Raw genomic sequence first — 57671 nt, forward strand, 5'->3', positions numbered from 1 at the left:
TTATAAAATCCGCTTACAGAAAAAATTGACGTTTCATCTAAGAATTGAAGAAAATATGTGATGTTCTTCTATCTTGGGTAGGCGTTTGAAAAAGACCAGGTTTTGAAGCCAGATTTCAGGCGCGCCCATCATCTTACCTGCCTGCCGCACCCCGGCAGATCTTCCCCGCTTATTCCGGTTCCGCCGGTTCAACTTTTGGTATTCCCCCCTTCATACATTTTAGATGTCATACGCATTTTGGTATGCATTGCTATCGGTTTTGAACTGACGACAAATGAGATAGTTATTAGCTAAGATATGACCCCCGCTTATTGAATTGATTATAGCACAAAAGCGAATCATTAATTAACTAATTCTAATCTTTAAACTTTTACAAATGAAAAAAGTGATTTTTTGCGCTGCGGCGCTGATTTTTGGGACTACGATGTATGCCCAGAGTAACGAGAGTTACGTAGAACAAGTTAGTGGGGGCGGCAGTGCCGGAAACACCGCTAATATCACACAAACCGGAGTAGATAACTATTCGAATTCTTTCCAGAACGGGTGGAATAATACTACAACTGTAAACCAGCAAGGAAAGGATCATAGTTCTGATATTGAAGTTGGAGGAACCAACGGATTCACCGGGAACATGGTTAAGGTGACCCAGAAAGGGAAGGATAATATGTCTTCTGTTGATATTTCAGGTAATGGGAACGATGTAAATGTTTCCCAGTCTGGAACCGCCAACAATAACAACAATAGGGGAGAAATTTCTGCCGTGAGCGGACCTGGGTTTAACAATGGAGAAGATGTTGTTGACATTATTGGAGATGACAATGAAGTGGATCTGGATCAGCATAACGCTTTTGCCGATGCACGATTTAAGGTGCAAGGTGATAAAAACTATGCCAAAACAGATCAGACCAATAGTTTTGCTGGTATAGCTAACGTGTATCAGAATGGTGATAACAACGAAAGTTATATCACCCAAAATGGAGCGAATAACGCCGCCTACACAGATCAGGTTGGTAACTGGAACGATAGTAGAGTACTTCAGATTGGTGGAAGTCCTTCTGTTAACAATACTGCTGTAACTTCTCAAACAGGTGATTACAATGATAGTCGTGTAAGGCAAGAAGGAATCAATAATAAAGCCTTTGCCACTCAAACCGGGGTGAATAATTACAGCAATGTAAAACAAACCGGAGATGCTCCTTCTGGTGCGGTAACAAATAATGTGGCTGAGACATACCAACATGGTTATGGAGCTGGAAACAGCAGTAAGATTACTCAGACAGGTATTTTAAACTTCGCTAAGACTACACAGTCTGGTTCAAATATGAGTACCGTAATACAAACAGGCGAAAGTCATTCTTCTACCGTAATGCAAAGCGGTGTTGGAAATGCTACCACTGTTATTCAGTCTGACATGTAATCCATGCAGGTTAAACTAAAAAAATGTAGCGGTGGTTTATTGCCGCTACATTTTTTATCTTTTAATTATATGAAAAACATAACATTAATAATTGTAATATTTTGTTGTTTGCCAGTATTCTTGGTTGGACAAACATATGCAGAGAAAAGTGAGGTGATTGAAGATGCCAGGAGCATTGATAGAAGTGTACAATTAAATTTGGTGAGTAATCAAAACAGCACCTCTCCAGCTAGGACTATTTCTAATAATAACATATTTATTAAACAAATTGGTATTAACAATACGGCTACCGTTGCAAATGTTTCAAACTCCTCTAAAATTGAGATTGAACAAAACGGAAATAAAAACGAAGCAGGCCTTTACCTTCAGGCTGAACGTATTCAGTATCGCCTGCAACAATTAGGAGATGATCATAAGTATTTACATTTTAATAATAGCAATCCTGAACTGATCAACGTGAATGCTATTCAGAACGGAAACGGTACCGATATTATCATTCATGGGAAGAACAGCCTTTCTGAAAAACTGAAGATCAATATGAACGGTAATGCGCGGTCTCTGATCATCAGGAACTTTAACTAAAAAACTACAAATTTGTCGCCCCTCAGAAACATATGGTTATTATGTCTTGTCGCCGGATTCCTGATTCCGGCATTGTCGTATGCACAAGTCATGAATACCGAGGTGGAAGCCGAGATCGATCTGCAGTCAAAAGACCGCTTTATTCGCATCAAGGGGTTTGCCACCAATAAAACCGACATCAATCGCAGCCTGCGATATGAACTCTCAGTCATAAAAACCGATTCTGCATCAGGCAACCGTTCTAAAAATCAGCAACAGGGCCGTTTTGTGATCGGTCCCCAGGAGAAACGCAGCCTTTCAGAAACCACTATCAATGCCGGTCAGAACGACCGCACGATCATTTTTTTACTGTTGTATGAAGGTGATCGGGTGATCGGGCAGGATCGCATCGTGCTCAATGGTTTTGAAGGCGAAGATGAACTGGAACCGCTGGTGATCGAAAGAGAAGAACTGACCAAACAGCCCTCAGAGCAGGCGGTTCCCAAAGAGAAGCAAAACGACGGGGTCACCCTTCGTGGGGTGGTGGTGGAAGATACCAAGACCAAACCCGGGAGTGATTTTTACCAGATGTTTTATTCTTCTTATCTGGCAAATAATGTCAATGGAGAACGCATTATACGCGTGGTCGAAAAACTGGCCATGGGGCGCAGTACCAAGATCCAGATATGGGCCGAACAAGACCTCATATTTGAGTTCTTTGTGAATCCCAGGGAAGAATACCTGAAACAAATGAGTGAACAGGCGATCTTCAGGGTACGACGGTATTTCCAGACCCTGAAGGCGCGACAAAACCAACAACAAAAATACTGATAGCTGTTATGAAACAAGTCCTAACGATCTTATTGTGTATGCTGGCAGGAAGCATCTACAGCCAGCAGCTCACCTATAAGCCTAAAAACCCGGCTTTTGGGGGAGATACTTTTAATTACCAATGGTTGCTAAATTCAGCCAACGCACAGAATTCCTTTACCGATCCTGCGAGAAGAGATGAAGAGCGCAGTGAGCTGGAAGATTTCCAGGAAAGCCTGAACCGACAGGTGCTGGGGCAGCTTACCCGTAACATTTTCACCTCCCAGCTGGGCGAAGGTTTGCAGGAAGGTACCTTTAATGTGGGTAGCCTCGTGCTTGAAGTTTTTGAAACAGGCGAAGGATTCGTCATTAACATTTTAGACACCAATACAGGAGAACAAACCCAAGTCATCGTACCTAACTAAACCTCTATGAAGACATTTCGAATAGCGACGATCACCGTGCTCTTAACGGTGATGCAGAGTTGCGGCACCTACTTCAATCAGCCATTTTCACAACAGGATGCCCGAACGGGGGAGCTTACCTCGGGTAGCCGAACCCTTTCCAGTCTGCCGGAACCCCAGGAGCCGGTGGTGGTCGGGGTCTATAACTTTAAAGACCAGACAGGGCAGTACAAGGCCGTGGAGAACGGAAGTACCTTTTCCACCGCGGTTTCCCAGGGAGGTACCACCATGCTGATCAAAGCCCTGGAAGATTCCCGCTGGTTCACGCCGATCGAACGGGAAAACCTTTCCAACCTGCTGAACGAACGAAACATCATTCGCTCTACCCGTGATGAGTACAGCGGCAGACCGAATCCGAATCAGCCCAATCTTCCCCCTCTGCTTTATGCAGGAGTACTACTCGAAGGGGGTGTGGTTTCCTATGATACCAATATCGTGACCGGCGGACTCGGGGCACGGTATTTCGGAGTGGGTGGTTCTTCACAATATCGTGAAGACCGGCTCACCATCTATTTACGAGCTGTCTCTACTTCCAACGGAAAGATCCTGAAGACCGTTTACGTGTCAAAGACCATTCTTTCCCAGGCCATTGATGCCAGCCTTTTTCGTTATGTGAACTTTCAGCGGTTGCTGGAAGTGGAAACCGGGATCACCAAGAACGAACCGGTACAACTGGCCATGAAAGACGCCATCGAAAAAGCAGTGGAGGGCCTTATCATTGAAGGGATCGGGGCCGGTCTCTGGAAGACCGCCAAGGGAGAAAAGATCGATCAGAAACTGGTCAATGACTACAACGAAGAAAAGCGACTGGAAGAGTCCAAGCTCTTGTATGACCGTCAGCAGTATCAGCGTGAATTTAAAAACGCCTTTAGCTTTGGCGGAACCGTGCCTCTGTTCAATGGCGACTACAGCAAGAAAACCATCGGTGCCGGAGGAACCTTCGGCTATAAACGATCGATTTCTCCCTATTTCAATTTCAACATCAACGTAGGTTATCTCTATCTCACCGGTGGGCCTGACTGGTATAAGGAATACATGGATTCAGGGATCAACCTGGAAGCAAATATTCTGCCCTTCGATAAGTTCACCCCTTTTCTTTATGGCGGACCGGGGATGATCTACGAAATACGCACCCTGGAAAACCCGGAGATCGAAAGTACGGCCTACGGGAAAATACAGTATGGAGCCGGGTTCCGTTTCAGGGTATCCCAGGCGGTAGACCTTTCGCTTTTTGCTGAGAACAACATCAGCTTTACCGATGCCCTGGAAGGGATCGTGAACGGAAAAAGGGACGATTACTATTATACCTTCGGATTAAAACTACACTACAACTTTGGAAGAAATTAAACAGCCTAAAAGAATCATACCGATGAAGACTTATACCTTTATTTGTTTACTGTGTATTGCCCTGTTAAGTCCGGGCTGTGAAGAAGAAACCATCGATGTCAGCGGAGAAGGAAACCTGACCGGAAGGGTGGTGAGCAGCGGTGAGAACACCCCGCTGGAGAACGTGAAAATATCAACCAATCCGGTAACCACCACGGTTTTCACCGATGCCGAAGGAAACTTTGCCATTGAAAACATTTCGATCGGGGAGTATTCGGTACAGGCCGAGCTGGAAGACTTTGTAACCGCCTTTGAAGCAGCGAATGTGATTGAGGGGGAGACGGTAAATGTAGTCTTTGAGCTGGACTCAGTCAGTGCGAAGAATCTCGTGCCATTAAAGCCCGTGCTGCTTTCTCCGGCAGATAAGGAGGAAGGACTGTCAACAGATATCACTTTTGTTTGGTCATCCTCTGCCAATGACGACGACGATATCGAATATACCCTGACTCTGAGAAACGGGTTGACCAATGAAGAGCAGGTCTTTGAGAAACTTACTGACACTACTACCACCGTTAGCAACCTGGGAATTGGAGTCAACTATTTCTGGCAGGTGAAGGCCGACGATGGGGTGAATGAAACCGTGAGCAGCGATATAGCCGGTTTTACGACGCTTGATATTTCTGCGAATCGGGTGCTGTTCACCCGTAATATAGACGGGAACAATGTGATCTACAGTGCGCCTGATGCCCAGGCAGCACAGGAAGGGGAGGAAAAGGTATATCGACTCACCTCTTCCGATCGCAACAGTTTCAGACCGCGAAAGAATAATACAGCAGGAAAAATCGCCTTCCTGAGAACCGTGGGAGCCGAAACTCACTTGTTCACCATGAATACCGACGGGAGTTCGGTACGGCAGCTCACCGGGAGTATTCCGGTGGCAGGATTCCGACAGGAAGAACTGGATTTCGCCTGGTATGACAACGGGGCAAAGATCTATTATCCGAATTTCGATAAGCTCTACAGCATCAATGCCGATGGCTCCGGAACCAGCCTTGTGTATCAAAGTCCGACGGGTGCCTTTATCACCGAGGTAGCTACTAATGAGGTGAACGACCAGATCGTGATCAGGACCAATAACAGTAATGGCTATAATGCACGTATCGTTGTGCTTGATCCGAATACCGGAACAGAATCAGCTGTGGTGGAAGAGAATGTCAGCGGAGCGCTGGGCGGACTCGACTTCTCCATCGCCGGAAGCAAGGTACTCTATACCCGTGATGTCTCCGGTATCGAAAACGACCAGTACCGGCAGCTGGATACCCGCATTTTTGAATACGATCTTACAGCCATGACTACAACAGAGCTCGTTACCGAAAAGGCCAGCGGAACTCTGGATCTGGATCCGAGCTATTCACCTGATGACGGAGCGATCATTTACACCAATACCTCCAACGATGGTATCTCATCAAGGTTTATATATAAACTGGTTTTCGATACGGAATTTAACCGTGAATTGCTTTTTGAAAACGCCTTTATGCCAGATTGGGAATAAGCAACAGATAACAATGAGAAAAGGCCTGATATGATTCATCAGGCCTTTATTATTTAACGCATTTTCTTTTCTTCTGATCACCGGGGTTCGTATTTTTATAGTACTTCGCATGCCGCGATAACATACCTGAAAAACACCCCATGATACCAGTAAATCATAACGAGATAAACGAGTTGATCGAAAAGATCGACCTGGTCATAGCCGATGTAAGGAAATCGGTTGATCTGGCTGCCAAAAGCCTGGAAAGCGTACACGAAAAGAACCGGGAGAGCGCCCGAAACCTCGTGCATTACCGATGCTTCCGGAAACATGATCTTACCGCTATCCAGACCGCATTGAGAAACCTGGGTATCACGGGATTTTCACATTCAGAAGGACATGTGATGGCTTCCCTGCTGCTAAACAGAAATCTCCTCATGGGACTGATCGGCCGGCAGGAGGAATTTCTGAAGATCCCTCATCTCGATATTCCCTTTTCCAAAATTCTGCTTGAAACCAATACCACCGAGCTTATGGGCCCTAGAAGAAAAGGCAGAAGAGTTGGAATCATGGTGACCCAACCTACGGAAACAGCCAATAAACCTGAATTGGTGGAAGGGATGCTGAAGAAGGGGATGGATTGCGCCCGAGTCAATTGTGCTCATGATTCGCCGGAAGTATGGAAAAAGATCATCGATAATCTCCGTACTACTGCCGCCGCAGAAAACAAAAAGATCTGTATTGCTATGGATCTTGCCGGCCCTAAGATTCGCACCGGAGCTGTGGCTCCCGGGAGACGTGTGAAAAAGATCAGGGTAAAGAAAGATGAAACCGGCAGGATGATCAAGAGCAAGGAGTTTGAACTCATTGCCAATGATGCCTTTTCACCTTCAACGGAGGGAATTCCCGTTGGCAGGGAGTGGTTGTCCGGTTTGAAAGCAGGTGACGAATTGCTGCTCAACGATACCCGGGGTAAGAAGCGGAGGTTAGTAGTGACGAAGAGACTTGAGGGAGATCGACTGAGTGTGATGACCGATAAAAACGTATATATCGAGTCAGGAGCCGAAATTCGGAAGCGTGGGGAGCGACCGGTTCGAGTGGGCATGATGCCTGCAGTTGAAAAAGCGGTCATTCTGAAAAAGGGGGAAGTACTGGAAGTTTTTAAGGATAAGATCGAGGGTCGCAGTTCCCTGTATGATCAGGAAGGAAAACTGCTGGCCCCGGCACGAATTTCCTGTTCCGCTCCCGGTGTTTTTAGCCGGGTACAACTCAATGATCCGGTGTTGTTTGATGATGGAAAGATCGAAGGAGTGGTCATTGAAAAGGAAGCCGGGAAGTTCACTGTCAGGATCACCCGTGCGGCCGGGTCAGGGGCATCGCTCAAAGCAGAAAAGGGTATCAATTTTCCGGCGACCCGATTGGGAATAGACGGACTGACCGAGACCGATAAGAGGGACCTTGAATTCGTAGCAAAGCATGCAGACATCGTTAACTTTTCATTTGTGAACTCGCCTGATGATGTTCGGGATCTTATAAAAGAACTGAAGCGTCTGGGAGTATTAAACAAGCTGGGGATCGTATTAAAGATAGAAACCCAGGAAGCATATGAGAACCTGAGTGAGATCCTGCTGGCTGCCATGGAGGTCAGGCCGGTCGGGGTGATGATCGCCCGTGGTGATCTGGCTGTGGAAACAGGTTGGGAACAGATCGGGATGATACAGGAGGAGATCCTTTCAATCTGCGGGGCTGCTCATGTTCCCGTGATCTGGGCCACCCAGGTACTGGAGAATCTGGCCAAGAAGGGGCTGCCATCCCGCTCTGAGATCACAGATGCCATGGCTTCATTGAAGGCGGAATGTGTGATGCTTAACAAGGGAAATTACATTGAAGATGCGATCGGATTATTGGACAGGATCCTTCGCAATATGGAACAGTTCCGCAGTAAAAAGGAACGTATGCTTCCACGTATGGAATAAAAAAAGGCCGGGTACAGCCCGGCCTTAGTGTTTTTTGAATTTTATATCACGGATAAAAATTAAGTCCGAGGCCTACCATGGGCTCCTCTGACTTCAGTAGGAATTGGTAAGAAAGAAACAGGTCAAGATTCTCAATGAGGTTGTATCCGGCATTCGCCCTGAACATAAAACTGCTCTCAAGATCATCTCCAAGGGCAAAGGCATATCCCGGTTGCAAATTCAGGAATAGCTGATTCACTGCATAGACCTTTGCAGACACCAAAACAGGAATATAGCTGTAATCTTCAATGACGATATCAGCTTGATCTGTAAATGATGCAATCGTTTCACCGAAAAGTTGTCCGTATCCCGTACTTCCTCCCAGCATGAGGTTTTCGTATACATATGTATGATAGGAGATCCCGGCTTCAATGCCATGGGTGTAAAGATTATTGGTTTCCCTGGGAAAAGGAAGACTGCCCTGAACGGAAATATTTAAATTTTTTTGAGCTGAAAGACTAAGCGTGGATATTGATAAGAAGGCTATAAATAGAAAAAGATTTTTCATGAATCGTGGATTATATATAAGAAATAAGATTAGAGATAGAAATTGAGTCCAAGACCCACCGTGGGGAGTCTGAGTTGTGAGATTTCCTGGTATGAAGCAACAACGTCCAGGCTTGGGCTGAGATTGTAGCCCGCCTTAGCCCGAAATATGAAACCATTGTCACGATAATCTTGAAAAGTAATGGCATACCCGGGTTGAACAGCCAGGAAAAAAAGATCTGCGGCATATACCTTGACAGATGCTAAAATAGGAACGTAGTTATAATCTTCGAAAAGTTCTCCCGGATATCGGTCCAGTGATTCAACAAATATATGTCCGTAACCAACACTCCCACCCAACATTAGATTTTCTAATACGAATGAATGGTAACTGATATCAGAGTCAATTCCAAGCTTGAACACCTCACTGGAAATTCCCACGGCGTGACTGGCACGAACCGAGATATTTAAATTCTTCTGAGAATGAAGGCTCATGCTGAGGGCCAATGTGAATGCCAAAAACAATAAAGATTTATTCATGATAAATGGGTTAAGATTTGGATAGCAATAATACAAAAACGAAAATTAAAAAATAAGAAACATCTTACTTATCGATTAACTTTTATAGGTATAGATTGGATTTTCTTTAACATAGCTAAAAGGGCTAAAATCGTATTTTTCTAAAGCTGTTATGAAAAAGAAAAAAACCGAGATAAGTCTCTTTTGGTTCAAGAGAGACCTCAGGCTGCAAGATAATGAGGCGCTTTACAAGGCGATGCATTCGGGAAGTCCCGTTCTGCTTCTGTATGCTTTTGAACCGATGCTGCTCCACGACGCACATTACTCAGCCCGGCACTTCAGGTTTATCGCCCAAGGTCTGGAGGAGCTGCAAGAGGAAGTGGCAGCTTTCGGCAGCCGGATACTGGTGGTTAAGGCTACTATGCTCTCAGCATTAAAAGCACTTGAGAAGGATTTCCATATAAGAGGTATTTATTCCATGCAGGAAACCGGCCTTGCCGTCACCTATGAGCGGGACAGGCAGGTTAAAAATTACTGTATGACTCAAAAGATTGCGTGGACAGAAACGATCAACAACGGAGTATTCCGGGGGTTGAAGAACAGGGAAGGATGGCGTGAGCGCTGGGAGACATATATGAAAGAGGAGTGTGTTAAGAATCCGCTTGATGCGGGATCATTACTTCCGATGGATCAGGTAAGATCTCTGGAAGGGCAATTTACAGAATCAGTGCCGGCATGGTCTGATCATGCCGATATTCAACCGGGCGGACGCAGTACAGGATTGAAATACCTGGAGAGTTTCTTTGATACACGATGCAAGGGGTATCGCAAAAACATTTCTTCCCCATCTCTCTCAAGAAAAGGATGCAGCCGGTTATCACCATACCTGGCCTGGGGCAACCTTTCGGTCAGGGAGGTATGGCAGCAGGCAAAAGCTGTTCGGAAGAAGAGTGAAAATAAACGAGATCTGGATGCCTTTACTTCCCGATTGCGCTGGCAGGCACATTTCATTCAGAAATTTGAAATGGAAGATCGTATGGAATTTGAAAGCCTGAACCGGGGATATTCACAATTATCCAAGCCGGTGGATGAACGTAAATTAAATGCCTGGAAAGAGGGGAATACCGGTTTTCCGCTGGTTGATGCGGCCATGAGATGCCTCAACACCACCGGTTATGTGAACTTCAGAATGAGAGCCATGCTGGTTTCCTTTGCAACCCACCATTTATGGCTTCCATGGCAACGAATATCTCACCACCTTGCCTCAGTTTTTCTCGATTTCGAACCCGGGATTCATTATCCGCAGTTGCAGATGCAGGCAGGGGAGACTGGAATTAACCAGATTCGAATCTATAACCCGGTTAAGAACAGCGTGGAACACGATCCTGAGGGCGACTTCATCAGGCAATGGGTGTCTGAGCTGGCAACACTTGAAGCACCTTTGATTCATGAACCCTGGAAATTTACAGCCCTGGAACAACAGTTACACGGCATAATACCGGGAGAAGATTATCCGCACCCCCTTGTTGATCTGGAGCTAAGCCGAAAAAAGGCAGGGGACCGTTTATGGGAGCTTCGAAAAGATCCACTCGTACAGAAAGAAAACTTCCGGATATTAAAAAAACATACTCTTGCCGACAGGAATAATTTTGATTAATGCTCCGGTATGTCCAGTTCCTGGTATTTGTTATGAATCCACAGCACAGCAACTCCGAATAAGACTGCCACGATGATAAGGGCATTGTTTAATATCCCGTCAGTACCGAATGAAATTCGGAGCAGGATAGTCGAGATTATGAATCCGGAATTTCTGATGACCTTATCAAAACGGTCTGTCTGAAAGAGTGAAAGCAGCAATAATAGTACGTCTGTCAGTATCAGGATCGTGAAGAACTCATTAAAGAAGATGTCGTTGAGGTTGATCATGCTTTCGATCTCTGCATTGTCAGCAAAAAAACTGTTGTAAACCCAGTTACCAAACCGGTACAGGGCCAGTGCCAGCAGTATGGGAACCAATGTCACGGCAAGTATCTTCTTACGCCTGATAAATGTTTCCAGTCTCCGCGCCCGGCCATTCTGTTTATCAAGTTGAATGTTCTTGCTTCGTCGGGTAATATAATAGAAAACAAAGATCAGGAAGAAGAGAATCAGGGTAGTGATGATGTCGTAGGTGAACTGCAGGTCACTGGGGTTTTCAAACCAGTCTTTGGTCAGCTGTAAATTCGACAGGTCTTTAAAGATCCTTCGGATGACCACCAGGGTGATGATCTCATACTGCTTGCTGAGGTAGGAAGTGATCGACTTGGGAATATAGTATACCAGCAGGTAAACCTCGTAGATAAGGATAAAGGAGAAGGGGGTGTAAATCGCCGCTATCGGATTGCTGAGTAATCCCTGGTCAGATCTCAGATCAAGAATGCCAAAATAATTCAGGGCGATGAGCAGCAGGTGCGCGATGAAACTGATGATACATAATACGATGATAAACCTTTCAGCACGACTTTTTGTGTCTTCAGATAGTAAAAGGTTGTAGACAGAAGTAAAATTCAAACGCTCCTTTTTGCTTGATTTCCATAAAAATAGCAAAAGGAGCGTTAAATGTTACCGATTCAGGTCAGTTTTCCGAATCTTAATATCGATGAATCCTATAGCGGTTTTCCCTTCAGGCGCTTTTCGGCATGCCTTTTTCTGGCAGTAAGTCGTTTCATCAGGTCCATTAATTTCTCGTCCTGGTTCTTTTTATAGATCTCATTAATGCGGAGAATATAATCTTTGGCTTTTCTTGAAAACCTGATACGTTCACTGGTAGATTTAGGCTTGGGTTCGCTTTCCTCGAATTTGATAGCGTTACTTATTACATCCATTTCTAACTTATTTAAAATCAATATTAAATAAACTAACGTGGATAGAAATGAAAAAATTATGGTTTAAGAAAATTTTATGATCGATAATTATTATGGTTAACATTTGATGTTCTCGAAAATCGTTTTTTCAACAAGGGAGACTGACTGCCAGCACCGTATGAATTTTCCAAAAACGCTATTCTTCCGCAGCTACCGTCATCACACGTTCATATAAGACTCTCCAGACAAAACCATCCGGAATAAGTTCACCCATTTTGGTTTGGTCCATCACTTTCTGCCATTCTTGAGTGGTTTCACCGGCCGGCTGATACCGCAGATAATTCATGGCATCGGCCAAGGAGTTGAATCCGTCCCAGGTCATTACTGAAAACCGAGCCTGGTGCCCCTGAGGATAGATTACTGACATCATGCCCCACGAAGACATTCCCATATTTCCTGACTCGATATTTGATTTATGTAAGGGTTGCCACAGGGTTTTGTTTTCTTCGATAAAGGCAGCGAGGTCGGTAGGCATGGCATAATTAACGAGAGCATACTGATACTCACCCGGTATCATGGCTTCCAGTTGCATAAAATAATCAAACGGCACAGGTGCAAAGGAGTTGGTTTCCACGTCTTCCATTTTCATGCCCATCTTACTGAGATTTTCTTCAGACCATACCTTGGCAGGGTCCATTTTTTCCAAACTTTCAAAAGTGTTGACGAAGACATAATTGGGAGCGTCCTGGTTTGTGACTCCCACCTTTCTCCATAGCGACCAACTGACCATGTTTCCCTGGTCAACGGCGGCTTTGGCTACTTTTGACCAGTGTTCGGTTTCTTTTTGTTCGAATTCCTGTTGTTTATCGGCAGGGACGACCCGGTACTGTAAATAGGATATTTGGCTAAAAAGCAGGGGGCAAAAGAGCAGGGCTGCGATAATTGACAATAAATGTTTCATGTGACTTTTGGTTTTGGTTACTTTCTTTAAAGTTACATAAAACTCTGATTAACAAGTAATTAATAAGAAATATTTGCACAAAGGAGTTATAAAATTTTTACTGTCAGGAATCTTCGCGGTTTTCATTTCCTTTAATATTCGTTACCCGGGTGAAATGGGCTCCGTAGAAAATGATCAGGCTGGAATAAGATACCCACAGCATGATAACCACGATCGATCCGGCAGCTCCGTAGGTGGATCCCGGTTCTGCTTTTCCGAAATAGAGTCCTAAGAGGAACTTACCGATCAGGAATAGGAAGGCTGTGCATATTCCACCCGCCCAAACCGATCTCCAGGGAATTCTCCGTGAGGGCAGAAACTTAAACATAGCAGCAAACAGCAAGGTGATCATGAAAAAGGAAAAAAGCAGATCGAAGTAATACATAAGCGAGTACCAGAAATCCCCCAGAAATCGCTGGATATATTCACTTAGAGTGGTGATCAGGGTAGTAAGGATAAAGCTGATAAGCAACAGAAACCCAATAATAAGGATAAAAGCGAAACTTTTGGCCCGGTGTATCAGCACCTCCCTAACCACATTTCCCGATTCTTCCACTTCCCATATTTTATCGAAAGAGATCTGCACATGATAGAATACCCCGGTGGCACCGTAAATAAGGGTGGCTATACCGAGAATGGTGAGCAGGGTGTTATCCTGGCTGTAGGATACCTGGTCGATCATGGTTTCAATCGATTTGGCTGTATCATCGCCCATGATGCCGGAGATCTCACTGATAACCTCTTCTTCGATATTTGAACGTTTCCAGAAAAATCCGACAGTGTTCAGGATCAGGATCATTAAAGCAGGAAGGGAAAGGATGGCATAGTAAGCTACGATGGCGCTCCACCTGAACGGACTGTCATCCATCCAGTTCAGAAAGGCTTCCTTAAAAGTTCTGCCTAAACGAATCACCTGTTTCCTGACTTTCTGGTAAAATGACATAGTACTCTTTAGCTCTTTTCTTATAAAGATACGATATGCAGAGGTTTTTAGGGAATAGGGAAGGGGGAATAGAGAATAGAGAATGGGGAATGGGGGGCAACCCCTTTCAGGTAGGGACTAGAGATTTCGTGAGTGGTGAGTCGTGAATCGAAAGAACGGCGTAGCTATTTGTTATACCATTTGACTACCTTACCAAATACGTCTTCACGAAGAAACACAAAGGAGTAACTGAAGCGATCTTTTGAATGGTTCTCATTAAGGTCATTGCATCCAAAAGCGGCATGCGTTATAAAACAATCATACAGCTAGTTTTATAATTAATCACCCCGCCTTGCAAGCAGGGTGCCTTTCTACTAAATAGTAAGGTGAATTTCGTCTCCCCCTCAGGCTTGCAGCCAGCTGCCCCGGGGAGGGGGAGCAGAAGGGATTTCAAATTTACAACCATCATCATCCCCTCCTGGTGAAGATGGCAGGCTCACCGCTTGACACAGACACCTTCCTGTCGAGATTCCAATAAAAAAACCTTCTCCTTCCCCTTTTGGGGAGGGCCGAGCGTTAAAAAATGGTTCAGTGAACCATTTTAGCGAAGGAGCCAGAAGGCGCTTGGATGGCCATGCCAAGGGCATGGACGGAAGGGGGTGTCATTATTTGCAGCCGGATGTCAGGCCGACTGACTACTTCACTATCTGACCACTTGACCGCCTGACCGTTTGACTGCTTGACTATCTCACCACCTCACCAAAAATGGGCAGATCGTTCGCTCCCGAAAATTTTCGGGAGCTCTGGATGACAGTAATGTTCACATTGTAAACTATTAGTTGCACTCCGTAAGTCCACTTCGAGGGCCTCAGTGTGACAAAAGCAGAATTGTATACCACATTTTCGTAAATACACGTTTTCCTTCCCCTTTTGGGGAGGGCCGATCGTTAAAAAATGGTTCAGTGAACCATTTTAGCGAAGGAGCCAGAAGGCGCTTGGGTGGCCATGCCAAAGGCATGGACGGAAGGGGGTGTTATTATCTGCAGCCGAATGTCAGACCGACTGATTACTTCACTATCTGACCACTTGACCATCTGACCGTTTGACTGCTTGACTATCTGACTACCTCACTCCCGGGCTTTAAAGATCTCCAGATATAACATGGTGGCCATCTTTCTTGCCCGGTTCTTTGCGATCCATGCACGTTCCCCTTCAAAATAGGTGTCAAGGGTATCGATCCACAGATTGATCCATCTGCCGAAATGATCCATGGTTATGCTGCCTCCTGTACTTTTGTCTGTGTGTACATGGGGTACCACGGGATTTCCCCTGTAGCTCCTTCTCAGAAATAGCTGCGATTCCCAGAAGTCGGTTAACAGTTCGAAATGTGCTTCCCAGTCTGTGATCTGCTTTTCAAAGATTGGCCCCAGGACTTCATCTTTTCTGATCCTGCCATAGAACTGCCTTACCAGGAAGGCTACGTCTTCACGATCAGAGATTTCTTTTAACTGGTTTTTCATGTAGTCGTTACTGGTTAAGTAGTGAGTCGTGAATCGTTAGTCGGGAGTGGTTAGTCGTGAATGGAAAAGATTGAAGGGGTATTTATATTTAGCTCATAATCTTTTGACCACTTCGAAGGCCCCGGTACTTCGGGGCAGTGTGATACGGTATTTTATCTGCCTGATTGCGTAACTTAATGATTTTTTGATCCTTGGGCAAAGCGATCTTAATTGCGCTCAAAGATCAGGCGATCGGTGGTACCATCTCCTCCACTGACATCGAACAGGTCAAGGGTGAGATTGGTTGAAGCATTGATATCCCAGTCATCGGTGAGTTCAGCCAGGAATTCCGGAGCGGAAAAGAAGATGTTAAAATCGATGTCCTCTTCATCTCCGTCACTGTTATCATCATCGCTGTCGTCATCGGCTGTGACCGACCAGGTGCCTTCGTAGCTTTCAGTACCATTGCTCGCGGTCAGCGTACCGTCATCGGCAAAAGTGAAGACAAAACCATTGTAGTCATCGGTTTCATCAACTCCCGAATCGTTGTATTCAGTAATGATCCAGGTATCTGAACTCATGGTTGCCTCTATATCGGCTATCGCAGCAGCCGTTCCGTCATTAATGGCGTTATCGTCATCGTCATTACAGGAGTACAAAAACAGCACCGCCAATATTGGTAAGAGATACATCAGACAGGTTTTTCGGGTTGCTTGATTCATAAGATGAAATTTAAGTTTTAACAGGTTGATTGTTAGAATATAACGGTTTTTACAGGAAAATCGTATTTGTCTGTTCTTTTCGGGAGTCGGGAGTGGTTAGTCGTGAGTCGTGAGTCGTGAATCGTTAGTCGTGAGTGGAAAAGATTGAAGGGGCATTTATACTTACCTCCTGATCTTTTGACTACTTCGACAGCCCCGATACTTCAGGGCAGTGTGACATGTTATTCGTATCTGCATAACCGCATACCTGCCTGCCGGCAGGCAGGACTGTATAACCACCTCACTTATCAGCAATGTGTAAGTCTCACTTCGACGGGCTCAGTGTGACACAGTATTCGTATCTGCATAACCATCTCACCATCTCACCATCTCACCATCTCACCACTTCACTACCTCACCTAAACATTATACAAACGCGCCCTCCAGCACCTCTTTAGCCAATGCCTCTCGGTGATCGGGATGAGCGATGTCGATCAGGGCCTTCGCCCGTTCCGTGAGGGTTTTGCCAAACAAGTTCGCGATTCCGTATTCAGTAACCACATAATGCACGTGGGCACGGGTGGTGGTTACTCCGGCTCCTGCTTTTAAGGCGCTTACGATCTTTGATTGACCGTTACGGGTGGTCGATGGCATGGCGATAATGGGCTTTCCTCCGGGGGAAAGGGAGGCTCCCCTTATAAAGTCCATTTGACCGCCCACCCCTGAATATTGTCTTCCACCTATGGTGTCGGCACAGATCTGACCGGTGAGGTCTATTTCTATGGCGCTGTTGATCGCGGTAACCTTGGGATTCTTGCGTATGATACCTGTGTCGTTGGTATATGCCGCTTCCTTAAAATGAACGAGCGGATTATCATCTATAAAGTCATAGAGTTCCTGGCTGCCGACGGCAAAACAGGTAACGATCTTTCCTGTTTTAACCTCCTTCCGGCATCCGTTAATCACTCCTTTTTTGACCAGGGGAAGAATGCCATCTGAGAACATTTCGGTATGGATGCCCAGGTCTTTATGATTTCCCAGATTGCTGAGTACTGCATTGGGTATATTCCCGATTCCCATTTGCAGGGTGGCGCCGTCTTCAATAAGTGATGCCACGTGTTTTCCTATGGCCATTTCGGTATCTGAAACGGGTTTCAGATGGGCAGCGTGTATGGGCTCATCGACTTCGATGGCACGGTCGATCTGATCGATATGTATAATACCATCTCCGTGTGTTCTGGGCACCTTCGGATTGATTTGCGCCACCACGATCTTGGCGTTCTGTAATGCGGGCAGGGTAATGTCTACAGAAACACCCAGGGAGCAATAACCGTGTTTATCGGGGGGCGAAACCTGGATAAAGGCTACATCGACAGGGAGTATTTTTTTTCTGAACAGCCAGTGGATCTCGCTGAGAAAAATAGGCACATAATCGGCATTGACAGCATCCCTGACATTGGCACCCATAAACAGGCTGCGTACCCGGAAAGCATTGTTGTAAGGTGGATGTACATATGGAGCTACGCCTTCAGTATGAATGTGAATGATCTCTACATCACTCAATTCCTGATGTCTTTCGCAAAGTGCGTTGATAAGGGTGTTCGGAGTCATGGCTGCCCCTTGTATGAAGAGCCGGTTGCCGGATTTGACCACAGAAACCGCTTCGGCGGTTGATACGATGTTCATTGTTTTATTGGTTTAGAATATAAAATTAGAACATGCATTACTGCCAGATACTGATATTTCTCAGGTTACAGGGTTTTGGAAAAATAATTTCATATTCCTGTAACAATTAATCATCGTATCCTACTTATCTTGAAGAAATTAACATCAACATTATTATTAACCATTATTAACGAAATCAAATGAAATCATTCAGTGTTTTTATTACAGCGGTATTTACCCTTTTCAGCCTTGGTCTCCAGGCTCAAACCGCTGATGAGATCCTCGACAACTATTTTGAAAATATCGGGGGGAAAGAAAAGCTTAAAAGCCTCGAAGGCATGAAAATGAAAGCCAAGGTCAACCAGCAGGGAATGGAGATTCCGCTCGAGATCATTCAGCTTTCAGACGGAAGACAAATGACCCTGATCAACTTCCAGGGAAAAGAAATCAAACAAGGGGTATTCGACGGTGAAACGCTCTGGAGTCATAACTTCATGACCATGCAACCTGAAAAGAGCGATGCCGAAACCACCGCAAATTTTAAACTCAATACCAATGATTTCCCCGATTCTTTTATCGATTATAAAGATAAGGGATACACTGTGGAGCTCGTAGGAGAAGAAACCATAGAAGGAACTTCAGCCTATAAGATCAAACTGGTTAAAGAACCGTTGACCATCGATGGGCAGAAGGAAGAAGACGTAAGTTTCTATTACTTCGATAAAGACAATTTTGTGCCGATAGCTGTAGAAAGCGAAGTGCGTCAGGGGCCTGCTAAAGGACAAACCTCATTGGTGACCATGAGCGATTACCAGGAAGTAGACGGGCTTTATTTTCCGTTTTCCATGACCCAGGGTGTAAAGGGACAACAGGGACAACCCCTGGTGATCGAATCGATTGTGCTGAACCCAGAAGTGTCTGAAGAAGCATTTGCTTTTCCTGAAACCAGTGAAGGCGGACAAGACTAAGCACACACAAAACAACTTGTACCGATGAGAAATATAGTATTGATTCTCGCCGGAATACTGTTATTACCTGTGGCATCTCATGCCCAGAGTGATGCAGTAACCCGGGGAAAAGAATTATTTGGCGACATGAGTGCCCGGCATATCGGCCCGGCTCTCATGAGCGGCCGTATCAATGACCTTGAAATGCACCCCACCAACAGTAAGGTGGTATACCTTGGCTCTGCCGGGGGTGGTGTCTGGAAATCAAATGACGGGGGAGCTACTTTTAACCCCATTTTCGAAGAGCACTGCCAGTCAATTGGTGCCGTGGCGGTTGATCCGTCTGATCCTGACAACACTATCTATGTGGGAACAGGGGAGACCTGGACCCGAAACAGCGTATCGGTGGGTTGCGGACTGTTTCGTTCAAAAGACGGGGGAGCCAACTGGAGTAAACTCGGTTTTGAAAACTCAGAACGTATCTCAAATGTGATCGTTAACCCAGAAAACCCTGATGAAATTTATGTCGGGGTACTTGGCGCCCTTTGGGGTGACAGCGATGAGCGTGGCGTTTATAAGTCTGCGGATGGAGGAGCGACCTGGGAGCAAATTCTGTATGTGAATCCGAAAACAGGATGTGCCGATCTTACCATCGATCCGAAAGATCCGTCGACCCTTTATGCCAGCATGTGGGAATTCAGACGTACCGGCTGGTCTTTTGAGTCTGGAGGAGCTAACAGTGCGCTGTATAAGTCAACAGACGGAGGTGCGAACTGGAAAAAGATTCATAACGGGTTTCCTGAAGGAAACCTGGGAAGACTGGCGATCGCAGTGGCCCCCTCAAACCCTGATGTACTCTACACAGTTATAGAAGCAGAGGAAGACAACCGTAAAGGATTATATCGCAGCGATGATGCCGGAGCCAGCTGGAAGCAGCTCAACAATGACTTCGGAATTACCGTTCGTCCGTTCTATTTCTCAAGGATCGTTGTTGACCCGAGAGATGAGAATGTGGTGGTGAAGGGCGGACTCACAGGATCTATTTCAAGAGACGGAGGAAAAACCTTTAAGAATTTGGGTAATATGCACAGCGATATTCATGATATCGCCTTTCATATCAAAGATTCAGATATCATGTTCGTGGGAACAGACGGAGGCGTCTATCGCTCCTGGAATGGTGGTACCACCATGGAGATCGTAGAAAACCTGCCTCTCTCGCAATTTTACCACATCAGCACCGATAACGAAGAGCCTTATAACGTCTATGGCGGGTTGCAGGATAACGGTTCCTGGTACGGGCCATCCCGTTCACCGGGAGGTATCTCGGCCAGAGACTGGAATTCGGTAGGCCAGGGCGATGGTTTCAGAGTGTACCGCCACCCTGAAAAGAATGTGATTTATTCAGAAATGCAGGGTGCTGAAAATATCTGGAGATATGATGTAGATCGTAGCCTGGTAAAGACCATTCAGCCGCTTCCGACAGATGAAGGCGTGAAATACCGCTTTAACTGGAATGCACCCATCGCCCTCAGTCCGCATGTGGCAGACCGCATTTATGTGGGTAGCCAGTTCCTGCATCGTTCTGACGATATGGGAGACAGCTGGGAGATTATTTCTCCTGACCTGACCACCAATGATCCTGCCAAACAGGACCAGGCAGCTTCAGGCGGACTCTCGGTAGATAATTCAGGGGCAGAGAACCACACCACGATCTTTACCATTGCAGAATCCCCGCTTGATGAGCAGGTGATCTGGGTGGGCACCGACGACGGAAACGTACAGGTGACCCGGGACGGAGGTAAAAGCTGGACCAATACCATTGAAAATATCAGCGGTCTGCCGGCCAATACATGGTGCTATCATATCGAGGCCAGTAGTTTCGATGCCGGTACCGCCTATGCTGTATTCGACGGTCATACTATGAACGATCAAAATGTGTATGTGTATAAGACCAGTGATTATGGTAAAAGCTGGAAAAGTATCGCTACGGAAGACATCGAAGGGTTTGCCAGAAATATCCAGGAGGATTATGAAAACCCGGATCTGCTTTTCCTCGGAACCGAATTCGGACTTTATATCACAACCGATGGCGGAACGACCTGGAATAAGTTTACCAATAATATGCCGGCGGTAGCGGTTCACTATATCGATCTGCAGAAGCAAACCAATGACCTGGTCATGGGAACCCACGGAAGGGGTGTGATCATCATCGATGATATTTCTGCCCTTAGGGAACTAACCCCGGAAGTGATGGAGAAGGAAGTACACTTCTTTGACATTCAGCCTACGGTAATTGATGAGAAAAACGGTTTTTCCGGAAATTTCGGTACCGAAACCCAGTTCGTCGGTAGAAATGATTCAAAAGATGTGCAGATTCGTTACTACCTGAAGAAGCGTCATGTGTTCGGAAAGATGGCCATGGAGATCCAGGATATGGAAGGCAACAAGATCGCAGATCTGGGAGCCGGCAAATCGAAAGGGGTCAATATAGTCACCTGGAACTATCGCCGTAAGCAACCCAAAGTGGCTAAAGGTAAAACCTTCAGCTTTGGAGGGTTCACCACCCCGAAAGTTCCGCCGGGAACCTATAAGGTGGTCATGACAAAAGGTAATGAAACCTATGAGGCACCTTTTGAGCTGCTGTTCGACGAAGATCTCCCCATGAGTCGGGAAGATTACCAGCAGAAAGATGCCATTACCATGGAACTGTACGACATGTCACAGGAACTGGCCTACCTGGTGTATGAACTTGACGAACTAATTGCACTCGCTGAAAAGCAGGGCAGGGATAAGGACGTTAAGCGACTGCAGGAGTTCAAGGAAACCCTGGTGATCACAACCGGTGATAACTATGTGGGTGCTGCTGAACCTCAGTTGCGGGAACGCATTGCTGATCTGTATAGCAAGGTAGCGAGCAGCTATGATAAGCCATCGGCTAACGATATGGCCAATCTGGAGGTGTTGAAATCACGACTGGAAGAGGCTGAAAGCACTATGGCCAGGCTGAAAAAGAAAAGCAAAGGCCTGGATGAAATAGAACTTCAGACCTTTAGTGAGTTTATAGGAAGTTAATTATTCAGAATTTAATGTAAGAGCCCCTCGAAAGAGGGGCTCTTTTGTTTTTTGGGGTTATGCAGTTAAATGGTATACGGTTATGCGGATAAGAAAAATAAGAATGCAGTCTCACACTGATTCAAAAGGTTGGCTGGCAAATGGATCTAATTACCGAAATTGCCCGAAGAAACCTGCCGGGGATCACAAGAACTTGGAGAAGAATCCCAGGAAGAAAAGCGTAAAAGCTATAAAAAACTGTATGAGTCTGGTTATCAATTGTATCATGATGCACTTTCTTCGTATTCAAAGATACGTTCAATGGACCGATTAAACAAGTACGACATCTTGAATGCCAACGGAAGACTGGGGTCGAACTTCCCTTTTTCGATGGCGTTGATGGTTTGCCGGGATACCCCCAGGGCATCTGCCAGCTGTTGTTGGGTCATATCATGCTCAGCTCGTAATACTTTCAACCGGTTCTTCATGAGTAACGTTTTGAGTTAATAACCACCGATACCAGGTAGGTCAATCCGATAAGAATAACCAAACCTGAGATCTCGGCATCGGCTGAAATAATGTTGGTGACATCGAGTAAAGAGTATGATAAGCCACCTACAACAGCCACGCCCAGGGCGATCGCCATTGCATCCATATGAATCTTTCGTTGCAATTCATCCAGACCTAAAAGGAACTTCCGGTTGGCAAGGATCATCCCAATACCCACAGCTATATTCAAGCCGATGGCAATCCCGCTGTAGACTTTGTCATAATCCCAGATAAATTCAGGTCCGAAGGACGCCACCGCCATGGTTGCTACCCATGCCATAGTCCAGTAAGAAAGGTTTTTGGTATTGCGCAGCGTCTGCGCCTTGAAATTTTTGTTTTCTTCTTTCATTTGTTAGGTGTTGTAGACATAATGTCAATTAAACTTGACACAAATATATGGTATTTTTTGAAATGTAAACAAGACTTTACATGATTTTTTTGCTTATGGGGTTATGGGGTTATGGGGTTATGGGGTTATGGGGTGATGAAGTAGTGAAGCGGTGAGATGGTGAGATAGTGAGATGGTCTGATATTCGCCTGAAGATACTGACACCCCCTTCCGTCAGCACTGCAGTGCTGCCACCTTCCCCTTTTGGGGGAAGGTGAAGGATGTAATTTTGAAATCCCTTCTGCTCCCCCTCCCGGGGGGAGCTGGCTGCAAGCCTGAGGGGGGATATAGAAGTTTATCTTGAAATCTGGCATTAAGATGTCCTGCTTGCAGGGCGGGGTGGATATGTTTTTATAAGTGAGATGGTGAGATGATCAGGCAGTCAAACATTCAGGTGGGAAAGCAGCGCAAAGGGAAAATCCTAAATTGTCATGAGAGATACAACTCTCTACCCGCAAATTGCTTGAATCAAAAAAGGCTGCCCCCAGAGGGCAGCCTTTTACAATGAGATTATCATTTAACCTTTAGCGTATGGCCCCGATACCGGCCTCGTATAGTGACTTGTTCAGTGCAGGAATCTTTTCTTCCAGAAGGGTCTTTCCTTCACTGCGGTACTGTTCCCACTGCTGGTTGAGTTCGGCCATTCTCGCCTTGGCGCCTTCAGTAACTAAAGGAATGCCGCTGTCGGTCTGGTTGATGGCGGTAAGATAATGCGCCGTAAAGCCGTTCCTGTAGTTCTCAACGTCATCGTAAGCCTTTGATAAGCGCTGCACCATGGTCGCATCGAATGCTTTCATTTCTTCCAGCAGACTGTTGATTTCTGAAATTAAATCCTTCTGATCATCCTTATCAAGAGCATCTTTGACCTGCGAGAGTTGTTGCTGTTGTTTATACAGGCTATTCGTCATCTCAGTCATTTCATTATACTTCTTCTCAGCCGCAGTCATGAACTGATGGTATTCAGCATATTCCTCCGGAGTAGTCGGGATCAATGGATTTCCGATGATCCCGGCAGGAATGGTTTGCTGTTCTTCGCCCGCTTTCAATTCCAGCATATATTCCCCAGGTATGGCTTTATGACCTCTGAAACTACCTTCGATGTACACCTCCGGAGCTCCTTTGAGCATGGTATGTCGCATATCCCATACAAAGCGGTTCAATCCGGGTTCTTTAGAAAGCAAAGACTTTGCTGAGGGGGCTCCTTCATAGGAAACGTATTTCGTATCAGCCTCTGAACTGAAGCTTCGAACAAGGCTTCCATCTTTCGCTCGTATCTCCAGCGTCAGGTTTTTTTCGGTTAATTCTTCCGGAAGGTGATAATAGATCACCATTCCGCTGGCGGGATTCACACCTTCACTGTTATTCGTGCCGGAAGGGTTAGAGGCATTCATACTGCTGTACCAGTTCGACATCATGGCCGGTTCCGGTTGATAGAGCTTTAATGCGTTGTTGTCTTCTTCATATTGTCTGAGCAGGGGCATATCGTCAAAGATCCAGAAAGACCGTCCCTGAGTAGCGACAACGAGGTCATTGCCCTTCACCGCCAGGTCAGTTATTGGTACCACCGGCAGGTTAAGCTGGAAGGGTTCCCAATTACGGCCACCGTTAAATGACACAAATATTCCGGTTTCTGTTCCTGCGATCAACAGGTCTTTTCTCCCTGTATCTTCGCGTACTACCCGGGTGTAAGATCCCACGGGAATGCCTTCAGAGATCTGAGTCCAGCTTTTACCATAGTTCGTACTCTTGTAGAGCGACGGGGTGTGGTCATTGAATTTATAACGCGTGGTTGCCAGGTATACCGTTGCCGGGTCATGCGGTGAAACTTCTATGGCATTGACAAGGGTTTCCGGCATATTTCGAGGCGTAATGTTTTGCCAGGTCTCCCCGTTGTCACGGGTAATATGAACGAGTCCGTCGTCACTTCCGGTGTACATCACTCCGGCTTCGTGCGGAGATTCGATGATGTAACTGATGGTTCCGTAGTTTTCGGCTCCCACGGCCTCATTTGTGTAAGGAGCACCACCTTTACCCTGCTTGCTGTCTGTATTGGTGGTCAGGTCGGGAGATATCACTTCCCAGCTTTCACCCTGGTCACTGGTTCTCAATACATACTGGGCACAATGATACCAGGTATCTTCTTCATGTTGTGATTTGATAATGGGGGCGTTCCAGTTATAGAGGTACTTCATTTCACGGGCCGGAAGACCGAGATACAGATTGGGTTCGATCATGATATTGGTAGACGCCATGGCCCGGGTGTCCAGAAGTTCAATAGTACCGAGGTAACTTCCTCCCATAACCTTGACCGGATTATCCGGATCAAAGGCCAGAAATGCACTTTCCCCTCCTGCAGAGGGGCTCCAGTTCTCCCTTCCGATACCTCCGCTACCAACGGCCATACTGGCGATCTTCACCGAGGTATTGTCCTGTTGTCCGCCATAGATGTTATACGGGAACAGATTGTCGGTGATGACCCGGTAGAACTGTGCGGTAGGCATACGGTCCTGGGCCGACCAGGTTTCACCGCCGTCAAAGGTGACCTCTGCACCGCCATCATCGGTAACCACCATGTTCTGGTTATTCTCAGGATTGATCCACAAGTCATGGTAATCGCCATGATGGGTATTGATCTCTTCCCAGGTCTTTCCGCCGTCTATCGATTTATAAAAGGAAGCACTCAGCACGTATACCGTATGTTCGTCGACCGGATCGGGAAACACCTCGATATAATACCAGGCTCTTTGTATCAGTCTGTGATCATCGCTTACCCGGCTCCAGCTTTCCCCACCATTGGTTGAAAGGAAGAGTCCGCCTTTTTCCTTTTCCGAATCGCTTTCTATCAGGGCGTAGACTCTTTTGGGATTGGCTCTGGAAACAGCTATGGCCATTTTTCCCTTTTCCTCAGGGATCCCGTTTTCAATGGTGAACCAGGTCTCACCACCATCGGTCGATTTATAGAGTCCGCTGCCTTCCCCGCCACTGACAACCTGCCATGGCTTTCGCAGGTGTTCCCACATCGAGGCGTACAGTACCTGCGGATTGCTGTAATCGATCGAAAGTTCACTGGCACCGGTCAGGTCATTAACGTACAGCACCTGCTTCCAGGTTTCTCCACCATCGGTCGATTTATAGATCCCACGCTCTTTATTGGGGCCGTGGAGGGCTCCCTGGGCTGCCACCCAAACAATGTCAGGATTATCGGGATGAATAATGATACGTGATATATGGCGTGTTTCTTCGAGTCCGAGATGCGTCCATGTCTTTCCCGCATCGGTAGATTTGTAGACACCATCTCCATAGGAGGTCATCACGCCCCGTGGCGCATGTTCTCCCATTCCGACGTAAACGATATTGGGATGACTTTCTGAAACCGAGACTGCTCCGACAGAGCCGGTTTTGAAATATCCGTCTGAAACGTTTTTCCAGTATTGGCCGCCATCGGTGGTCTTCCATACCCCTCCGCCGGTGGTGCCCATGTAATAGGTCAGGGGGTCTCCGATAACCCCTGAGGATCCATTGGCTCGTCCGCCTCTGAATGGTCCGATATTTCGGTAAACGGCCGGTTCAAAAAGGGAATCAAGGCTTTGTGCAGGAAGCTGGTACCAGGTGATCAGCGATACCAGGGAAATGATCATGTACTTTTTCATGTGGTTGATTTAGCTAGAGACTTCTAAAATACTACAAATTGAGATACCTGCTTTCTACTGATCATCACTTTGATTTTTAGAAAGGGTATAAACAGGAATTGTTGATTATTCTTTTACCTCCTCAAGAGTGGCCATAAAATCCTGATGCAATTGAATCAGGTGAAATTCGCGGGTTCCTCTTGGGTTTTCAGGACTCAGCACTGCCCAGTCACCATGTTCCACGGTGTAATATAAAAAACGGTCTACCCACTCATTTTTGAGAGAGAGCCGACCTTCGATGAAGTCCCGGAACTCGGTATCCAGATCACTTCTCAATGCTTCGGCCCTGTCAACGGCAATTCTTTTTTTCAGATTTTTTGTGCGACCGTTTATTTTGTTCAGTATGGGGTCTATCGCCAGGGCTCCTCCCAGTAATCCTAAAGCATGGTACCACTTGAAGTCTCCTGCGGTTTTTAGTTTTCGTTCATTTGGGGTCAGTTTTTCAGGTAGTTTCTGATAAATGCCCAGGTCAACGGCATTCATAGATCGATAGGTTTCCAGGGTGACTTCGGGTAATTCAATGGCATTCTCATCCATAAGGATCATCAAAGGTTTCCCGTCTGAGATGCGGTTATCGACAATCAAAAGTTCAGGTTGGTAGCCTACGTGGGTCAGCCGCAGGCTATCGCCGGTTTTGACCGGTAATTCGAAATACCCTTCTTCATTGCTGATGGTGTATTTCCCGTTCCGCAGATTCTCGATATGTACTGATGGGATAGAGTCTGCCCCGTTGGTGACCGTTCCGGAAAAGGGTAACTCCTGTGCCCTTAGTTGCTGCAGAAGCAGAAAGATGATGATGAAGTAAAACTTTTTCAAAAAAGTGCCAGTTTTTCAGGTGTAATTTAATTCCAAGCGGTGAAGCAGGAAAGCATAGACGGTGTTTTAACAGAAAATTCTGATCCCTGTTTCGATGTTACTCAGGGAATAAGCAAGTGCCGTGAAAGAGAAATTTTATAAATTAGAGAACGATCACGGCCATTTTTGCCGTGCTGATAAACTAAAACCTCTGTTTGATGACTCCTGTAATCGCTGAATTCCTCGGAACCTTTTTTCTGATACTTTTGGGTAATGGTGTGGTGGCAAATGTTATTTTGAAAGACACCAAGGGGAACAACGGCGGGTGGATCGTGATCACTACCGGATGGGCACTGGCAGTATTTACCGGAGTGGTTGTGGCAGCACCCTACAGCGGGGCCCATATAAACCCGGCGGTTACCGTGGGGCTTGCCCTTACCGGTCAGTTTCCCTGGTTAGAGGTGCCCGTCTTCATTCTGGCTCAGATGGCAGGCGCCATGGCCGGCAGTTTTTTTGTGTGGCTGGTCTATAGAGATCATTACCATCGTACCAACAACAACCTGGTAAAGCTGGCAACCTTCGCAACCATCCCTGCTATAAGGAAAACCGGATCCAACCTGATCAGTGAAGCTGTCGGTACCTTCACCCTCTTATTTGTGATCTTTTATTTTACAGAACCGGTTATGAATGGTGAAACCGTCACGCCTATCGGTCTGGGCTCACTTGGAGCACTGCCTGTAGCACTTCTTGTCTGGGTCATCGGACTCTCCCTTGGGGGAACCACCGGTTACGCTATTAACCCGGCCCGGGATCTGGGACCCAGGATCATGCACGCGATCCTTCCTTTAAGAGGAAAAGGTACCAGTGACTGGAAGTATGCATGGATTCCTGTGGCAGGGCCGCTGATCGGAGCGGCAGTGGCTGCCGGAATATTCCTGATTTTGTCTTGATCTGTTACTGCGGAAGTCCTCCGAAGAGACAGAGAATGAAAATGGTGAATGCCAGCAGGTATCTCAACTCCTTGCTTTTGAGTTTTTCCTGAAGGAAATCTTGCAAATAAGCATTTATCAGGGCACCCAGAACGATAAGCCCTAAAGGAAGCAACCACCAATTGCCGGTATACTGATCTCCAGAAACGAAAAGGGTGAATACAAGAAACAGAAAAAAATAAAGTCCGAGTGAACTGGCCAGGTTTGTTTTCATGGAAGCAAAGATAAGAAAGCAAACGGGCCCGGAACAGGGCGTATTAGGAAATAAAAAAAGAGGAATGGCTTAGCCATTCCTCTTTTTATTGGGGGTTATTATCTACCTGTTACGCATGTACTACTTGTTCTTCATGCTTACCTTCTCTAACCTCTTCAATTAGCTTATCTATGAAGGCCGGCAGGTCATTCGGATTTCTGCTGGTTACCAGTCCCTGGTCGACAACAACTTCTTCATCTACCCAGGCTGCTCCGGCATTGATCACATCATCTTTAATGCTTTTGTAAGAAGTCACTTTTCTGTTTTCAATGACTCCGGCGCTGATCAATAACCATGGTGCGTGGCAAATAGCTGCAACCGGTTTGCTTTCAGCAAAGAATTTGCGAATGAATCCTAGTGCGTTTTCATGAGTTCTCATCAGATCAGGATTTGCTACTCCACCCGGCAGAACCAATGCATTGTAGTCGGTAGAATCTACTTCGTCTACCAGCTTATCTACTTTAATGGTCTCTCCCCAGTTTTCACCTTCCCAGCTTTTGATATCTCCTTTTTTAACTGAGATGATATCAACCTGGGCTCCTTCTTTCTTCAGAGCGTTCATGGGTTTAAATAATTCTGATTTTTCGAATCCGTCTGTGGCTAAAATGGCCACTCTTTTATTTGTGAGTTTCATAATGTCTGATTTTATTGTTGTTAGTATGATTTAACACTCTATAACCTACAAAATGAAAGCCCTGATATCAAATGATTTAACGCTTTTATCATAACTTTAAGGTCTTTTAACAGTATAGGCCTGAATTATTGGGAACTCAGACGCTGCAAGGCTTTGCCGTCTGTCGAAACAATGCTTATTGCGAGTCTGATGCTCAGGCTGTATTAGTTATTTTTACTCGGAAATATATCATCAAATGCCCATAAACCCTAACAATCGATTTGACAGATCGTTTTCTGAAGATGTTTTTCAAACATACTTCCGGGAATTGATCGCCAAGGGGGAAGCCAAGACAGTCCCGGCAGGTGAGTGCATCGTTACCGAAGGTTCGGTTTGTTCCTATCTGTATTATGTGAAATCAGGGGCTTTTAAAGCCATCAGGTTTCCGGAAGACAAGGAGGTGATACTGGGGTTTACCTTTAAAGGCGATCTCGACACCTCGCCCTATGCTTTTCTGTACGGTCATCCCAGCCGTGAAACCATTCAGGCAATTACAGATTGTGAGGTCATTCGCATTTCAAAAAGAGACTTTGATGCGATCGCTCAGAAGAACCCTGATTTCAGGAGCTTTATGGTATATCTCCTGGCGAACTATGTGGAAACCCTGGTGAACAGGTTCGTGGAATTCAAGGCGGAAACGGCCGAATTCAGGTACCTTCAACTGCTGCGCGAACAGCCACAGGAAGCGAAAAGCATTCCTCTTCAGGACCTCGCATCTTATCTGGGGATTACCAAAGAGCGACTAAGCCGTATCAGAAAAAAACACCCCGATTTGATCTAGGTCAATTCAGTCCTTGGACTTATGTGATAAATTTGACTCCTGAAAAATCATAAGTAATGAAAACATTAGTCAGTTTAATCATATTAAGCGTTCTGTGCTTTCCGGTAACAGCGCAGATGGAAGAGGAGTCTGTACGGGCCGAACTGGACCGGGAACTTTCACAATTACTCACAGCTTCTCCAGATGCTCCGGTTGCCAACGTTCTGTGCTATCTGGAGGTAGCACCTGAAGATTTTGTATTTCATAAGGGATACGGAGCCCTTGCTTCCGAGACTGAGATACCTGTACAAAAAGATCACGGCTTTAAAACGGCAAGCATCTCCAAAATGTTCACGGCTACGATCGTATTGCAGCTCATGGAAGAGGGTAAGATTGACCTGGATAAAACAGTTGAATCCTATTTGTATGATTTCGATTTCATCGATTTTGACCGTTTACTCCTGGTCGGGGACGAATCTTTTGGAAAAGAGATCACTATCGGTCAATTGTTAAAACACCGTTCCGGCCTTGCCGATATCTTTACCGATACTGAGGCAGCATTCATTGCGGGTGTCATGGAGGATCCTTCTAAATCATGGAGCCCTGAGTTGCTTTTCGAAAAGTACTATGCTCTGGGAGTAAACGAATTGGGGAAGTTCAGGCCGGGGAAGGACTATGCCTATTCTGATGTAAACTATTTTCTGTTGGGACTGCTCATCGAAAATATCACCGGAGAATCTCTTGCTGAGAATTATCGCAACCGAATTCTCAACCCTCTTGGAATGCATCAGACTTTTTTCGAGTATTACGAGCCTGCCACTGAGCTGGTACAGTCACATGCCTATATGGGTGGCCTCGATGTCACCGCCAACATCAATACCTCTTTTGACTGGGCCGGGGGCGGACTGGTTTCAACTACCGGAGAACTGGCTGTCTTCATTCAGGGATTGTTCAACGGAAAGCTTTTTAAAGATCAAGCTACTCTTGAGATGATGACAGATGATCCCAATTACGGGTATGGTATCAGCAACTTCGATATAGAAGGAGAGGAATATTTCGGACATTCAGGACACTGGGGAAGTGCGGTTTTATATAACCCTGAAAAAAAGATTACCCTTTGTCTTTCTGTCAACCAGGTCGAAACCGGGTTCAGCTTTTCCGAAGTGATTAAAAATCTGATCGATTTGGCAGAGAAGGTACAGTGATGATCATCACAGCTGAAAATAAAAGGGAAGGTTTTTACACCTTCCCTTTTTTATAAAACTGCTATCCGGGTTCTTTTAGTCTTCAAGAATGACCGGTGCATTGGCTGCTTTAAGCTTTGCTTCAATAGCCGGTAACTGAACTTCATACAGTTCATTCACCTTAGGGGTGATCTGATCGATCATGGTACGGGCCTTATCCAGGCTTGCTTTATGCATTTCGGTAGGGCCATAGGTAGAAAGAATTCCGCGGTATGCCGTGCTCATATGAGTTTGGATAGTAGGCGGGGTTTTCTCTCCCACTTTATTTCTCGACGGGCTACCCTCTCCGATGATTTCCAGTTCGTTCAGGGTTTCTCTTGCCTGACGGAAATCAGATGCCAGGGCTTCCGGGGAAAGATTCGAACGGAAGGCGGCCTCTTCATAGGCCTTCAGCAATTTCTCAGACTGCTCAAACTTGTTTTCCAGTACTGCAGCGTCTGCCTGTACTGAAGCCAGTTTCTCGCTGAAGCTTGTGTACTCTTCGTGATCCATTCCTCCCAGCAGACCTTCCCTGATCGGTTCTACCTTGAAACTTACAGGGCCGTCAAGTAGTCTGACCTCGCCATCATTTTCAAGGTGCAGGGTTGCCGTATAGGTTCCGGGAACAGCCAGTGGTCCGCCACTGAACCATCCACCGCCTCCGCTACCCACACGCTCGGGATTGATCGCCCTGAAGCTGGGCATTCTCAGGTCCCACGCAATGCGGTGACTTCCCTTGCTCGCCGTTTCTTTCAAATGGCGAATGGTGTTGCCTTCCGCATCTTTTATGGTGATCCAGATCTGAGGCGCGATCTCGTTCTTTTCAGCATCAAGAGCCTCATATCCGGGGAATGGTACGTTTTCCTTGTTTTTATTCAATTCTTTCTCTCTTTCCATTCGTTCTTTCTTCGCAGAAGGGTAGTCATTGGAAAGATGATAAGTAAAGACTGCTCCGAATTCAGGGTTGGGTGCGAAATAGTAGTCGGCACCGGTATTCCCCACATTGCTGCGTGGCACATACCATTTAGCAGTACGAGGAGCAAACAGGGCGCCTTCCTTGCTGAGATTCTCCTCTGTCATATTTCGTAGCGGACTGTAATCATCCAATACGAAGAATCCTCTTCCGAAGGAGGCTGCGACCAGGTCGTTCTCTCTTTTCTGAATGGCAAGGTCTCTGAAGCCCATGTTGGGAGTGCCCGGTAGCTTATGCCAGTTCTGACCTCCGTTCAGGCTGGTATATACTCCGAATTCAGTAGCTGCAAATAACAGGTCTTTCTTTACGTGATCCTGTACCATACGCCATACCAGGGTACGTTCCGGCAGGTTCTCAGAGAGCGAGGTCCAGCTGCGCCCCTTGTCGGTACTTTTGTAGAGATACGGACTGAAGTCACCCTCTTTATGGTTGTCTAAGGCTACATAAACCGTGTTTTCGTCGTAGAGGTCGGCCTTTATGTCATTTACGAAACTGCGCTCAGGGAGTCCGAGTTCGGTCACCGGGATCTGTCTCCAGTTCTCGCCGCCGTCTTCAGTTACCTGTATAAAACCGTCATCTGTTCCGGCATAGATCAGTCCTTCCTTTAAAGGCGATTCGCTTAATGAGGTAATGGTGTTGTAGTTTGACATGGCTCTGACATCCCAGGGGTTTTCCCATGATTGCTGTCTGCCCATGATGGGAAGCTCCAGTCGTTCTTCGTTGCGGGTAAGGTCTCCAGAGATCGGGGTCCAGCTGTCACCGCGATCTTCTGATCTCCACACCCTGTAAGATGCAAAATACAGGCGTTCCGGTTTGTGCGGACTCACGAGGATGGGAGCATCCCAGTTAAATCGTTCATGAGGCTCATCCAGGCCTGCCTGTGGTTGTATCAAAATGGGTTCCCCGGTGGTCAGATCGACCCTATGGAGGCCACCCTGCTGGGTCTCTGCATAGATCAGGTCGTTAAAGACCGGGTCAGTAGCCGACTGATGCCCGTCTGCAAAAAGGGTCTTATACCAGTGTTTGTTGCTGATCCCTTCCCGCTCATCTGTGGCTGAAGGCCCTCCAGCAGAACCATTGTCCTGTGTTCCTCCGAAAATATGATAAAAGGGTTTGGCGTCATTCACAGCCACCTTATAGAATTGGGTAAGTGGCAGGTTCTTGATATATCGCCAGTTCTCGGCCAGGTCAAAGGTTTCATATATTCCGGCGTCGGTACCCAGCATGATATAATCAGGGTCATCTTCCTTGAAAACTATGGCATGGTTGTCTGAATGTTTTTCTTCTTCCTTTAACTGAACAAAGGTCTTACCTCCGTCTTCCGAAGTAAGAACCCTCACATTCATAAGGTAAAGACGGTCGAACTTATGCGGACTTGCATACAGTTCCTGGTAGTAATGCGGGCCTGTTCCGCCTGAAACGGTGTTAGACATCTTGGTCCATGATGCACCGCGATCTTCAGAACGGTAGACGGCTCCTTCGGTCAGGTCGAGCTCAATGGCCGCATAGATAACGTCAGGCTGCTGAGGTGAAATGGCGATACCGATCTTCCCCATATTCGAAGTTGGAAGACCGTTGGTGAGTTCTGTCCATGTTTCTCCGCCATCGGTTGATTTGTGAATGCCTGATCCGGGTCCTCCCCCCATCAGGGCAGCCACGGTTCTGTGGCGATCCCAGGTCGCAGCATAGAGCAGATCCGGATCTCTGGGGTCGATCATGATATCGGTTACCCCGGTCCATTCGTTGTCTCCCAGGGTCTGTTTCCAGGTTTTTCCACCGTCGGTAGTCTTGTAGAGGCCGCGTTCACCTCCCTTGCTCCAGAGCGGTCCCTGGGCAGCAACCCAGACGACATCTGAGTTTTCGGGATGAACAATGATCTCTGAGATGTGTTCAGAGTTTTTTAGTCCCAGGTTTTCCCAGGTCTTTCCGCCGTCTTTTGAGCGGTAAACCCCATCGCCATAAGCAACATGGCGTCCACCCACATTTTCACCGGTTCCTACCCAAACTACTTCCGGATTGGAAGGGTCAAGGGTAATGCATCCGGTTGAATACGAAGACTGGTCATCGAAAAGAGGAGTCCATGTAGTTCCTGCATTTTCAGTTTTCCAGACCCCTCCGGAGCCTACGGCCACATACCAGATGTTATCGTTTTCAGGATGGAATACGATATCGGCTATTCTTCCCGAAAGGAAAGCCGGGCCGATGTTTCGCATTTTAAAGGCGTCTAAAGGAAGGGAAGCTTCCTTCTGGGCATCGTTTTTCTTGCTTCTTCGCTGTGCTTGCAGGTCGGTAAATCCGAACATGAAAAGCAACAGAGAAAGCGCTGTTAAGGTAATTTGTCGCATAAGGGATTATTTTAGAGAAGCTTAAATGTATGAATTTTCCACTTAATAAAGTGAGGATTATTGATGGAGCAGGCAAAACATAAAAAAAATGCAGAACATTTTTGTTCTGCATTTTCAGTGTTGGTTGAGCTATATGTGGTGGAGGTCTAAACCTTCTTCAGAGCTTCTTCTATTGGGGTGTCACCTTTCAGTATTTCGAAGGTTTTATGATCAGCCTTGCTTTCATCAAGGGCTGTGACCAGGGTTTTGGCTACATCTGCTCTCGGGATATCTCCTTTGTGATCGATGCTTTTTCCGTACCGTATCTTTCCGGTGCCCTCATCATTGGAAAGCTGGCCCGGTCTGACGATAGTATACGAAATACTGCTATTGCGAAGGTGCTCATCAGCACTTTTCTTGGCTTTGAGATAATCGCTCAGTTCAGAATGACTCTCCGGGTCGTCGGCTCCGATAGAGCTTAACATGACGAATTTTTTAAGTCCGTGTTTTTCGGCCGCATCGACCAGTTTTTTAGCTCCTTCCTTATCGACTTCTTCCAGGTTCTTTCCTTTTGATCCGGCAGCAAAAATGACTTTCCCGGTGCCTTTAACGGCGTGTGAAACATCTTCGGTGAGATCTGCCAGCACGGTTTCGATCCCTTTCGCCTGGAATTGCGCGGTCTGTTCTTTTTTACGAACCATGGCAACAGGTTCGTAATTATCTGATTCCTTTAGAAGGTGAACAATTATATTTCCGGTGGTGCCGGTGGCACCTGCAACTAATACTTTTTCCATACATACAGAATAAGGTATTTAGGGGGCAAACACAAGGCAAAAGCCTCATTTAACCTGAGTTTGTGACTTTTGAGAGACATTGTCCTACAGTCTGCCGCCACGTCAAACAGAGAGTCTTCATTCTTTTAGCTGTTCAGATGAGCCCTTAGAGCTTGAGCTTGAATCCGCCATTGATCACGAAGCCGTCAACAGGAGCATAAATATCTTTGAATACCGGGTCATTGATGCTCCCGGTAAATATGGTGTCGAAGCGGGTCTGTCGGGTATCCAGGAAATTTTCAAAATTCAGGAATACCGAGAAATTCTCACCCAGCTTTTTTTCGGTCATGAGCCCGACGATCCAGTAGGGATCACCGGTTTCACCGTTGCTAAGCTGTTGGGGACTGAAATAATAGCCCTCCAGTCCGATCCAGAAATTCTCATGTTTCTCATACATCAGCACATTGTTCAGTCGATGCGTTGCCACCAGTGGAAATGGGGTAGCTTCACTATTATAGTTTTCGGTCACATCGGCGTAGGTGTATCCGATAAAGAGTTTAAGGTCTTTGTAGCTCCATTTCATATTAGCCTCTACTCCCTGAGACTCGATATACCCGTCAGGTTGAATATAGCTGAAGGCGCCTGTATCACTTTCGGTAAGCACCAATGGATCATTGATCCTGGTGTAAAAAAGCAGGGTGTTGGTTGAGAGACTCAGTTCATCACTGATGGGCCATTTGTAATTCAGATCGAAATTTGCTCCTGCCGATCTTTCAGGGGCGGTATTATCGACATCGATGGGTGCGATATTCTGAAACTGCAGCCTTTCGGCATCTTCGGTAAATATCGTTGGTGTTTTGTATCCCAATCCTCCTCCAAGCCTGAAGGTAAGTCTTTGGCTGGGCTCAAACATGGCTGAGAACCTGGGAAGCAGAAAGAAGCCGTAATCACTTTGGTAATCACCTCGTAAACCGGTTTCAAGACTCCATCTGTCAGACAATGTCCAGGTGTTTTGTACAAAGGCGCCAAACGTATGATTGGCATAACTGAGATCCTGTTGCGGGTCTCCGGCTTCCTGTTTGAAATCTTCCGTCCAGAGGTTAAGACCGGCTATCCATTCTGATCTGTCTCCTAATCGGGCATAGTTGAATTCGGAAAAAGATGAAATTTGGGTTCCTGAAAAGAGGTAATCGGGTATTAAAATGCTGCGATCGAAAAAACTGAAACTATTCTTAATCTCTATTCTCGTGTTTTCAGAGAGGCGATGATCGAACTTGAACTGGGTAGATAATCGGTCTGTCTTGTTTCTTTCAAAATAGCCTTCGGTAACAGATTCTTCGGTAATGAGGTCAATGTCACCACCCAGACGATCTTCGGTTACGTAATTGAACCCGATATTCATTTCGGTTTTATCTGAAAAATAAAGAAAGAGACGTGGGTTCAGGGTGAAACGATCAAATTCCGGAATGGCGGTAAGACCAATATCAGCGGGGTCATAAGCGGTGCCCTTATTGTAAGAGGCAAAAACAGTGGCTCCGATATTCTCATTGAATTTTTCAGAATAAAAACCGCTCAGGTCGAGACCCAGGGCAGAAGTTCCGTTAACCATGAAACTGAGCTCCTCTTCATCTTCCGGTTTTTTGGTGACCAGGTTGACCAGGCCCGCAATGGCTCCGCCACCATAGAGTGTTGACGAAGCTCCTTTGATCACCTCTACCTGCTTCAGGTCCAGAGGCGCGATCTGCATCAGGCTTAAACCGCCCGAATAGCCTGAATACAGGGGAAGACCATCGCGAAGAAGCTGGGTATATTTTCCGTCAAGTCCCTGTATCCTGATACTGGAGTTATAGCTGGTAGCCGAGGTTTGCTGCGTTTGTATCCCTGTGCTTTCATTGAGCAACATGCGTATATCACCCGGTTTCATATTTCCCTTTTCCGCCAGTTCTTCCCCGGCAATAAATTCGACACGGGTGGGAATGTCTTCGATGGTTCTGCTACTCCTGGTGGAAGTGATCACCACCTCCTCTATCTTTTCTTCTTCCTGTTCGAGATAGATGACAGGGATCTGCTTTTCTTCGGGAATAGGGAAACTCTTCTTCAGGGTTTGTTTTTTATAACCGATATAAGAGATCTCAATTGAGAATACCCCATCGGGAATTCCTTCTACCACGACTCGACCGTCCATATCTGTGGTACTTCCCTTATCGGCTTCAGGCAGATATACTGTGACCCCTACCAGGGGTTCCTTGCTTTCTTTGTCTTTGATGACGGTCTCAAAACTGTTTTGACCAATGGCAATGCTGCATGCAAACAGCATAACCAGGCATGAAATGATGGTTTTCAAAAAATTGAATTTTTAATGTTGTACTGTCCTATGATTTTTGAAATAAATACTGTTTGAACAGCACCTTACGAGGAGGTTTAAAAACCAGGCAGTGAACATCTGCAGGGATGAATCTGTTTACATGATCTGACTCTCTGTGAGATTCCTGAGGCTTTGGTGTCTCAGTATGGCTGTACAAAGAAACACTGAACCCCAAACAGCTTCCGCAGGTAAAAAAAGGAGAACAGGGAGATTCATGTTCCTCCTCAGAATCATGGGTGGAATCTGTGGTAACCTGGTTTTCCCGGGTGCAAACTTCTTCCACACAACAGGGAGTTGCCGAGAGCCCCAGGGTTAATAATGCTAATGCTAATGCCACCCATTTCATGGGCTTAAAAATACGATTTATACCCGGTATTCTCCAATCACCCGGCTAAACATGCCTTCAGAATGAATACTGCCATAACAATTTTCGCAATCATGTGATGTCAATCAGCAGACCTTTTAGAATATACGTTAAGAAAGCTTCGTTTTTCCCCATGACCCGTTCCTGAGAGTTTCTTTGAAACGTTCATTCGCATAAGAACAGCGAGTATCAGGGCGACTACAAAAAGTAGGGCAAAAATGCTGAGGGTGATATTCAGTGACCCGGTCTTGTTCATTATCATATCATAGATCGTGGGGCCTGCGATACCGGCCAGCGCCCATGATGAAAGAATACGGCCATTGATAACTCCCAGACTTTTGGTACCGAAAAGATCGCCAACCATGGCGGGTAAGAGAGCAAACCCGGCACCGTACATAGAGATAACGGTAAAAAGTAAGGCAAGAAACAGCCATTCGGCGCCTGTTTTGGGTAAAAAGTAGTATGCCAGTGCCTGAAAGAGGAAAAAGAAAATAAAGATATTGATCCGCCCCGCATAATCAGAAAGCCCCGACCATACCAGGCGCCCTAATCCATTAAAGACGCCGATCACACCTACCATGGCTGCGGCTTTCATGGGAGTAAACCGAAGGGCTTGCTGCATAATCGGACTTGCCGCCGAGATCAGGGCAATGCCGCAGGAGATATTGATGAACATCATAAACCACAGGTACCAGAATCTGCCCGAATGAAGCGCAGCTTTTGCACTCACGTCGGCCTGTACCGCGGCGGAACTTTCATCGGAGCCGGTTTCAGAAGATCCCGGAAAGAAATTATCAGGGGGTGGGGCCAGATAGAGGGAGCTGCCTGTTATCAGAACCATAAATAACAGACCTAAGTAAAAAAATGCCGTTGCGATGCCGACTGTATCGAAGAGCTGTTGCATTAGCGGACCGAAGATCAGGGCTGAGAAACCGAAACCCATGATCGCCATACCGGTGGCGAGCCCTTTCCTGTCAGGAAACCATTTGACCAGGGCGCTTACCGGAGCGATATAGCCCAAACCGAGACCGATGCCTCCCAGAACCCCGTAGCTCAGGTAGAACAGTGGTAACCAGGAGTAGTATACGGCCAGTGCTGCTCCAAGCATTCCTGATCCATAGAGAATACCCGCAGTGATTCCGGTTTTGCGCGGACCCACGCGTTCGGTCCAGCTTCCAAGAAAGGTAGTGGTAAGGCCCAGGAAAAATATCGCCAGTTTAAAAGCCCATTTCACATCGCTCCCTTCCACCTGGAAGATTTCTTTTACGGGATTGGTCATTACAGAATAAGCATAGACAGATCCGATAGAGAGATGTATGCCAATGGCCGAAGCGGCGATGAGCCATCTGTTTTTAAGGGTTTTGTTCTTCATGGCAGAGGGTCTTACTAGTTTACTCTTACTTCTTTAAAGTACCTGCGCAGTATTTCAGCTGCAGACTGAATTTCTTCTTCGGTGTTTTCCCTGGCATCTTCCAGGGTATACTTCCAGCCCAGGGCCTTCCATTTATGCACCCCTAACCGGTGATAGGGTTGTAATTCGATGCGTTCGAGATGCTTATAGTCTTTGAAATGGGTTCCCAGCCGGTGCAGGTATTCGGGTTGGTTGGTGATTCCCGGTATCAGGACATATCGCAACCAGAGCGGTTTGCCGAGAGATTCCCTTTCAGCGGCGTAACTAAGGGTCACATCTTTGTTCCGGGCGCCGGTAATATCTCTGAAACCCTCTTCGGTCAGGTGTTTGATGTCGAGCATCACCAGGTCGGCAAACTGGTGTAACTCCCTTGAAAAATGGTTGAGTACTCTCCCGTTGGTGTCAATGTTGGTATGAATTCCTTCTTCTTTTAAGCGCTTTAACAGCGGTAAGAGAGCTTTTGCCTGCAGGAGGGGTTCACCTCCGGAGATGGTTACTCCGCCCAGCTTGCCGAAATACGGTTTCATTTTAACCGCCTTTGAAACCAGTTCTTCAATTGGGTATAATGTGCCTCCTGAGGTGGTAATGGTATCAGGGTTGTGGCAATAGCGGCACTTCAGCTTGCATCCCTGAAGAAAAATAACAAAGCGTATGCCCGGGCCGTCATGTGTTCCGAAAGATTCGATCGAGTGAACGGCAAGAGTGTCTGGTGGGAGGTGGGTGCTCATAACTGCAAAAATATAAGATACCCGGAAAACCCAAAGGGGTCTCCCGGGTAAGTGGTCAAAGAATCACATGGTTTGGTGGAAGGAACGCGAGATCACTTCCAGCTGCTGTTCACGTGTCAGCCTGGTGAAATTCACGGCATAGCCCGATACCCGTATCGTAAGCTGTGGGTGGTCTTCCGGATGTTCCATGGCATCGAGCAAAGTTTCCCTGTTAAGCACATTCACGTTCAGATGCTGAGCTCCTTTCGAAAAATACCCGTCAAGAATCGCAGACAGATTGTGTATCCTGTCTTTCTTTTCAGCTCCCAGAGATTTGGGAACGATCGAAAAGGTATTCGAGATCCCGTCCTGCGCATTTTCATAGTTGATCTTGGCTACCGAATTCAGGGAAGCGATCGCTCCATGGGTGTCTCTCCCGTGCATAGGGTTGGCCCCGGGGGCAAATGCTACACCCGCGGGTCTTCCGTCTGGAGTGGCACCGGTTTTTTTACCATAAACCACGTTCGAGGTAATGGTCAGCACCGAAAGGGTTGGTACGGCATTTTTATATACCCTGAATTTCTGGAGTTCGGCATTGAAGTCTGCCACCACATCTGCTGCTAATTTATCGGCCCGGTCATCGTCGTTTCCATAAGCCGGGAAGTCTCCCTCGATCACAAAGTCGGTGGTTAGCCCCTGCTCGTTCCTGATCGGTTTCACCATGGCATATTTGATGGCAGACAACGAGTCGGCTACGATAGACAAACCGGCAATCCCGTAAGCTATATTGATATCGGGGTTGGTGTCGATCAATGCCATCTGGGCTTTTTCGTAATAATATTTGTCGTGCATATAGTGAATGATGTTCATGGAGTCGCTGTAGACCCTTGCAATTTCCTTCATAGCCAGGCGGAAATTATTCATGACTGCATCATAGCTCAGGTATTTCCCCTTGTATTCCGGAATTCCCTCGATCACCTTTTTGCCTGTAATCTCGCATCTTCCCCCGTTGAGAGCCAGTAACAGCGTTTTGGCAAGGTTGGTACGCGCTCCGAAGAACTGTATCTGCTTACCGATCTCCTGGTAAGAAACGCAACATGCAATGCCATAATCATCAGATTTACGGCTGGTACGCATCAGGTTGTCATTCTCAAACTGAATCGATGAGGTGTCGATGGCAACTTTCGAGCAAAAGCTTTTAAAATTGTCAGGCAGGTCGTCAGACCAGAGTACCGTAAGGTTCGGTTCAGGTGAGGGCCCCAGGTTATATAAGGTTTGTAAAAACCTGTATGAGGTTTTGGTGACCTTGGTGCGACCATCTGAAAAGGTCCCGCCGATCGCTTCGGTCACCCAGGTGGGATCACCGGCAAAGATCTCATCATAAGCCCCCATTCTCAGGTGGCGAACCATGCGTAGTTTCATAACGAACTGGTCGATGTATTCCTGGGCTTCTGCTTCGGTGATGAGTCCGGCCTGCAGATCACGTTCGATGTAGATGTCGAGAAAGGAAGATACGTTCCCGAGAGACATCGCTGCTCCGTCCTGCTCCTTTACAGCGGCCAGGTATGCCATATAGGTCCATTGTACTGCTTCACGGGCATTTTGAGCCGGACGTGTAAGATCAAGGTCATAGTATTTACCCATGATGATCATTTCCTTAAGAGAACGTATCTGTTCAGATACCTCTTCACGTAAGCGAATCGTACCATCGGTCATCGGCCCGGTTATGCCGGCCAGATCTTCCTTCTTTTCTGCGATCAGAAAATTTAGGCCGTACAGCGCCACCCTGCGGTAGTCTCCGATGATCCTTCCCCGGGCATAATTGTCAGGCAGACCGGTAAGGATTCCGAGAGATCTGAAACGTCTGATCTCATCGTTATAGGCATCAAACACCCCATCATTATGGGTTTTTACATACTTGTTAAATAATTCGCTGATCTTTTCATCAGGAGCCATTCCATGTTCTTCGAGAGCCTTCTCAACCACTCTGAAACCTCCGAAGGGTTTCATGGCACGTTTTAGCAGTTCATCGGTCTGTAAACCGACGATCGACTCCAGCTCCCGGTCGATATATCCGGCCCTGAAGGCACTTACCCCGGATATGGTTCCGGTATCTATGGCACGAACCCCGTTGTTTTCCCGCTCTTCTTTCATAGCGATTTTACAAACTTCCCAAAGCTTTTGGGTTCTTTCTGTGGGTCCGGTCAGGAACCGGTCGTCACCTTGATAAGGACTGATGTTCTTTACAACGAAATCACGCACATCGACCTTGGTGGTCCATGTACCCTCAATAAAAGGTTCCCGTTTCACATCCTGGGCGGATAAGGTGTCATTTGTCATGATGATGTATTTTATATGTGACTGATTTTACTTCTTATGAGACATCCAAATTATCACCGGAAAACCCCGAAAAACATGACATTTGACAGTTTTTAAATACGTAGAAAAGAGACCCTCTACTATTACGTTTGAGAAGAATGAAAAAATTGAAAAAAATTATTTCCTTCAGAATTTCCAGTCTGAAAGAAGCAAAAAAATGACTGTTTTCAGAGGAGGTGTCAGCATTTTTGGGGATTCAGAAACGGGTAATCACCTGAAGAAATGAAGTGGTTATGCAGAATGGATTCCGGAAAGTCGATTCAGGCAGTGGTTGCTTCCTCTTCCTCCGGAAAAATCACCTCATTCTCTGAAAAATCGAGGATCTCTGCTTCACTTGCCGATTGCAGGATCTCTTCCATGCACTTTTCAAGTCGCAGCGGGGTAGTGTACTTTCTGCTGTTGGCAAGCACAAGGCCGTTGTGCGATAAACGAAAGAAATGCTTCTTCCCGGGGGTGATCTTGCGGGTTAGTACGAACCCTTCGATATTGTTTTTTATGCTTTCGATGATGAGTTCGCAATCAGCTTTGTATTTACAGGAGATGCTGGTAAGCAGGGTTTTCCCACGCCGAGAGGTGAAAGAAAATTTAAAAGTACCATTATCACTTTGACTGATCACAAATAAGCCCATCTGAGAAAGGTTTTTTTAAGAGTTATTTTCATGGGGGAGCGATAAATCTAGAAGAAAATAGTGGAATGTCAAGGTTGTTTTTCTGAAAGGATTTTTCTAATAAGCGGGCCGATCAGGTTTATTCAGAAAGATCTTTGAACCAGTTCATTCTGTTCAGCTTCTGATGCTGAAATGATCTTGAAATCCACATGCCCCAGGATCAGGTCGTCATCGGTGACCACCTCGACGCGCCATTCTCCATGTATGATGTTCTCTTTGTAAGTATATCCACGGTAACCGCTTTCACGTCCGCCGGTGATCTCATAACCTATCTCATCCATAACCTTCCAGGCGTTGGTTGTCTGATCTTTGTGCATCCACCGGTGAATGATCTTCTCTTCCAGGGCTGAAGGAGCGAAGATCGAAGAGAACAGATAAACCCTTTCTCCGGATTCATAGGTAAACCGATAGCGATAGTCTCTCCAGAAAATATAGGGGTCCTTTTTTTCGTAGGTCACGATAAATTCATCATTTTCTTTGCGAACCTCATGAGCCACAATCCCGGTTTCAAGGGCCAGGGGAACCGGAGGTATCAGGTTGAAATAATAAAAGACATGGATTGCCAGGTAAATGGTTAGGATCAACCCGGTGAGTTTACCCAGATGAACTTCCTTTCGGGTGCTCGGACTCTTACGGTAAATGTAAATGATCAAAAAGAGTGTAATGCCCAGGCTGACTGCTCCTGACAACAAAAAAATGGTCGTATTCATTACCCCGGTAAGCACCGGGATCATAAAGCTGAAGAAGATGAAACTGATAAAGAAATAGATACTGAATTGCAGGTATTTGTTGGAGATACGCCGTTTCAGAAATTCATTGGCAAATAATAATATGACCAGGATAACGAAGAATGAGGTGGTTTTGGTCAAAGAGACACTTCTGGAAAAATAGATCACATAGGCGCTTGATAGGGCCCCGAAAAAGAATTGAATCGCCAGAGGAAGGTATTGCTGGTATCTGCCCAGAAGGGTGTTGTTCCAGGTACCGTCATCGGCCAGGTTAAACAGGTAAAGAAAGAGGGTAAGCAAGGTCATATGACTCCACAGAACCGTCATGTCATAGGCTCTGTCGATACGGCCCAGGGTCAGGGAGTCAAATATAAATCCCGCGACAAAGAAAACGATGGGCAGGTATTTTTCATTTCTGTCGATGTATCTGCCAAATGCTGATTGCCGGAACCGGGCCAGGGTTCGCTTCATGGGTAAAGGTTGTTTTGTCTCTTAAAATTAGGGATTTAATCTCTGACGGCCCGGAAAAAGAAAGTCCGGCTTCTTTAAAAACCGGACCTTCCTGCTATTAACAACCCGTGGCGGGTAAAACGGGTTTCTTCTTATGCGGTAACTTCCATGCCTTTTTGCTTTTTCTCAGTCGCTTTTTTTGGTTGAGCGTTTGCATCAGGCTGCCATTCCAGATTCTTTCTGTAACGGAAGGTTTGTGCTTTTGTCGGATCTGTCACCAGCAGGTGTATCCACTGGTTGTCCAGCAATTGTTGCAGTGAGGCATTACGCTTCAGGATGCCGGTCACCCTTTCGATGGGGGCTTCGATCAGAACCGAAAGCCTCAGCGGCTGGTGATAGAGCTGGGAGTCGGTTTCCCTCAGCGATTGTAGTGGCAGACCGCTTTTGAGGTCTCCTCCGTTCCCCTGCAGTACCCCGAACATACCCGTTACGTTGTGGGTGATCTTTGAACCACTTCCGAAGTTCTCGGTATCTACCGAGGTGAAGTAGTAGTGGTTGTTGATCCATTGGGTTACCACCATGGGGCCCTGCATGATCCCTTCAAGGGCCTTTCCTTCAGGGTCAAGCTCCCAGTTGTAGGAGTGCAGGAAGCAACGCCCGCCCAGGTCTGTGTGCAGGGTTTTGCTTCTGGGGGCGATAATGAATCCGGCATTTTTGGCCAGTCCCCACTCAGGTCTTGTTTCAGCCCAGTTACCGGCTTTTCTTTCGGCGGCTTCCACACTGTTTTTAGCACGCATCAGGCGTTTTTCTGTGGCCGCATGCTGAGCTTTTTGAAGGTCGGCTTTTAGCTTCGGAAGAAGGTCTTGGTGTGAGGCCGGAACCATCGCATCGAAGAGTACGATCTCATCGGTGGTGGTATTGTGTTCGGCTCCCAGGAACCAGGTCTTATCGGTGATCTGTACCCCATGCTGTTCTCTAAGTATTCTACGCACCTCCGGGTTGTTGGCCAGACGTGCCAGCATACGGGCGTTATTTCTTCCGCGACTTGCGGCACAGGCACCACAGTCAAGGCTTGATCCGAAAGGGTTGTTGGCCGTATGGCTTCCGTGGCCGGCGAAAACCACCAGGGGAGCAAAGGTCTTCCATCCCATCAGGTCGAAGGCAGACTTTACAATGGCTGCCTGCTCTTCCACCGGAATTCCTGTTCCATCACTTACCGTATCAGAGATCTTATCGATTCCGGGTTCACAGATGTGCTCGTAGTTGTTCTCCCATTTTCGCTGTTGTTTGTACCACAGCCTGGGAAAGCAGGTTCTTGTAAGCAAAGCCAGTCCGTAATTCACCCCGCTTCCCTCCACATAACCAAAGGTGGAAGGGAGCATGTTCTTCATTCTTCTGAGGAAGTAAGAGAAGAAGTTGTCCAGGTTGTTCCGGCTGTTAAACTTTTTGAATTCTTTCTCATTATTTTCGGAGACACCCTCGCTTACGGCGTAGGCGGAAGGGAGTATGGGCGGACAAGACTTGTTGATGAGTCCGTTCTTAGGGTTTTGGTAATCCATGGCAACTCCGAAGAATCCGGCGTAGCCGAAGGTCTCATAGTTACCCTGTGCCTCCACGTGTTTTCTGATTTGCTCAGATCGTGTATCGATACAAAAGACGAGTTGGGCATCAGCCTTGTTTTCAGAAGCCCTGGCTGATTTCGGAGATACTTTCTGCAGCATCTGCTCCTGCCAGCTTCTTTCCCAGGCCTGCAGCCAGATCAGGCGCAGGGTATCCAGGGTATTGCTGTTTTTTTCAGCTTCTCCTTCCGGCATAATGGACGCCTTAATGGTTCTGGCGATCAACAACCGCATTCCGAGGTAGTCTTCCAGGGTGACCGGGTATTGTTGTTGCCAGGCGTTTTGAGATTCTTCTCTGAATTTGATATAACCTGTCCACCCGGGCAAGGCTGCCAGGTGTGCAGTGATGATGGGCAGATGTTGGTCTTCAGGGTAAGCAGAAAGTACTTTTTCGATAGCTGCAGCTGCCGATTCGGGTAGGCCGTTATCTTTAATGCCTTTCAGTTCGCTGTCGTAAACAGCCAGTCCTTTCCATGCCTGGTAGAGTCCGTTTTCCTTTCCGGGCATGCTCCACTCTGCCAGTCCTTCGTCCATATAGGCCGAGAGCCATTTAACCGTCAGGCGGTCAAGCTCATGATTTTCATTCTGCTCTGCAGATGTTTCGCCTCCTTCAAGCAGGGTGAGCGACTCTTCAGGGGTTTCTTTACGGTTGTTTTCAGCAAGAAGTTCCTTCAGTATTTTTTCATCGATCTCTCCCGACTGCCAGGCTTGTCGGTAAGCCCTGACCTCAGGGTAGACGTTGGTTCCGAGAATATCCCGCGCCTTATCTACGGCCTCTGAGAAAGGGAGGCTTTCATATCCCGAAAGTGGATTAGAGGTGACGAAGCTGTAGAGCGGCCATGTCTTTCCGATATAGGCGGAAGCCTTAGTAATGGTGGTTTTTAGTTTATCAGGACTCATAGTGAGGAGTTTTTAAATTTTAGAACCGTGTTTTTAAATGGCTGGGTAAGATTCATAAGCGTGACGTATAACCAGGGTCGTTTCATATAGAAGCCAAGCTTCATGATGAAGAACCCTGCCAGGAAAATGATTCCGAAGGCTATTTGTATGGCGGTCAGCTTATGAGGTTCTGATACCAGTGGCATATCTGACATGAATTGTGAGACCCCGTTAAAGACCACTGCATAGAGGCCGATTCCCATAAAGACCAGGGCCGGGGACAGCAGAATGCGGAAGGCCGGTGCTATATGCGGTTGTTTCACGATGTTGTAGGTGACCTGCCCTACGGCTATGGCCACGATCAGGGTTAGAAAGATCCCGCTGTTCACTTCAGAACCCTTTCCGGTGAACTGCGTGAAGAGCCAGGCGCCTGCCAGGGAGCAGATCAGCACGTAAAAGGCCTGTAAAGGTTTGATGCGTATGCGAGGCGGTGCCTGCGGGTGAGTTTGTGCGATCCCTTCTCCGGCGGAAAGAAAGAGATAGGCTTTATAGAATCCGTGGAGAATGAGGTGGGCCACGGCAGCATTAAAGAAACCAAGTCCGCACTGCATGATCATAAAGCCCATTTGTGCGATGGTGGAACAGGCCAGCCTGTGTTTGACATTTACCTGCAGCAGTTTGGCAAACTGGGCGATCACTGCTGTTAATCCGCCAATGATGAACAATGGGGTGAGGGTGTCTGCGTCTATGACCAGGGGAGCGAACAGCGCCAGCAAGATTCCCGCTCCGTTCACAAAACCGGCGTGCATAAGAGCCGATGCCGGAGTAGGTGCGGTCATGCTGGAAAGCAGCCAGCGGTGAAACGGATAGATGGCCGATTGTATGATGGCGGCGGTGATGAGCAGCAGGGCTGAGAGCAGTAATACACCGTAGTGTAATGATCCCATATTAGCGAGTAATTCGGTGATGGTCATGCTTTTAGTAAGCATGGCAGGTAGTGCCAGGGCTACGATCAGGAACAGGGTGCTGGTCAGGAAGTAGGTCTGGCTTGACAGCCGGGCCTCCTGCGCTTCTTTCCAGTCGAGTCGCACTCCGATCAGGCGTGACATCATGAGCCCCATAAGATACCAGCTCACTATGAGCAGGATGAGGTTTTCTGAAGCGAGCAGCAACATCACCGAGGCGGTAAAGCCCAGGGTGTGCACCATAAAGCGTCGGCGGTAAGTAAAGCCGCTGAGATAGGTCAGGGCATAGGTGCTGACCAGGGCGCTGAAGAAGGTCACGGTCATCCAGATAAGCAGGGTAAAGCCGTTAAATCTGAGAAGTTGTTGCCATTCCCACTGCGGGAAGTCGGGATAGACCCAGATGGCCGTAGCCGACAACAAGGCAAAAAGTGTCCAGAGTCCTGCGGGAATAATGCGCGAGAGTCCTGATGACTGCTTCGCTGCAGTGCCCCTTTGGGCTGTTGTGACAGATGTGTGAAGATCACGCATGATTATAGATCAATTTAGAGTTGCTGTTTACAGTTGTGTTTTTGGTGGTGGTTGTTGTGGTGGTGAGCGCGAAGCAGCATGGGTAAAGAAGTGACTGAAGCCGGTTTTGAAACCTTTTTCCGGAGGGTTTGGTGTGCTTGCTGAATCTGAATGTCGTCAGTTCTTGTGATTCCATTGCTGTTATTCGTTCTGCGGTTTTGTATTCACCGCTGCAAAGATGACATATTTAATGCATAAAGTTTTATTTAACTTTATAATTAGAAGCATTAATAAATTTAATGAATAGTGGTAAGTGCTTTGCCTTCATATCGATAGCATTCTGTCTTTGGTAAGTGAGATGGTGAAGTAGTGAGATGGTGAGGTGGTGAGGTAGTGAGATGGTCAGATGGTCAGGTAGTCAGATGGTCAAGTGGTAATTTCGGTTTTGGATGCCTTTGTCACACTGAGCCAGTCGAAGTGGACTAACGGGATGTGAAACGGTGAGGTAGTGAAGTAGTGAAATGGTCAGATAGTGAACTGGTAGTTTCGGTTTTGGATGCCTTTGTCACACTGAGCCAGTCGAAGTGGACTAACGGGATGTGAAATGGTGAGGAGATGAATTAGTCAAATAGTCAGATGGTCAAGTGGTCAATAGAAGAAATAAACGCCCCCTTCCGTCAGCACCATAGTGCTGCCACCTTCCCCCAGGAGGGGAAGGAAAACGTGTTTTAGTATCGGCTCATTTCCTGGCTTTTGTCACACTGCCCGAAGTATCGGGGGTCGAAGTGGTCAGATGGTCAGGTAGTCAAGGGCTTAGATAGTGAACTGGTAATTTGGGTTTTGGATGCCTTTGTCACACTGAGCCAGTCGAAGTGGACATATGGGATGTGAAATGGTGAGATAGTGAAGTAGTGAAATGGTCAGATGGTGAAGTAGTCAGGTAGTCAGAAGGTCAAAAGGTCAGGAGATGAGGTGGAACATAACCTCATAAATGTCTGACAAAGGGATGATGATTAATGGTCATCTATAATTTACAATCTATCATTTATAATTTGAAAACGGTCATCCAGAGCTCCCGATAGCAATCGGGACGCAGGGAGCGAAGGATCTGCCTTCTTTTAGTGAGGTGGTCAGATGGTGAGGTGGTGAGGTAGTGAGATGTTGAGGTAGTCAAACGGTCAGATGGTCAAAAAGGTTAGGGCAGTCTCTTTATCCGGTTAACATCATTTCTTCATACCCTCATAACCCTGTACAAGTATGATTTGGAATCTTGGGATATGGTTTTGAACGCTCATGTCACACTGAGCCAGTCGAAGCGGACATACGGAATGTGGAACTTGAAAAGGGCAATTCTGGTAACCCCCGCTACCGCGGAGCCTGCTTGCCGACAGACAGGGTCCACCTCCGTGGTATCAAAAAACCGGCTTCCGTAGGCATGGTCCACCTCCGGTGGTTCTTGCTAAAAATCACCTCATAATCTCTCAAACGGACTGTAATAAACGGCAAAACCGAACCCCAGGGTTTCGAGGTTCATGGTCGGGGGTTTTCGAAAATCTGATTCGAGAGGCACTTGAGCCAATGCCTCCCCCGAATTATTGTCAGTGTAAATGAGATGCCCTCCCAGGGAGAACCGATCTGAGATATAGATTTCAAAACCTATCCCGTAACTGAAAAAACCGGCATTCTCTTCGTATCGGAAAGCATCTAATTGATTTTGGTTTTCTTCCAGGTTATCTACAAATGCAGCTGCCTGTGTTTTACCGAACTGATATCGGGGGAAGGCAAATACCGCCCCATCATCGAATCTCAGTTCCAGTTTGGCGGTGATCCCGACCAGGTGCTGGGTTATACGGGAATCGATGAGGACAGGAGCCTCAGGAGTGAGATTTATTTCTTCGTTTTGGGCTGCCAGGTACGCATAGGAGATTTCGGGTGACAGATGTCCCCACCTGAATAACTCGACTCCTGCTTCGAGCCCGGTGTAAAAATTATTTTCAAGACTTTGACTGATATAGCCGTTCAGCTTGGTAAACAGACGGGGATACTGTGCATGGCAGTAGGCATTGAACAGAATAAACAGCAGTAAGAAAGAAATCAGTTTCCTGTAGCTAAAGGCAGTGATCATGATAATCCGGGACTTTTGATTTAATAAGTGCGTAAAATACTAAAAAATAAAGCTTGTCGACTATATTCGATAAATGAAAAGTGAGATGGTGAAGTGGTCAGATGGTCAAGTAGTCAAATGGTCAGATAGTGAGCTGGTAATTTCGGTTTTGGATGCTTTTGTCACACTGAGCCAGTCGAAGTGGACTAACGGGATGTGAAATGGTGAGGAGATGAATTAGTCAGATGGTCAAGAGGTCAGTAGAAGAAATAAACGCCCCCTTCCGTCAGCACCATAGTGCTGCCACCTTCCCCCAGGAGGGGAAGGAAAACGTGTTTTTGTATCACCTCATTTCCTGGCTTTTGTCACACTGCCCCGAAGTATCGGGGGTCGAAGTGGTCAGATGGTCAGGTAGTCAAGTGGTCAATAGGTCAGGAGGTCATATGGAACGTAACCTCTTAATTAGTTGACAACGTGATGGTTATTAAGGATTATCTGTAATTTACAATCTATCATTTATAATTTGAAAACGGTCATCCAGAGCGACCGCAGGGAGCGAAGGATCTGCCTTCTTTTAGTGAGGTGGTCAGATGGTGAGGTGGTGAGGTAGTGAGATGTTGAGGTAGTCAAACGGTCAGATGGTCAAAAAGGTTAGGGCAGTCTCTTTATCCGGTTAACATCATTTCTTCATACCCTCATAACCCTGTACAAGTATGATTTGGAATCTTGGGATATGGTTTTGAACGCTCATGTCACACTGAGCCAGTCGAAGCGGACATACGGAATGTGGAACTTGAAAAGGGCAATTCTGGTAACCCCCGCTACCGCGGAGCCTGCCTGTCGGCAGACAGGGTCAACCTCCGTGGCAATCCACTATCCCAAACAAAAAACCGGATCCTCTCGAACCCGGTGTAATCTAATTTTATGTGATTGAAACTATGAAACGCTGCTGAGCAATTCCTTCTCGATCACTTCTTCTAAAGTGTTTTTCGGTAAGGCTCCTGCCTGCATCATGGGTTGCTTATCCATAGGGATGAACAACAAACTGGGGATACTCCTGATCTGAAATACTCCGGCCAGTTCTTCCTCTTTTTCGGTATCGACCTTGTAGATGGTGATATCCGGATATGCATCACTTAATTCTTCCAGGACAGGCGCTACCATTTTACACGGGCCGCACCAGTCGGCATAGAAGTCAATGATCGCAGGTTTGTCACCCTTATAGTTCCATTCCTTTTCGGTAGTATAATCAAATATCTCTTTCTTAAATTTCTCTGCTGTCAGTTTTACTGTGGCCATACTATATGAATTTTAGGTTGTAAAAATACTCTCAGGATTACGATTGGGCTGTAACCCTTGTTACTTAACAACATATGGAATGCGCGGCATAATCTCTCTTATAACTTCGTTAAAATCCTGCTTCCTGCTGTGAACAGGGCTCTTTCATCAAATACTCATGCAAGAAGTTTGGTAAATAGTATGTTGTTCTCCAGGTGTACATGCAGATGCAGGTCCTCTTCAAATTCTTTTAAAATGGCATAGGTCACCCTGTGAGTGGTACAAGCTGCAGGCGGTGGTGTATACCCATCGGTGAGTTCTGAAATTCTTCTCATGGCATCACCCGCCTGTTCGTGTTCTCCTTCCATCTGACCGATCAATTTTTTAAAATTCTCCCGTTCGGCCGGGGAAATTCCGTTGTTGGAATGGGTAATCATCGGGAAGAGCAGTGTTTCTTCATCAGCCATATGTTGCAATAATTCTTCGCTAAGGGCTAAGAAGCAATATTTTACTTCCGCCAAATAAGCATATTTATTGCCATGAACCCTGGTCAGCTTTTCAAGCAGCGGCATAAGCTCCGGAATTCTTTTTCTCACATAGCGGTGGTGTTTCTTAACGATGTGATCGACCAGTAAGTCGGGATCCCAGCTGCTGTAGTCTGATGTGCCGGTTTCCTGTACAGAGGTGCATTCAATGATCTCCTTCATCAAAGCAGCGGTATTTACCTGTTTTTTATCACATACCTCCTTGATCGTTTTTTGTCCGCCGCAACAGTAATCGATTCCGTATTTTGAGAAAAGGGTGGCGGTACGATAATCTTTCGCTACAATTTGTCCGACGGTCACATACTCAGTTATATTCATGGTTACAGGTTTATAAGGTTAAATTTTCAGATAATAGTCTCCCTTATTCAGATCTTCAGCCAGTTTTTTGATGGTTGTCTTGTTTAAGAGATTCGAAAGCCGATTACGAACCCCTTTGAACTTGTGGTGTAACGGACAAGGCTTTTCTTCACTGCAGGTCTGAAGACCCAAGGCACAACCGCTGTATACCTGGTCACCGTCGATAGCATCGACAACCTCGGCCAGGGTCAGGGTGTTCTTTTTCTCGGGTATCATAGCGAACCCTCCTTTAGGTCCCCTTATGGAGCGAATGACTTTGTGGTGTACCAGCTTTTGCAAGATCTTAGAAGTAAAGGCTTCCGGCGAATCGATGTCTTTCGCGATCTCCTTCAGACTGGGATTCTTTCCTTCAGTTTCACTCTTGGCTATAAATACCGTGGCTCTGATGCCATATTCACAAGCTTTTGAAAACATACGGCGACGTGTTTTTTTGCTGATTAAAGGATTTTCAAATTTAATTCGGACAAATTTGTCCGATTATGACAAATATCATCTTTTTTAGGGAGCATGTCAAGTTAAATTTGACACAGAATCGAGCATGCTTTAACCTGACAAATAATTAAAACCATGAGAAATTACAGCAAAATCATTTTCATTTTAACAGTTGGGATGCTTTTATCCTGCGGTGGAAAGAACGAGAACAAAGAAGAGAAATTCAGTTACGAGACCCAGCAAACCGAAAAAGAGCAGGTCGCAGAGGAATCATCTTCAGCAGAAAATGAGGTTCCGGCTTCAGAGCGAATTACCCTTGACAATAAAGGAGTAGGACCTATAAAGAATATAACCCTGGACCCTGAGATCGACCAGGCGATGGTGGAAAGAGGTGAAGCTTTATTCAAAACCAATTGTACGGCTTGTCACAAGATCGAAAAAAGGTTTATCGGTCCCTCACCCAAAGGGATCATGAAAAGGAGAAGTCCCGAATGGATCATGAACATGATTCTTGATCCGCAACTCATGGTCGCCCAGGACCGATGTGCCAAAGATCTATTGGTGGAATTTAACGGGGCCGCCATGGCAAATCAGAACCTTACAGAAGATCAGGCACGAGACATCCTCGAGTATTTCAGGACATTAGACTAACATTTTAAATATCAACCCTATGAAAACCTTCCGATATTTTATTTTTTTATTCCTCTCCATTCTGGTGCTGGCCATCGGTTGTAAAGAGGAAACCAACGAACCATCTGATACCCGCTCCGAGGTAGCTGAAACAACTTCGCATAAAAGTGGAGAAGCTTTTATCGAAGATGATGTATCTACCCCTAACATACTGCAGATTGCTATTGGTTCGCCTGATCATACCATCCTGGTAAAGGCGGTCCAGGCTGCTGAACTCGAGAACGCCCTGGTGAATGCAGGACCGCTTATGGTTTTTGCGCCCACCGATGAAGCTTTCAAAGCCCTTCCTGAGGGAACGCTTGATGAGCTGCTGAAACCCGAAAACAAAGGGGACCTGGCTAACATTCTTAAATATCATGTCACCCCTGGAAATTATACCAAAGACTTTCTGAAAAAATTCAAAAAGGTAGGCCAGGCCAATGATCAATCGGCTCCGGTGGAAGTGAAAGAAGATGAGGTCTATGTAGGAGGCGCCAGAATAATAGCCAGTGTACCTGCGGGTAACGGGATCGTGCATGTGGTAGACAAGGTCATGCTGCCCCCTGCAGAAGAATAATTTTTAAACCTGATAACAAGATCAATATTAAACAATAACTATCATGAAGTATAAAACAATACATAAAGCAGCTGTCTTTACATTACTGGCAGCATGGTTGTTCACCGGGTGCGGGAACCAGGGTAAAGGCGATAACGCCCAGGGTGCCCTTGTATCAAGCGCGGCCGAAAAGGTCTACGTAGCCCCCGGAGAAAGAGACGATTATTACGCCTTCCTTTCAGGCGGATACAGCGGAAATTTAACGGTGTACGGACTCCCCTCAGGAAGAATGTTCAAAGAGATTCCGGTATTCTCTCAATTCCCAACCTCGGGTTACGGGTATTCTGAGGAAACCAAACCCATGCTGAATACCTCCCACGGATTCGTTCCCTGGGATGATCTGCATCACCCCGACATCTCTCAAACGAACGGAGAACTCGACGGAAGATGGATCTTTGTAAACGGGAACAATACCCCCCGTATTGCCAGAGTAAGCCTGAGTACCTTCGAGACCGAAGAAATCATAGAGATCCCTAATAGTGCCGGGAATCACAGTTCTTCCTTTATTACGGAGAATACGGAGTATGTGGTGGCAGGAACACGATTTTCTGTGCCCGTACCCCAGCGAGATATGCCCATCGATGAGTATAAGGGAAACTTTAAGGGAGCCCTGACCTTCATTGGGGTTGATCCTGAAAGCGGACATATGGACATCAAATTCCAGGTGATCATGCCGGGATTCAATTATGATCTTTCTCATCCCGGACGTGGCAAGTCGCATGGCTGGTTCTTCTTCAGTACCTATAATACCGAAGAGGCCAGTACCCTGCTGGAGGTGAATGCCTCTCAGAACGATAAAGATTTCATCGCAGCCATTAACTGGAAAAAAATAGAAGAATATATCGCTAACGGTGGCGGTAAAACAGTACCTGCCAATTACGCACATAATGTCTATGACGAGGCCACTCATACGGGTACTTCTACGATGAAAAAAGAAGTGCTTACCGTTGATCCTACCGAAATTCCGGGCGCTGTCTACCTATTGCCGACCCCTAAATCTCCCCATGGGTGTGATGTTGACCCCAGCGGTCAGTACATCATCGGTTCAGGGAAATTGTCGGCTGATATCACCGTGCATTCATTCGACAATATGCTGAAGGCGATCGAAAATGAGAAATTTGACGGTGATGCCTATGGAATTCCGATTCTGAAATTTGAAGATGTGCTTGCCGGAACCGTTAAAAGCGGCGGGTTAGGCCCTCTGCACACTGAGTTTGATAATCAGGGGAATGCCTATACGACATTTTTCATCTCTTCAGAGGTGGTTAAATGGGAGCTGGGAAGCTGGGAAGTGGTTGACCGCAAACCGACCTTCTATTCGGTGGGTCACCTGATGATACCCGGAGGAAACTCCAGAAAGCCATTCGGGAACTACCTGGTAGCCATGAATAAGATCACTAAAGATCGCTACCTGCCTACCGGTCCGGAGATGGAGCACTCTGCCCAGATCTATGATATTTCAGGAGAAAAAATGGAGCTGATCTACGATTTCCCTACCCACGGAGAACCCCATTATGCGGCCGGGTGTCCTGCCGATCTGATAGAGCCCAACTCTAAAAAGATCTACCGCCTGGATGAAAACAAACACCCCTTCGCGGTAATAGGACCCGATGGAGCTAAAGTGGAACGGGATGGAAATGAAGTACATGTGTATATGTCGACCATTCGAAGTCACTTTACACCGGATAATATTGAAGGAATCAAAGTGGGTGATAAGGTGTATTTCCACATCACCAACCACGAACAGGACTTTGATGTGCCTCATGGATTTAGTATGATCGGACAGAACACTTCTGAAATCCTGATCATGCCGGGTCAAACCAAAACGTCGGTTTGGGAACCCAAACAGCCCGGGGTATGGCCCTTCTATTGTACAGACTTCTGTTCTGCCCTTCACCAGGAAATGCAGGGGTATGTCAGAGTTTCTCCCGCCGATTCTGATATAGACCTGAGTTGGTCTGTGGGAGAATAAAAATTGGGTTTGTGTTAAGTTGAGCAGGTGGTTATGGTGTAATCACTAATGAGCCACCTGCTTTTTTTAAAGCGATACAAATGAAGAAAGCAAGTATAATAATGATCATCGGAGCTTTATTGCTTAGTGGCCTGTTCTGGTTTCCGCTTTGGAATATCATGTTAGGGGCACCGCAATATCCCGAACCCCTGGGAATCGATATTTATATCGACGGACTGGCCGGGCAGAGCGAGTTTGACATTCAGAATATCGACGGACTCAATCATTACATAGGAATGAAGACCCTGCCAAAACCCGAAGATATGTGGGAGTTTCAGGTATTTCCAATAGTGATCGGAATTATGACCGCCCTGGGTGTTTTAGCCGGTATTCTGGGTTATTTTGGAAAGATCGGTGCGAATTGGTTTCTGGGCTGGTTGATACTGATGACGGTTCTGGGAATTCTGGGAATGTATGATTTCAATGCATGGATGATCGATTACGGAACCAATCTGGATCCCAATGCCATAATGAAGCTGCAGAATCCTGATGGTACCCCGATGACATACAAACCGCCTTTAATAGGCCATAAGCAGTTATTGAATTTTGATGCGTATTCATACCCCCGGTTGGGAGGCTACCTGATGGGTGTCGGAATGCTCCTGACATTAGTGGCTTACCTGGTGGGAATAAAGAAAAAGAATAAAGTTCCTTCCTCATGAAAAATCGCGTGAATGTTATATCGATCCTGGTTCTTTTGATAACCTCTGCCTGCGGTACGAGGGAAGCCAAGCCTATCGCTTATGGCGAAGCTGCATGTCACTTTTGTAAAATGACCATAGTAGACGCCATCCACGGTGCGGAAGTGATCACAGACAAGGGCAGGATCTACACTTTCGACGCACTTGAGTGTATGATTCACTATATGAAAGATGTGGAAACCGATCAGGACTTCCGATTATTTACAAATTATTATGAATCTCCGGGCGAATTGTTACCTGTGTCAGAGGCAACATTTCTCATAAGTGAAAATCTGCCGAGCCCGATGGGTGCCAATCTTACAGCTTTTAAAGATTCAGCGATGGCCCGCCGGATTCAGACCGAACAATCAGGCTCGCTATACAGCTGGAAGGAGCTCTGGCGCCGGGCCGCTGAAAATGAAAACGCACTGATCCCTTAATAATAGTACACGAATCATTAAAAATTTTACACCAACCCCTATGTTTCTTAGAAGTTTATATACCGGTATCCTGTTCCTTTTCATGGGGCTTATGGTTAAGGCACAATCCATTGAGGTTTGTTCTGACTGTGCGGTAAATTCTCTTGCAAAGGGAATAGCCATGGCAAAGGCAGGAGATACCCTTCTGGTACAAAAGGGAGTTTACAAGGAGTATAATTTACTGGTAGATAAGCCCCTGACCATTCTGGGAAAGGATTTACCTGTTATTGACGGGGAAGATAAAGGAGAAGTGATAAGGGTCGTGGCAGACAGCGTGGAGATCGACGGCTTGTTGATCAGAAATGTAGGAAC

General features: G+C 46.5%; 48 protein-coding genes (1 of these 48 only partly in view). 19 read left to right on the plus strand and 29 right to left on the minus strand.

Going from position 1 to position 57671, the window contains the following annotated elements; translation table 11 throughout:
- Positions 1 to 376: 376 nt before the first annotated feature.
- From K7R10_RS11540 to K7R10_RS11570, 7 genes are all read left to right on the plus strand, one after another.
- Complete coding sequence (locus K7R10_RS11540; RefSeq protein WP_224484873.1) at positions 377 to 1417, plus strand: hypothetical protein; 1041 nt, start codon at positions 377 to 379, stop codon at positions 1415 to 1417.
- Positions 1418 to 1420: 3 nt separating this feature from the next.
- Complete coding sequence (locus tag K7R10_RS11545) at positions 1421 to 1999, plus strand: hypothetical protein (protein ID WP_224484874.1); 579 nt, start codon at positions 1421 to 1423, stop codon at positions 1997 to 1999.
- Between the two features lie 12 nt (positions 2000 to 2011).
- On the plus strand, positions 2012 to 2809 hold the full coding sequence (gene csgH / locus K7R10_RS11550; protein ID WP_224484875.1) for a curli-like amyloid fiber formation chaperone CsgH: 798 nt from the start codon (positions 2012 to 2014) through the stop codon (positions 2807 to 2809).
- Positions 2810 to 2817: 8 nt separating this feature from the next.
- Positions 2818 to 3213 (plus strand): curli production assembly/transport component CsgF, encoded by a 396-nt coding sequence (locus K7R10_RS11555; RefSeq protein WP_224484876.1) that lies wholly within the window; start codon positions 2818 to 2820, stop codon positions 3211 to 3213.
- 6 nt (positions 3214 to 3219) lie between these two features.
- Positions 3220 to 4599, plus strand: coding sequence for a CsgG/HfaB family protein (locus K7R10_RS11560; RefSeq protein WP_224484877.1), 1380 nt, complete (start codon positions 3220 to 3222; stop codon positions 4597 to 4599).
- A gap of 22 nt (positions 4600 to 4621) precedes the next feature.
- Positions 4622 to 6130 (plus strand): carboxypeptidase-like regulatory domain-containing protein, encoded by a 1509-nt coding sequence (locus K7R10_RS11565; RefSeq protein WP_224484878.1) that lies wholly within the window; start codon positions 4622 to 4624, stop codon positions 6128 to 6130.
- A gap of 140 nt (positions 6131 to 6270) precedes the next feature.
- A complete protein-coding gene (locus tag K7R10_RS11570) occupies positions 6271 to 8085 on the plus strand; it encodes a pyruvate kinase (protein WP_224484879.1) in 1815 nt (604 codons plus the stop codon).
- A 46-nt stretch (positions 8086 to 8131) separates the two neighbouring features.
- Here K7R10_RS11570 and K7R10_RS11575 read toward each other — a convergent pair whose 3' ends face one another.
- Both K7R10_RS11575 and K7R10_RS11580 read right to left on the minus strand, forming a co-directional pair.
- Positions 8132 to 8632, minus strand: a complete 501-nt coding sequence (locus K7R10_RS11575; RefSeq protein WP_224484880.1) for a hypothetical protein — start codon at positions 8630 to 8632, stop codon at positions 8132 to 8134.
- A 29-nt stretch (positions 8633 to 8661) separates the two neighbouring features.
- Positions 8662 to 9150, minus strand: a complete 489-nt coding sequence (locus K7R10_RS11580) for a hypothetical protein (RefSeq protein WP_224484881.1) — start codon at positions 9148 to 9150, stop codon at positions 8662 to 8664.
- A gap of 151 nt (positions 9151 to 9301) precedes the next feature.
- Here K7R10_RS11580 and K7R10_RS11585 point away from each other — a divergent pair, with 151 nt between their 5' ends.
- Positions 9302 to 10786: a cryptochrome/deoxyribodipyrimidine photo-lyase family protein gene (locus K7R10_RS11585; RefSeq protein WP_224484882.1), complete on the plus strand. Its 1485-nt coding sequence runs from the start codon at positions 9302 to 9304 to the stop codon at positions 10784 to 10786.
- Here K7R10_RS11585 and K7R10_RS11590 read toward each other — a convergent pair.
- The 7 genes from K7R10_RS11590 to K7R10_RS11620 all read right to left on the minus strand — a co-directional run bounded on the left by K7R10_RS11590 (position 10783) and on the right by K7R10_RS11620 (position 17780).
- Positions 10783 to 11679 carry a hypothetical protein gene (locus K7R10_RS11590; RefSeq protein WP_224484883.1) on the minus strand — a complete coding sequence of 299 codons (897 nt, stop codon included), beginning with the start codon at positions 11677 to 11679 and terminating at the stop codon, positions 10783 to 10785. The two genes, K7R10_RS11585 and K7R10_RS11590, sit on opposite strands and share 4 nt — an antisense overlap.
- A gap of 95 nt (positions 11680 to 11774) precedes the next feature.
- A complete protein-coding gene (locus K7R10_RS11595) occupies positions 11775 to 11993 on the minus strand; it encodes a hypothetical protein (RefSeq protein ID WP_224484884.1) in 219 nt (72 codons plus the stop codon).
- Between the two features lie 175 nt (positions 11994 to 12168).
- Positions 12169 to 12933, minus strand: coding sequence for a hypothetical protein (locus K7R10_RS11600; RefSeq protein WP_224484885.1), 765 nt, complete (start codon positions 12931 to 12933; stop codon positions 12169 to 12171).
- Positions 12934 to 13036: 103 nt separating this feature from the next.
- The gene (locus tag K7R10_RS11605; protein ID WP_224484886.1) at positions 13037 to 13915 is read right to left on the minus strand and encodes a YihY/virulence factor BrkB family protein; all 879 of its coding nucleotides are present in this window, start codon (positions 13913 to 13915) and stop codon (positions 13037 to 13039) included.
- Between the two features lie 1106 nt (positions 13916 to 15021).
- Positions 15022 to 15414, minus strand: coding sequence for a group III truncated hemoglobin (locus K7R10_RS11610; protein ID WP_224484887.1), 393 nt, complete (start codon positions 15412 to 15414; stop codon positions 15022 to 15024).
- Positions 15415 to 15620: 206 nt separating this feature from the next.
- Positions 15621 to 16115, minus strand: a complete 495-nt coding sequence (locus tag K7R10_RS11615) for a hypothetical protein (RefSeq protein WP_224484888.1) — start codon at positions 16113 to 16115, stop codon at positions 15621 to 15623.
- A gap of 405 nt (positions 16116 to 16520) precedes the next feature.
- Entirely contained in the window at positions 16521 to 17780 is a 1260-nt protein-coding gene (locus K7R10_RS11620; RefSeq protein WP_224484889.1) for an acetyl-CoA hydrolase/transferase family protein, read from the minus strand.
- A gap of 179 nt (positions 17781 to 17959) precedes the next feature.
- Between K7R10_RS11620 and K7R10_RS11625 the strand changes: the two genes are divergently transcribed.
- Both K7R10_RS11625 and K7R10_RS11630 read left to right on the plus strand, forming a co-directional pair.
- Positions 17960 to 18727: an outer membrane lipoprotein-sorting protein gene (locus tag K7R10_RS11625; RefSeq protein WP_224484890.1), complete on the plus strand. Its 768-nt coding sequence runs from the start codon at positions 17960 to 17962 to the stop codon at positions 18725 to 18727.
- 24 nt (positions 18728 to 18751) lie between these two features.
- Positions 18752 to 21778 carry a VPS10 domain-containing protein gene (locus K7R10_RS11630; RefSeq protein ID WP_224484891.1) on the plus strand — a complete coding sequence of 1009 codons (3027 nt, stop codon included), beginning with the start codon at positions 18752 to 18754 and terminating at the stop codon, positions 21776 to 21778.
- A gap of 263 nt (positions 21779 to 22041) precedes the next feature.
- On the opposite strand, the gene K7R10_RS11635 is transcribed toward K7R10_RS11630, so the two are convergent.
- From K7R10_RS11635 to K7R10_RS11650, 4 genes are all read right to left on the minus strand, one after another.
- A complete protein-coding gene (locus tag K7R10_RS11635; protein WP_224484892.1) occupies positions 22042 to 22245 on the minus strand; it encodes a helix-turn-helix transcriptional regulator in 204 nt (67 codons plus the stop codon).
- The gene (locus K7R10_RS11640) at positions 22242 to 22655 is read right to left on the minus strand and encodes a hypothetical protein (RefSeq protein ID WP_224484893.1); all 414 of its coding nucleotides are present in this window, start codon (positions 22653 to 22655) and stop codon (positions 22242 to 22244) included. Before K7R10_RS11640 ends, K7R10_RS11635 begins: the two co-directional genes overlap by 4 nt.
- Before the next feature lie 563 nt (positions 22656 to 23218).
- The gene (locus K7R10_RS11645; RefSeq protein ID WP_224484894.1) at positions 23219 to 26344 is read right to left on the minus strand and encodes a VPS10 domain-containing protein; all 3126 of its coding nucleotides are present in this window, start codon (positions 26342 to 26344) and stop codon (positions 23219 to 23221) included.
- A gap of 105 nt (positions 26345 to 26449) precedes the next feature.
- Entirely contained in the window at positions 26450 to 27199 is a 750-nt protein-coding gene (locus K7R10_RS11650) for a peptidase associated/transthyretin-like domain-containing protein (RefSeq protein ID WP_224484895.1), read from the minus strand.
- 197 nt (positions 27200 to 27396) lie between these two features.
- Here K7R10_RS11650 and K7R10_RS11655 point away from each other — a divergent pair, with 197 nt between their 5' ends.
- Complete coding sequence (locus K7R10_RS11655) at positions 27397 to 28128, plus strand: MIP/aquaporin family protein (RefSeq protein WP_224484896.1); 732 nt, start codon at positions 27397 to 27399, stop codon at positions 28126 to 28128.
- A 4-nt stretch (positions 28129 to 28132) separates the two neighbouring features.
- On the opposite strand, the gene K7R10_RS11660 is transcribed toward K7R10_RS11655, so the two are convergent.
- Positions 28133 to 28381 (minus strand): hypothetical protein, encoded by a 249-nt coding sequence (locus K7R10_RS11660; RefSeq protein WP_224484897.1) that lies wholly within the window; start codon positions 28379 to 28381, stop codon positions 28133 to 28135.
- A gap of 109 nt (positions 28382 to 28490) precedes the next feature.
- A complete protein-coding gene (locus K7R10_RS11665) occupies positions 28491 to 29054 on the minus strand; it encodes a type 1 glutamine amidotransferase domain-containing protein (RefSeq protein WP_224484898.1) in 564 nt (187 codons plus the stop codon).
- 235 nt (positions 29055 to 29289) lie between these two features.
- On the opposite strand from K7R10_RS11665, the gene K7R10_RS11670 reads away from it, so the two are divergent.
- Together K7R10_RS11670 and K7R10_RS11675 are read left to right on the plus strand one after the other, a co-directional pair.
- On the plus strand, positions 29290 to 29874 hold the full coding sequence (locus K7R10_RS11670; protein ID WP_224484899.1) for a Crp/Fnr family transcriptional regulator: 585 nt from the start codon (positions 29290 to 29292) through the stop codon (positions 29872 to 29874).
- A gap of 56 nt (positions 29875 to 29930) precedes the next feature.
- Positions 29931 to 31058: a serine hydrolase domain-containing protein gene (locus K7R10_RS11675; protein ID WP_224484900.1), complete on the plus strand. Its 1128-nt coding sequence runs from the start codon at positions 29931 to 29933 to the stop codon at positions 31056 to 31058.
- 75 nt (positions 31059 to 31133) lie between these two features.
- Here K7R10_RS11675 and K7R10_RS11680 read toward each other — a convergent pair whose 3' ends face one another.
- From K7R10_RS11680 to K7R10_RS11745, 14 genes are all read right to left on the minus strand, one after another.
- The gene (locus K7R10_RS11680; RefSeq protein ID WP_224484901.1) at positions 31134 to 34394 is read right to left on the minus strand and encodes a WD40/YVTN/BNR-like repeat-containing protein; all 3261 of its coding nucleotides are present in this window, start codon (positions 34392 to 34394) and stop codon (positions 31134 to 31136) included.
- Between the two features lie 146 nt (positions 34395 to 34540).
- Complete coding sequence (locus tag K7R10_RS11685; RefSeq protein ID WP_224484902.1) at positions 34541 to 35167, minus strand: SDR family oxidoreductase; 627 nt, start codon at positions 35165 to 35167, stop codon at positions 34541 to 34543.
- A gap of 145 nt (positions 35168 to 35312) precedes the next feature.
- Positions 35313 to 37463, minus strand: coding sequence for a TonB-dependent receptor (locus K7R10_RS11690; protein WP_224485274.1), 2151 nt, complete (start codon positions 37461 to 37463; stop codon positions 35313 to 35315).
- 494 nt (positions 37464 to 37957) lie between these two features.
- Positions 37958 to 39247 carry an L-lactate MFS transporter gene (locus tag K7R10_RS11695; protein WP_224484903.1) on the minus strand — a complete coding sequence of 430 codons (1290 nt, stop codon included), beginning with the start codon at positions 39245 to 39247 and terminating at the stop codon, positions 37958 to 37960.
- Positions 39248 to 39261: 14 nt separating this feature from the next.
- Positions 39262 to 40014 carry a pyruvate formate-lyase-activating protein gene (gene pflA / locus K7R10_RS11700; protein WP_224484904.1) on the minus strand — a complete coding sequence of 251 codons (753 nt, stop codon included), beginning with the start codon at positions 40012 to 40014 and terminating at the stop codon, positions 39262 to 39264.
- 63 nt (positions 40015 to 40077) lie between these two features.
- Positions 40078 to 42333, minus strand: coding sequence for a formate C-acetyltransferase (pflB, locus tag K7R10_RS11705; RefSeq protein WP_224484905.1), 2256 nt, complete (start codon positions 42331 to 42333; stop codon positions 40078 to 40080).
- A gap of 299 nt (positions 42334 to 42632) precedes the next feature.
- Positions 42633 to 43001 (minus strand): YegP family protein, encoded by a 369-nt coding sequence (locus K7R10_RS11710; RefSeq protein ID WP_224484906.1) that lies wholly within the window; start codon positions 42999 to 43001, stop codon positions 42633 to 42635.
- 122 nt (positions 43002 to 43123) lie between these two features.
- Complete coding sequence (locus K7R10_RS11715; RefSeq protein WP_224484907.1) at positions 43124 to 44239, minus strand: DUF2914 domain-containing protein; 1116 nt, start codon at positions 44237 to 44239, stop codon at positions 43124 to 43126.
- Positions 44240 to 44370: 131 nt separating this feature from the next.
- Positions 44371 to 46737: a DUF2309 domain-containing protein gene (locus K7R10_RS11720; RefSeq protein WP_224484908.1), complete on the minus strand. Its 2367-nt coding sequence runs from the start codon at positions 46735 to 46737 to the stop codon at positions 44371 to 44373.
- On the minus strand, positions 46734 to 48209 hold the full coding sequence (locus K7R10_RS11725; protein WP_224484909.1) for a proton-conducting transporter transmembrane domain-containing protein: 1476 nt from the start codon (positions 48207 to 48209) through the stop codon (positions 46734 to 46736). The genes K7R10_RS11720 and K7R10_RS11725 overlap by 4 nt, the downstream gene beginning before the upstream one ends.
- A gap of 1450 nt (positions 48210 to 49659) precedes the next feature.
- Positions 49660 to 50313, minus strand: a complete 654-nt coding sequence (locus K7R10_RS11730) for a hypothetical protein (protein WP_224484910.1) — start codon at positions 50311 to 50313, stop codon at positions 49660 to 49662.
- A gap of 915 nt (positions 50314 to 51228) precedes the next feature.
- Positions 51229 to 51591 (minus strand): thioredoxin, encoded by a 363-nt coding sequence (gene trxA, locus K7R10_RS11735; protein WP_224484911.1) that lies wholly within the window; start codon positions 51589 to 51591, stop codon positions 51229 to 51231.
- Between the two features lie 155 nt (positions 51592 to 51746).
- Positions 51747 to 52433, minus strand: a complete 687-nt coding sequence (gene ric / locus K7R10_RS11740; RefSeq protein ID WP_224484912.1) for an iron-sulfur cluster repair di-iron protein — start codon at positions 52431 to 52433, stop codon at positions 51747 to 51749.
- A gap of 18 nt (positions 52434 to 52451) precedes the next feature.
- Positions 52452 to 52886: an RrF2 family transcriptional regulator gene (locus tag K7R10_RS11745; RefSeq protein ID WP_224484913.1), complete on the minus strand. Its 435-nt coding sequence runs from the start codon at positions 52884 to 52886 to the stop codon at positions 52452 to 52454.
- 153 nt (positions 52887 to 53039) lie between these two features.
- Here K7R10_RS11745 and K7R10_RS11750 point away from each other — a divergent pair, with 153 nt between their 5' ends.
- From K7R10_RS11750 to K7R10_RS11775, 6 genes are all read left to right on the plus strand, one after another.
- Complete coding sequence (locus K7R10_RS11750; protein ID WP_224484914.1) at positions 53040 to 53555, plus strand: c-type cytochrome; 516 nt, start codon at positions 53040 to 53042, stop codon at positions 53553 to 53555.
- Positions 53556 to 53574: 19 nt separating this feature from the next.
- Positions 53575 to 54150, plus strand: a complete 576-nt coding sequence (locus K7R10_RS11755) for a fasciclin domain-containing protein (RefSeq protein WP_224484915.1) — start codon at positions 53575 to 53577, stop codon at positions 54148 to 54150.
- 43 nt (positions 54151 to 54193) lie between these two features.
- Complete coding sequence (gene nosZ, locus K7R10_RS11760) at positions 54194 to 56161, plus strand: Sec-dependent nitrous-oxide reductase (protein WP_224484916.1); 1968 nt, start codon at positions 54194 to 54196, stop codon at positions 56159 to 56161.
- Between the two features lie 80 nt (positions 56162 to 56241).
- Complete coding sequence (locus K7R10_RS11765) at positions 56242 to 56862, plus strand: hypothetical protein (RefSeq protein ID WP_224484917.1); 621 nt, start codon at positions 56242 to 56244, stop codon at positions 56860 to 56862.
- The gene (locus tag K7R10_RS11770; protein WP_224484918.1) at positions 56859 to 57320 is read left to right on the plus strand and encodes a nitrous oxide reductase accessory protein NosL; all 462 of its coding nucleotides are present in this window, start codon (positions 56859 to 56861) and stop codon (positions 57318 to 57320) included. Before K7R10_RS11765 ends, K7R10_RS11770 begins: the two co-directional genes overlap by 4 nt.
- Before the next feature lie 40 nt (positions 57321 to 57360).
- On the plus strand, positions 57361 to 57671 hold the beginning of the coding sequence (locus tag K7R10_RS11775; RefSeq protein WP_224484919.1) for a nitrous oxide reductase family maturation protein NosD. Its footprint extends 928 nt past the window's final position; the window shows 311 of its 1239 coding nt (coding positions 1–311); its start codon is at positions 57361 to 57363; its stop codon lies beyond the right edge, outside the window.

It is taken from the genome of Robertkochia aurantiaca (assembly GCF_020166495.1).
Lineage (GTDB): Bacteria > Bacteroidota > Bacteroidia > Flavobacteriales > Flavobacteriaceae > Robertkochia > Robertkochia aurantiaca.

Coding starts and splice junctions, on each gene's coding strand:
- nosZ (WP_224484916.1), top strand. CDS start 54,194: ATGAAGTATAAAACAATACATAAAGCAGCTGTCTTTACATTACTGGCA.
- K7R10_RS11560 (WP_224484877.1), top strand. CDS start 3,220: ATGAAGACATTTCGAATAGCGACGATCACCGTGCTCTTAACGGTGATG.
- K7R10_RS11600 (WP_224484885.1), bottom strand. CDS start 12,933: ATGAAACATTTATTGTCAATTATCGCAGCCCTGCTCTTTTGCCCCCTG.
- K7R10_RS11575 (WP_224484880.1), bottom strand. CDS start 8,632: ATGAAAAATCTTTTTCTATTTATAGCCTTCTTATCAATATCCACGCTT.
- K7R10_RS11610 (WP_224484887.1), bottom strand. CDS start 15,414: ATGAAAAACCAGTTAAAAGAAATCTCTGATCGTGAAGACGTAGCCTTC.
- K7R10_RS11660 (WP_224484897.1), bottom strand. CDS start 28,381: ATGAAAACAAACCTGGCCAGTTCACTCGGACTTTATTTTTTTCTGTTT.
- K7R10_RS11565 (WP_224484878.1), top strand. CDS start 4,622: ATGAAGACTTATACCTTTATTTGTTTACTGTGTATTGCCCTGTTAAGT.
- K7R10_RS11655 (WP_224484896.1), top strand. CDS start 27,397: ATGACTCCTGTAATCGCTGAATTCCTCGGAACCTTTTTTCTGATACTT.
- K7R10_RS11690 (WP_224485274.1), bottom strand. CDS start 37,463: ATGCTGTTTGCATGCAGCATTGCCATTGGTCAAAACAGTTTTGAGACC.
- K7R10_RS11620 (WP_224484889.1), bottom strand. CDS start 17,780: ATGAACATCGTATCAACCGCCGAAGCGGTTTCTGTGGTCAAATCCGGC.
- K7R10_RS11640 (WP_224484893.1), bottom strand. CDS start 22,655: ATGAAAGAAGAAAACAAAAATTTCAAGGCGCAGACGCTGCGCAATACC.
- K7R10_RS11695 (WP_224484903.1), bottom strand. CDS start 39,247: ATGAAGAACAAAACCCTTAAAAACAGATGGCTCATCGCCGCTTCGGCC.
- K7R10_RS11750 (WP_224484914.1), top strand. CDS start 53,040: ATGAGAAATTACAGCAAAATCATTTTCATTTTAACAGTTGGGATGCTT.
- K7R10_RS11595 (WP_224484884.1), bottom strand. CDS start 11,993: ATGGATGTAATAAGTAACGCTATCAAATTCGAGGAAAGCGAACCCAAG.
- K7R10_RS11710 (WP_224484906.1), bottom strand. CDS start 43,001: ATGGGCTTATTTGTGATCAGTCAAAGTGATAATGGTACTTTTAAATTT.
- K7R10_RS11570 (WP_224484879.1), top strand. CDS start 6,271: ATGATACCAGTAAATCATAACGAGATAAACGAGTTGATCGAAAAGATC.
- K7R10_RS11745 (WP_224484913.1), bottom strand. CDS start 52,886: ATGTTTTCAAAAGCTTGTGAATATGGCATCAGAGCCACGGTATTTATA.
- K7R10_RS11670 (WP_224484899.1), top strand. CDS start 29,290: ATGCCCATAAACCCTAACAATCGATTTGACAGATCGTTTTCTGAAGAT.
- K7R10_RS11715 (WP_224484907.1), bottom strand. CDS start 44,239: ATGAAGCGAACCCTGGCCCGGTTCCGGCAATCAGCATTTGGCAGATAC.
- K7R10_RS11630 (WP_224484891.1), top strand. CDS start 18,752: ATGAGAAATATAGTATTGATTCTCGCCGGAATACTGTTATTACCTGTG.
- pflB (WP_224484905.1), bottom strand. CDS start 42,333: ATGACAAATGACACCTTATCCGCCCAGGATGTGAAACGGGAACCTTTT.
- K7R10_RS11730 (WP_224484910.1), bottom strand. CDS start 50,313: ATGATCACTGCCTTTAGCTACAGGAAACTGATTTCTTTCTTACTGCTG.
- K7R10_RS11615 (WP_224484888.1), bottom strand. CDS start 16,115: ATGAATCAAGCAACCCGAAAAACCTGTCTGATGTATCTCTTACCAATA.
- K7R10_RS11540 (WP_224484873.1), top strand. CDS start 377: ATGAAAAAAGTGATTTTTTGCGCTGCGGCGCTGATTTTTGGGACTACG.
- K7R10_RS11545 (WP_224484874.1), top strand. CDS start 1,421: ATGCAGGTTAAACTAAAAAAATGTAGCGGTGGTTTATTGCCGCTACAT.
- K7R10_RS11580 (WP_224484881.1), bottom strand. CDS start 9,150: ATGAATAAATCTTTATTGTTTTTGGCATTCACATTGGCCCTCAGCATG.
- K7R10_RS11555 (WP_224484876.1), top strand. CDS start 2,818: ATGAAACAAGTCCTAACGATCTTATTGTGTATGCTGGCAGGAAGCATC.
- K7R10_RS11680 (WP_224484901.1), bottom strand. CDS start 34,394: ATGCGACAAATTACCTTAACAGCGCTTTCTCTGTTGCTTTTCATGTTC.
- K7R10_RS11675 (WP_224484900.1), top strand. CDS start 29,931: ATGAAAACATTAGTCAGTTTAATCATATTAAGCGTTCTGTGCTTTCCG.
- K7R10_RS11765 (WP_224484917.1), top strand. CDS start 56,242: ATGAAGAAAGCAAGTATAATAATGATCATCGGAGCTTTATTGCTTAGT.
- K7R10_RS11770 (WP_224484918.1), top strand. CDS start 56,859: ATGAAAAATCGCGTGAATGTTATATCGATCCTGGTTCTTTTGATAACC.
- K7R10_RS11665 (WP_224484898.1), bottom strand. CDS start 29,054: ATGAAACTCACAAATAAAAGAGTGGCCATTTTAGCCACAGACGGATTC.
- K7R10_RS11625 (WP_224484890.1), top strand. CDS start 17,960: ATGAAATCATTCAGTGTTTTTATTACAGCGGTATTTACCCTTTTCAGC.
- K7R10_RS11755 (WP_224484915.1), top strand. CDS start 53,575: ATGAAAACCTTCCGATATTTTATTTTTTTATTCCTCTCCATTCTGGTG.
- K7R10_RS11720 (WP_224484908.1), bottom strand. CDS start 46,737: ATGAGTCCTGATAAACTAAAAACCACCATTACTAAGGCTTCCGCCTAT.
- trxA (WP_224484911.1), bottom strand. CDS start 51,591: ATGGCCACAGTAAAACTGACAGCAGAGAAATTTAAGAAAGAGATATTT.
- K7R10_RS11635 (WP_224484892.1), bottom strand. CDS start 22,245: ATGAAGAACCGGTTGAAAGTATTACGAGCTGAGCATGATATGACCCAA.
- pflA (WP_224484904.1), bottom strand. CDS start 40,014: ATGAGCACCCACCTCCCACCAGACACTCTTGCCGTTCACTCGATCGAA.
- K7R10_RS11685 (WP_224484902.1), bottom strand. CDS start 35,167: ATGGAAAAAGTATTAGTTGCAGGTGCCACCGGCACCACCGGAAATATA.
- K7R10_RS11585 (WP_224484882.1), top strand. CDS start 9,302: ATGAAAAAGAAAAAAACCGAGATAAGTCTCTTTTGGTTCAAGAGAGAC.
- ric (WP_224484912.1), bottom strand. CDS start 52,433: ATGAATATAACTGAGTATGTGACCGTCGGACAAATTGTAGCGAAAGAT.
- K7R10_RS11605 (WP_224484886.1), bottom strand. CDS start 13,915: ATGTCATTTTACCAGAAAGTCAGGAAACAGGTGATTCGTTTAGGCAGA.
- K7R10_RS11645 (WP_224484894.1), bottom strand. CDS start 26,344: ATGAAAAAGTACATGATCATTTCCCTGGTATCGCTGATCACCTGGTAC.
- K7R10_RS11725 (WP_224484909.1), bottom strand. CDS start 48,209: ATGCGTGATCTTCACACATCTGTCACAACAGCCCAAAGGGGCACTGCA.